This window comes from Rhodoferax sp. RT5P35 (assembly GCF_056521385.1).
Genome location: NZ_JBWMAX010000001.1, coordinates 56,108 through 112,226, shown reverse-complemented (window position 1 = coordinate 112,226; position 56,119 = coordinate 56,108). Strand labels below are relative to the sequence as shown.

The window sequence follows — 56,119 nt, the reverse complement described above, 5'->3', positions numbered from 1 at the left end:
GGCACCAGGCATTCGACCTCGGTGACCCGACGCTCGTTGAGCCAATTTTCCAGGTCGTTAAAGGTCATGTGTTCTTTTTTGACATCGGCCATAGGCAATTTCTCCAGTTGGATTAGGTTGGGTTGCTATGACTTACGGAGCGCCCACACTAGGTACTGAGCGCTGCGTAAGCCGTTTTTTCACGCTGACGTGATCTGCACGCGGCCCCGAAGGCCGCAAATATCGCGGTGTAAAAAGGGTTCTCGGACCAGCGCCACTCGGGGTGCCATTGCACCGCGTAGGCAAAGGCCGGTGCGCCGCTGATCTCGAAGGCTTCGATCAGCCCGTCAGGCGCATGGCCGATGGCACGCAAGCCCGGTGCCAGCCGCGCAATGCCTTGGCCGTGCAATGAATTGACGCGGGTCCGTGAGCCACCCGCCCACTGGGCCATGGCGGAATCGGGGACGACCCACAGGTCGTGGCTCAGGCCATATTGGGTGGCCAGGGGGGCGGTCTCGTCTTCGCGGTGGTCCAGCATGCCGGGCACGGTGTGTACGGCCTGGTGCAAACTGCCGCCCAGGGCCACGTTGATTTCCTGGAAGCCCCGGCACACGCCCAGCAGCGGCACGCCCATGGCAACGCAGTGCCGCACCAGGGCAAAGGTCAGGGTGTCGCGGGCCGGGTCCAGCGGCAGGCTGGAGTCGGCCACGGGTTCATTGAAATGGGAGGGATGCACGTTGGAGGGCGAGCCTGTCAGCATCACCCCGTCCACCAGGGCCAGCAGCGCGGGAATGTCGGCCGCATCGGCCAGCGGAAAGCTGACGGGCTGGGTAGTGGCACCGTCGCGCACGGCGCGGGCGTATTTGTCGCCCAGGTACAGGTAGGGCAGCGAGGAGTCGTCCCCACCCCGCTGGCGGTGGTCCATCGGCAGCCATACCAGAGGGCGCGGTGTTACCAAAGGGCTTTGTGCTACCGAAGATTCAGCGGTGATTGCGTCTGAGGTGGAGGTCATGCCAGCCAAGGTCCAGAAGAAAGTGTGGGCTATCCGTGATCACCTTCACTGTAACCCAGGCTTTACGTTCCAGGCGCAGCGCACACTATATTTTTTGTAGCTGGTTGTGTACCTGGAATATGCGCTAGAAGCCTATTTCATGCCTAAAACTGTAGATTTAGCGGGGCACGGCATACAGGGCATTGACCAGCTGCGCCAGCCGCGCCCCGGCCTTGCTGAGTTGGGCTGTTTGCAGGGCATCTTTCCGGGTGCGGTAATCCGCCAGGTCCACAAACGTGGCCGGCCACACCCGGCTGCCCTTGTCCATGTGGGCCGCGCCCACCAACAGCCCCGCAAACGCCGCACCCGACACCGCCACGGTGTCGCTGGCCCAGGTCTGCGCCAGGCGGCCCACGCCCGCGCGGCTCTTGCGCAGCGCCCGTGCCGCCTGGAGCATGCTGGCGGGTACGGCATCGGCGCGCAGCCCGTCGGGTATGTCGTCCCACAGCGCATGCAGGTTGCTGCTTTGGCCGGTGGCTATGCTGTTGCCGCCGCGGGTCTCCAGCACCTCCGTGCTGCCCGGTGCATCGGGGTCCACCGTGTTGCCCGCCGCGTCCAGGTACAGCGCCCCCACGTGCAGCGGCTGGTGCAGGTCGCCAATAAAGTGCGCCAGCAGCCGCAAGGCCTCGCCCCGGCTGGTGATGCTGAAAGGCGGCGGCACCGGTTGGCCTTGCAACTCGGCGATGGCGGCATTGATGGCATGCACCAGATCGTGGTCGTTGGTGCCCACATAGCCCATTTTGTAACGGCCATGCGCGTAAGCCACGTCAGCGTAGTGGTAGGTTTTATGGCAATCGCGCGGCTGGCCGCAGGTGTTCCAGTTACGCGCCACAAAGCTTTGCATGGCCCGCGCGCCCTCGGCGGTCTCGAAGCGGGTGCAGGCGGGCGACGGCCAGCGCTCGTCCGCCGCGTACTCAAAACCCCGCGTACCCAGGCCCACGCCCTTGGTGCAATCCGCCCAGGGTGCCGCCTGCGCCAGCGTCAAACCCATATCGCGCTGCAGCCCGGCCTGGGCCTGCGGGGTCAGCAGTTGGTCGGCAATGGCCCCCACCAGCATGTGGCCCTGGTGGCCCCAGGCCAGGGCGGGCAATGGCAGCAGGCTGGCCGCTGCACACACAACCGTAAGACATCTTTTGATAAACATACAACCTTTTTCTTATTTCACCCATATTCCTACAGCGTGGATCGCCAGCCCCGTCCCACGCTTAGCTCCAGCCAAGGGTTGCCCCAGCCCCTGGTGGACTGGTAAACGTGGACGGCTCTTGTGTCCCCAGCCATCGGCGTGCGAGGGCAACGCCCCTCCAAACCGCATGCTAAACAAAAAAAGGCCGACACATCGCTGTGTCGGCCCGGTTGTCTATCTCTTACGGTCAGAGCGTTCCCGCAGCTGCGGTGCTTCCCGTTGCCGTGCTCCCAGTGGTATTGGTGGTGGTGCCGGTAATCGCTGTGTCGTCTGATCCACGCGCGTGGCGGACGTGGCCTGGTGCATCGTCGGCGCCTCGCGCTTGACGCACATGCCCTGCCGCATCACCGGTCTCGCGGCCACTGCTGGAGTCATCGCTAGTTGTAGAGCGCGATGGTGAGGAGCCTGTCGCAGATGTGCCGGAGGAGCTGCCTGGGGAAGATGCAGCGGAGCCAGACGACGAGGAACCGGATGCAGACGAACCAGAAGACGATTTGCCAGAGGAGCCCGCAGTGCCCCCCTTGCCTGCCATAGCAGGGGCACAGGCCAGTGCGAGGATCAGGCTGGCAATCGTGGCCACGCTGGAGGTGCGAAAAGTGTTCATGGTGTGATTCCTTAAAAAGACCGTTGATACAGCATTTGCGTGTGATTTTTTCCCACACACAAACCGACTATATGCGGTAAATTTTCCCGCAGCAATGTTTTTGTGTAATTTTTTCCCACGAACGGGCTACATTTAGGCTATGGATAGTTTTAGCACCTCACCCGCGGGCCCCCCGCCTTCCCTCGTCCGCGCCTTGCGCAAGGTTCTGCGCCCGGTGGTACGCGTCATGCTGTCGCAAGGCATTACCTACCCCTATCTCGCGGAGCTCTTGAAAAATTTGTTTGTAGACGTCGCCGAAAGCGAATTTCGCCTGGACCACAAGCCGCCCACCGACAGCCGCATCAGCCTGATGACGGGCGTACACCGAAAAGACGTCAGCCGCCTGCGAACCGAATTACAGCGGGCCACAGAAACGGTGCCAGATGTCGTGTCTCTGGGTGCGGAGCTGGTGGCCGTCTGGCTGGGCACGCCGCGTTATCTGCATGCAGACGGCAGCCCCTTGCCGTTGGCACGTTTTGCCAGCGAAGGCGGCGAACTGTCCTTCGAAAGCCTGGTGGCGGGCGTAAACAGCGATATCCGCTCCCGCGTGGTGCTGGACGAGTGGCTACGCCTGGGTGTGGTGCACATCGACGCAGCCAACCGGGTATGCCTGAATGCCGAAGCCTTCATACCGAGCGAGGGTTTTGACGAGAAAGCCTATTACTTCGGCCACAACCTGCATGACCATGCGGCCGCTGCCGCCAGCAACCTGTTGGGAGGCAAGTCACCATTTCTGGAACGCAGCGTGCAGTACGACGCGCTCAGCGAAGCCTCCATCGCCGTACTGGCCAGGCAAAGCACGGATGCCGCCATGAAAGCCCTGCTGGCCGTCAACAAAAATGCACTGCTCCTGGAACAAGCGGATGCCGCAAACGGCACGCCGCGCCACCGCATGACCTTCGGCGTGTACTTTTACGCCGAGCCGGTGGTTGCGGATGCCGACGCCACACCCACCCAGGCACCGGGAGCCACACCATGAACCACCGCTGGTTGGGTCTACCCGCCGCTGCGTTGCTGGCAGCCCTGCTCGGCGCGCCGCATGCCTTTGCCGCCAACGTTTGCGGCAAAAGCGACTCGCCCGTCAACCCCCAGGCCCTTGCGCCAGGTATCGGCGGCACCGGCGACACTGCGCTGCGCCCCGGTATAGGTGGCACGGGTGATGTAGCCATCAAACCTGGCATCGGTGGCACCGGCATCGACCATGCCGGGCTCCATGACAAGGGCGGCATGGGGGGTACCGGCATCGTGGGTGTGATCACCGGTTTTGCCAGCATCTGCGTCAACGGGCTGGAAGTGCACTACGACACCGCGATCCCGATCAACGACAACGGCCTGCCCACCCAAGCCAGCGCGCTGTCCGTGGGCCAGGTGGTCGTCGTGACGGCAGGTAGTCAGGCGGACGCATTACAAGCGCGGCAGATTACGCTGCTGCACTTGGCTATTGGACCCGTGGCATCGGTCAACGCGGCCCGTGGCGAACTGGAAGTAATGGGACAAACCGTGCACTGGAGCGGTGATGCCGCACAGCTGACAGGCCTGCAAACGGGACAATGGCTGCGCGTCAGTGGCTTGCGGCTCAGCGACGGCAGCATCGAGATGTCGCACCTGCAGGCCGTGCCAGCGCAGTCGCAGGCCATGCTCACGGGCCCTGCAGAACACGGTATCCACGGCGGCATCCGGGTCGGGGGGGCCACGGTATACACCCACCAACTCGGCTTCATCGACGGGCTGCGTGCCTGGCGCGCCGCCAATAGCGGACAAGAAATCCAGGTACGTGGTACCTGGGACGGACATATGCTGGTAGCGACTGCCCTGCAGACGCAGCCCACGCGCACGGCATTGGGGCCGGTGGAGCGCGTCGTGATCGAGGGCTATGTCCGATCCGCCTCGCGGGACAGCATGGACATTGGCCAGGGCCGAATGGCACTGGCGACCACCCTGCCCAGTGCTGAGCGTGCTGCACTAAGCGGCGATCGGGAACAGCGGGTACGGGTTACCGGTCTGCGCGACAGCCAAGACCGCGTCACCGTGCAACACATTGAAGTGCAGCACAGCGAAGCTAAACGCGGTAGTTCCGAAAACGGCAGAAAAGCGGGAAGCACCAGCAGCCAGGGCAGCACTGGCGACTCCAGCGATAGCTCAGGCTCGCAAACCTCCGGAAAAACGGAGGCAGAAGATGACAGCAAAGGCAGTAACAGCGGCAGCTCGGGGAACAGCGGCAAATCCGACGGCAGCAAAGGCACAGGCTCTTCCGGGGCTTTGGGGAACTCCGGTAGCTCTGGTAGCTCTGGCAGTTCCGGCAGTTCCGGCAGTTCCGGCAGTTCCGGCAGTTCCGGCAGTTCCGGCACTTCCGGCAGTTCCGGCAGTTCCGGCAGTTCCGGCACTTCCAGCAGTTCCGGCACTTCCGGTAGCTCCGGCGGGAGAAACAAAGGGAAATAAATACAGCACAGCGTAGACAAATGAACGGTTTTTTACACCAGCCATACCACCAGCGCATGCAGAACCACACCTGCCAGCCCACCGACCAGCGTGCCGCTAATACGGATAAATTGCAGGTCGCGTCCCACACTGAGTTCCAGCTCTTGCACCAGCTGGCGATCGTCCCAGGCCTTGATGGTCTGCGAAATATGCGTGGTCACGCTCGAACGCAGGCTCAGCGCCAGTTGCCCCGCAGCGGCCATCACATGTTCGTTAAGGGCCTCGCGCAGGCTGGTGTCGCTGGCCAGCCGCTCGCCCACCGCGCCCAGCGCCGCCTGCAGGTTGCGGGCGATGGCAGATTGCGGATCGGCCAGATCGTTTTGCAGCAGTTGTTTGATGTCGGTCCACAGCGAGGCCACAAACTGGCGCACCGCCGGGTCGGTCAGCGCCCGCTCTTTCAGGTCGTCGCAGGCCTGGCGCAAGGCCGGGTCGTCGCGCAGGCGGGTGATGTACGTGGCCAGCCAGGCCTGGTAGCGCAGGCGCGCCGGGTGCTCGGGCTGGGCCAGCACCTCGCGCAGCTCATCCAGGGCCGAAGCGCTGAGCTTTTCCGCCATGCTGTCGGCCAGTTTGGAGGTGGAAGCCACCGCGTCCACGATGCCCACCACTTTGGGCCATTCCTTGCGCACATGCTTCTGCAGCAGCTGAGACACCGCGGCCTTGACCTCGTCCTGCGCCAGGTATTCCCCCAGCTTGACCAGCCCGGCATCCAGCAGTTCGTTGTGCCTCCCGTCCTGCGTCAGCAGGCCCAGCACCTCGCCCGCTGTCGCCGCCGCGTCCCAGCGCCGCGCCTGGGCCACCACCAGCTCCAGTGTGGCGCGCTGCATGCGCGCGTCGTCAAACACATTCAACATGCCCAACGCCACGCCCTGGGCTTCCTTCACCCAAAAGCCCACCCGCGCCGGGTCGCGCAGCCACTCGCCCAGGCGCTGCGCCGGGTCCAGCACCGCCAGCTTGGCCAGCAGCGTGTCCGGGTCCAGAAAATGGTCGCGTACAAAATCGGCCAGGCTGTCGGCAATGCGCTCCTTGCTCTGCGGAATGATGGCCGTGTGCGGCAGCGGAATCCCCAGCGGATGCCGAAACAGCGCCACCACCGCAAACCAGTCGGCCAGCGCACCCACAGCCGAGGCTTCGCAAAACGCCCGCAGCCAGCCCCAGGCCCCCTGCCCGCCCATGCCGTGGCTGAGCAACAGGCCGCCCAGCGATGCCAGCAGTAGCGCGATGGCAAACCACTGCATGCGGCGTAAAGACTGGCGGCGGGGGTCGGGTGTGGCGGGCATATCTAAAGCATAGCCGCTCCCGCAGTTGTACATCTCGGTACAAATTTAATAGCAGCCAGCGTAGGTGGAATATGCGCTGACGACCTGTTTTATTTAAATTTCATACCTGCGCCTTGTACGCCCGCCAGCCACCCAACGCCGTGATGTCCCGCGCGCCGTCCAGCCCCTTTGGCTCGCAGATGAAGCCCGCCACCGTGCTGCCGTCGGCCAGCAGCGTGCGGCCAATGCCCAAAGGCGCGGGGATGCCGTTCACGAAGCTGCCGAACTGCGCGCCGGGTAGTTCCCATACCTCCACCTCGATCGCCCCACCACCCTCTTCACCCTCGGCTACGCGAACCAGGCCGGGGCGTTTGCCATCAGCCAAGGCGTAGAGCCGGTATTCCGGTGCCGTCGTGGTGCCCTGCAGCAGACGGGCGCCGCGACTGGTCAGCTGGGGGTTCAGCGGCTGGCCTTGCAGATGCGCGCCGCAGACGGCCACGCGGATCTGGCCGGACGGCACGGCGGTCAAAGCTTCGAACGGCACCGCCGCATGGCCGGTAGCCCCCAGCGTGGCCGCCCTGCCCGGCAGGCTGTGCTGCCACCGCTGCGCCAAGTGCAACAGCGGCTGGTCCTGGTGCGCCGGAGCGACGAAGGTGATGCCGAACGGCAGGCCGTCAGTGCGAAAGCCTGCGGGCACGGCGATGGCGGCGTAGTCCAGCAGATTGACGAAGTTGGTGTACAGGCCAAAGTCGCTGTTGCGGGCAATCGGCTCGGCCAGCATGGTGTCTATGCGGTGGATGGTGGGCGAGGTCGGCAGCAGCATGCAGTCGATACCGGCCCACACGGCGGCGCATCGCTGGGCCAACGCGCGCAGCCGGTACTGGGCGGCAAACGCATCGGCAGCCAGCGGTTGCGCTCCGCCCAGGGTGATCTCGCGGGTCACCGGAAACAGGGCTTCGGGCTGCGTGTCGATGAAGGCGCGGATGGCCTGGTAGCGCTCTGCTACCCACGGGCCTTCGTAGAGCAGGTGGGCGGTCTCGAAAAAGGGGGCAAAGTCGATCTCCACTAGCTCCGCGCCCAGGGCCAGCGCGTGGGCGCGGGCGGCCTCGAAACACTGCGCATAAGCGCTGTCGCCCAGGAACTGCAACTGGTCCGCACGCGGCACGCCCAGGCGCGGATGGGCGGCACGGCCAAAGTCGAAACCATGCGGCTGGGCCGCTCGCGCATAGGCATCCTCCGCATCGAAGCCCAGCGCCACAGCAAATACCTGCTGCGCGTCATCCGCCGTGAGCGCGAAGATCGACACCGCGTCCAGCGAGCGGCAGGCGGGCACCACGCCGGTGGTGGACAGCAGGCCCAGGCTGGGTTTGAGGCCGACCAGGTGGTTGAAACCTGCGGGCACGCGGCCCGAACCGGCGGTGTCGGTGCCCAATGAAAAGCTCACGTGCCCCAGCGCCACCGACACCGCCGAGCCCGCGCTGGAGCCGCCCGACACGTAGTCCGCGTCAAACGCGTTGTGGCAGGCCCCGTATGGCGAGCGCGTGCCGTTCAGGCCGGTGGCGAACTGGTCCAGATTCGTCTTACCGATGGCGATGGCCCCCGCGTCCAGCAGGCGCTGCACCACGAAGGCGCTGGCGGCGGGCGTGTAGGCGTAGGCCGGGCAACCGGCCGTGGTGGGCACACCGGCCAGGTCGATGTTGTCCTTGATGGCAAAGGGCACGCCCCACAGCGGCAGGCCCTCGGGGCCACGGTCTATCAAAGCTTGCGCCTGGGCACGCAGAGTAGCTACGTCGATGCGGTGAATCCACGCGGTGTGCGGGTCATCGCCAATGGTTTGCACCACGTGGTCGATCACCTGCAATGGGGTCAGGCTGCCGTCGCGGTAGGCCTGTTGCAGGGCACCCAGGCTGAGGGAGATAGTTGTCGTGTTCATGCTTGTACTTCCTGGATTACCACTACGCTTTGCCCTGCTGCCACGGCCCCGCCCTCCCGGCAGGCCATGCGCCACACCAACCCGGCGCAGGGCGCGGCGACGGTGAATTCCATCTTCATCGACTCGATGACCAGCAGGGCATCGCCCTCGGCCACGGTGTCGCCTTCGGCCACTAGCAGCTTCCAGACGCTGCCGGGCACGGCGGTCGCCACGCTGCGTGCGCCGGGAGGCAGCTCATCGGCGAATACGGCGGCATCCGCCAACTCGGGCTCGCCCACGTATTCGGCCTGACCGGCCACGCGCCAGCGCTCGCGCTCGGCCTCGAAGGCCTGGCCTTGCAGGGCGCGGAAGGCGGCGATGTCGTTGGCGTTGTCGGCCAGGAAACTGCGGTAGTCGTGCAGGCTGAAAGTCCCCTCCTCCACCCGCAGCGGATAGCGCCCGGCCGGGAAGTCGCGGCGGATCTGCAGCAGCTCTTCTTCGCCCACCGGGTAGAAGCGGATCTGGTCGAAGAAGCGCAGCAGCCAGGGCTTGCCGGGCTCGAAGGCACTGGCGCCACCGGCGCCACCTACACCACCCACGCCGCTGCTGGCATCGCGCCAGCGGTTCCACATCTGCAAGGTGCGGCCGACAAACTGGTAGCCGCCCGGGCCTTCCATGCCGTAGACGCACATGTAGGCACCGCCAATGCCCACCGCGTTCTCGGGCGTCCAGGTGCGGGCCGGGTTGTACTTGGTGGTCACCAGGCGGTGGCGCGGGTCCAGCGGTGTGGCCACCGGTGCACCCAGGTAAACGTCGCCCAGGCCCAGCACCAGGTAGCGCGCATCGAACACGGTGCGCTGCACCTCGGCAATGCTGTCCAGGCCGTTGATGCGGCGGATGAACTCGATGTTGCTCGGGCACCAGGGCGCGTCGGGCCGCACGGACTGCATGTATTTTTCGATCGCCAGCCGGGTGGCGCTGTCGTCCCAGCTCAGCGGCAAGTACACGGTGCGCGAGGGCACCACCAAATCATCCGTATCGCCCAAGGCATCGTCTGCTATAAAAATCGCAGCTATCAGTGCAGATAGCGAAAGGGCTAGCGGCTCAAAATGTATCTGAAGTGAGCGGATGCCCGGCGTCAAGTCGATGATGCCCGGCAGCTGCTTCGCCTGCAGCGCCAGCATCAGCGCATGCACCCGCAGCCGCAGCGCGATGTCGAGCACCGCGTCGCCCAACTCCACCAGCAAGTAGCGGTCACCGGCCTGGCGCAGCACCAGGGCCGGACGTTCGCCCTGCGCGTCGCGGCGGGCCAGGATGGGCGAGCCGACGGCTTCGCTGCGCTGGGGGATCGCAGGCGGATTCCATGCCAGGTCGGTGATGCGTCGCTCCTGCGCGGCGTGCAGGGCCAGGGCCTCGTCTGCCGTCACACAGCGGAAACGCACCGTATCGCCGGGGCACAACTGGCCCAGCTTCCAGCGTTCGCTGGCCAGCACCACGGCCGGGCAGACGAAGCCGCCCAGGCTGGGGCCGTCGGGGCCCAGGATGACCGGCATGTCGCCGGTGAAGTCGATGGCCCCGATGGCGTAGGCGTTGTCGTGGATGTTGGACGGGTGCAGCCCCGCCTCGCCGCCGTCGCGCCGCGCCCATTCGGGCTTGGGGCCGATGAGGCGCACGCCGGTGCGGCTGGAGTTGTAGTGCACCTGCCAGTCGGTGCCGAAGAACATGCGCACGTCGGCGTCGGTGAAGAAATCGGGCGCGCCGTGCGGGCCGTAGAGCACGGCGATGTCCCAGTGGTTTTGGTACACCGGCACCACTTCGGCGGGCAAGGCGGCCAGCGGCGCATCGACCACATCCGCACCGATGTGCAGCATGTCGCCCACCCGCAGCGTGCGGCCCGCATGGCCGCCGAACTGGCCCAGGGTGAATGTGGCGCGGCTGCCCAGGTACAGCGGCACGTCCAGCCCGCCGCGCAGCGCCAGGTAAGTGCGTGTACCCGCCCCCTGCACCGCGCCGAGCTTCAATACGCTGCCCGCTTTGACCGTTTGCGACTGCCACAGGGCCAGCGGCACGCCGTCCACGCTGGCGGCCATGGCCGCGCCGCACACCGCTACCACCGTATCGGAATGGAAACGCAGGCTCGGGCCACTGAGGGTGCATTCCAACGCGGCTGCATCCGGGGCGTTGCCGACCAGCCGGTTGGCCAGGCGCATCGCCAGGTCGTCCATGGGTCCCGATGGCGGCACGCCCACGGCCCAGTAGCCGACGCGGCCCGGGTGGTCTTGCACGGTGGTTTGCACCCCGGCATCCAGCACCTCCAGCGCCTGCGGTTGGTAGTGCAGATCGGCCAGGCTGCGGGTGACCATCAAGCCATCCACAAACACCGGGTCGGCCACGACGGTGCGCAGGTAGCGCAGGTTGGTCTCTATGCCCGCCAGCCGGGTGGCGGCCAAGGCGGCCTGCAGCTTGGCGACGGCATCGGCACGGTCGCTGCCGGTGACGATGAGCTTGGCGATCATCGGGTCGTAGTTCGGCGGCACCTCGCTGCCGGTGGCGACCCAGGTTTCGATCCGAACGTCGGATGGAAAAACGACTTCGGTCAAGCCACCCGCGCAGGGCTGAAAGTTGCGCGCCGGGTCTTCGGCGTAGAGCCGCACCTGGATGGATGCGCCGGTGGGTGCGGGCACGGTCAGCGCGAAGTCGTCGCCCCGCGCCAGGCGCAGCATCCAGGCCACCAGGTCGATGCCGGTCACCTGCTCGGTCACACCGTGCTCCACCTGCAGGCGGGTGTTGACCTCCAGGAAATAGAAAGCCCCGGTGTCGGCATCGAGCACGTATTCCACCGTGCCGGCACTGCGGTAATGCACGGCTTCGGCCAGGCGTACGGCGGTCTGCTGCAGGGCGGTGCGGGTGGCTTCCGACAGGCCGGGCGCCGGGGTTTCTTCGATCACTTTCTGGTTGCGGCGCTGGGCCGAGCAGTCGCGCTCACCCAGGGCCACCACCTGGCCTTTGCCGTCGCCGAAGAGCTGCACCTCGATGTGGCGGGCGCGTTCGACAAACTTTTCCAGGAACAGGCCCGCGTCCTTGAAGTTGGCCTGGGCCAGGCGCTGCACGGCCTCGAAGGCTGGGGCCATTTCGGCATCGCTGCGGATGAGCCGCATGCCGATGCCGCCGCCGCCGGCCGTGCTTTTCAGCATCACCGGGTAGCCAATGCGTGCCGCCTCGGTCTGCGCCTGCGCCAGGTCGGCCAGCAGGCCGCTGCCGGGCAGCAAGGGCACACCCTGGGCCTCGGCCAAGGCCCGGGCCGTGTGCTTGAGGCCAAACGCCCGCATCTGCGCCGGTGTGGGGCCGACGAAGGCGATGCCGGCGTCTTCACAGGCCTGGGCGAAGTCAGGGTTCTCGGACAGAAAGCCGTAGCCGGGGTGGATGGCCCCCGCCCCCGTGGCCCGTGCAGCGTCCAGGATGCGCTGCGGGTCCAGGTAGCTTTGGGCAGCCGGTGCCGGGCCGATGCACACGCTAGTATCGGCCATGGCCACATGCAGCGAATCGGCATCGGCCTCGGAGTACACGGCCACCGAGCGCAGGCCCAAGGCCTTCAGGCTGCGGATCACGCGGCAGGCGATGGCACCTCTATTGGCAATCAAAACGGTATCGAACATAAAGGATGTCCTGAGGGGGCGGGTCGTCCCGCCGGGTCAATAGCGCCACGAGTCGTCCCGCGGGCAAAATTTAAAGAAAATCGGCCTCTAGCGCAGGTATTACATACGCCAGCAGCTTCTTTTTTTATAGCAATCTCTAACCACTCGCTCCACAGTTACAGACAGAACGCACGCCCCCCAGGGATACCGTGGAACCGGCTTTGCCGGGCCACTGGTATCGCCCCCTGCAAGGGGGTTGGCGTAGCGACACGAAGTGCGCGCAGCCTGGGGGTGTGCACATTCAATTCCAGACCAATAGGCGGATGGGTGTGGGGTTGTAGCCATTGCAGGGGTTGTTCAGCTGCGGGCAGTTGGAGATCAGCACCACCACGTCCATCTCGGCCCGCAGCTCCACATACTTGCCCGCGCCGGAGATGCCGTCCTCAAAACTAAGGCGGCCTTCGGGCGTGACGGGCACGTTCATGAAGAAGTTGATGTTGGGCGCAATGTCGCGCTTGCCCATGCCCAGCGCCGTGGCCTCATGGCAGTGGCACAGGGCGTGCATGAAGCTGTCGCGGCAGCTGTGCATGGGGCGTTTATCGAGCGCGTAGCGCACCGTGTTGCTCTCGCTGGAGCAGGCACCGCCCAGGGTGTCATGGCGGCCACAGGTGTCTGCCGTGATGGTCAGCATGACCCGGCCTGCGCTGGAATACAGCTTGGAGCCCAGGCCCAGGTAGAGCTGGCCGTTGCGGGCGATGGTGTCGGCGGCGCTGTAGCGCTCCTCGGCATTGGCGGCGCTGTAAAACAAGGTATCCACCGCCTGGTTGCCTTCCAGATCGAGGATGCGCAGCGTCTGCCCGGCGTACACGGTGGCCATCCACGGATCACCTGCCAGGCAGGTCTGGTCGAGCACGGCGGTGGCGGGGTTGCGTTGGCTTTCCAGTAGCTTGGTCACAGAGTTACCCCGCAATAACGTTCGGTGTTGGTAAAGGCGCGGCCGTTTTGCGGGCACTGGGTGCGGCAGGCATCGTCTGCGGCCACCGGGTCAGCTCGAAAGGCACTAAGCTGCACGTCGGCGGGGGTGTAGACCGGGTTCGCATCCAGCGGGTGTGGCGCACTGCTGAGCACCACCAGGGTGTCCATCTCGAAGCGCAAATCGACATGGCTACCTGCCACGCTGTGGCCGGGAACGTGGCTGAGTGCACCATCCGCATCGGGCACCACCTTGCTGAAGAAGTTGGCGGTGGGCACCACATCCCGCGCGCCCAGGCCCCACTTGGCCAGCTCGATGAGCAGGTTGTCGCGGCCATTGCGGTGCATGGCGTTGCGGTGCTGCTGGTAGCGCTTGTCGCCGTACTTGGCGAGCACCATGGCCGCGTCGCTGACGCCGCACCAGGTGTCGTGCCAGCCCAGGCTGTCGGCAGTGATGGAACAGAGCACCCGGCCCATGTCCGACTGGCAGACAAAGCCTGCGGTGAGGAAGGCGGTGTGTTGCGACTTGAGCGTGTCGGGCATGTTGTAGCGCTCCAGCGGCTGCTCGGCGTTGAAGAACAGCGCGGAGACATTCGCGCCGCCGTTTAAATCGGTGAGGCGCAAGGCCGTACCACGGCGCAGGCGGCCAGACCAGTGGTTGCCGCCGGGGAGGTGTTCCTCCCAGAGCAGACGGTTGGCGGAAATGGGGTTCATACGGGGTTCCTTTCTTCGGCCATTTGCGTGAGTTTTTGCAGTTGGTCCAGGTCGGTTTTCATGCCGGAGGTTTCGCGGATGCGGTCCAGCAACTGGCGTTTGAGACGCAGAAACTCGGGGGCGAGCTTCATGTCCTGCTCGCGCTTGGCGGGCAGCGGCACCTCATAGACCGAGTCGATGCGGCCCGGTCGCGGGGCCATCAGCACCACGCGGTGGCCGAGGTAGATGGCTTCTTCCACGTCGTGGGTCACGAACACGATGGTGGTGCGCTCCAGGCGGTGCACGTGCAGGATCAGGTCGTGCATCACCTCGCGGGTTTGCGCGTCCAGCGCGCCAAAGGGCTCGTCCATCAGCAGAATTTGCGGCTTGCCCATGAGGGCCCGGGCAATCGCCACGCGCTGCTGCATGCCGCCCGATAGCTGGTTCGGGTAGGCGCTGGCCGAGGCCGTCAGCCCCATGAGCTGCAACAGCGCATCGGCGCGGCCCGAGGCGGCCTCCACGTCGGCGCTGCTGCGGTTCTGGATGTGGGCGCTGAGCTGGCGGCAAAAGCGGATGTTTTTCGACACCCGCAGCCAGGGATACAGGCTGTAGTGCTGGAACACCATGGCCCGGTCTTGCCCCGGCCCGGTGATGGCTGCGCCGTTGACCAGCACGTCACCCTTGCTGTGCGTTTCCAGCCCCGCCAGGGTGCGCAGCAGCGTGGACTTGCCGCAGCCGGACGCGCCGACCAGGGTGACAAATTCGTTGTCGGCAATGCCCAGGTTGACATCGTTCAGCGCCGTGGTCTGCCCGAAGTATTTCCAGACGTTTTTGCATTCGATTTTGTTCATGGCATTCCCTTGTTATCGTCCGTGCATCCAGGGGAAGGCCTTACGGTGCAGCAGGCGAAACAGCTGGTCGATGGCCAGGCCGATGCAGCCGATCAGCAAGATCCCGGCAAAGATCTTGTCGGTCTGCAAGAAGCGTTGGGCCTTCAAAATCGCAAAGCCCAGGCCCGAATTCGCCGCCACCAGTTCGGCCACGACCAGGTAGGTCCAGGCCCAGCCCATGGTGATGCGCAGGGTGTCGAGCAGCGCCGGTTTGGCCGACGGCAAGATCACCTTCTCTAGCACCTCGCGCCGGGTGGCGCCCATGGTTTGCGCAGCTTCGATCTGCGCCATGGGCACGCGGCGCACGTCCTCGGCCACCATCAGCACCATCTGGAAAAACGTGCCAATGAAGATGATGGCCACCTTGGCCCCCTCGTCGATGCCCACCCACAGCATCACCAGCGGGATAAAGGCCACGGCAGGCATGTAGCGGATGAAATCGGTCAGCGGCTCCAGCAGCGCCTGCACCGCGCGCCAGCTGCCGATCAACAAACCCAGCGGCAGCGCCAGCAAAGCCGACAGCGCCCAGCCGGTAACCACCCGCAAGGTGCTGATGGCGGCATCGCCCAGCAGATCGTCTTCCACCGCCCAGGTGATGACGCGTGCCACCACCTTTTGCGGGCCGGGCAGAAACACCGGGTTCACCCCGGCAAACGCACTCAGCAGCGCCCAGCCCAGCAGCGGAACCACCAGGCCGATCAGCGCCAGCGCTCCGTAGCTGCGACGCGGGATCGCCAGCCGTATAGCAAAGAGGTCTGACCACAGCTTGCTCCACATGGCCTGCGCCTTACTTCAGTGCGTCTTGCAACAGCGTGCCGTCCAGGCCCTTGGCGGCATCCGGCTTGCCTTCGATCAGCTTGTACTTGGTTAAAAAGGCGGCGATGGTGGGCGCGGTGCTGGCCAGCGACAAGGCGCTTTTGGCGTCAAACGCCTGGGTGTTGGCGGCCGCGTCAAAGAACTTGGTGCCAGGCAGGAACACGGTGTATTCCTCGGGCGACATGCTGACCACCTTGGACATGATCTTGGCGGCCTCGGCGGGTTGCTCGCGGATGAACTTCTCGGTCTCGAACCAGGCCTTGATCATGCCCACCAGCTCCTTGCGCTTGGTCTGGATGGCCTTGTCTTGCGCCACCAGCAGGTCGGGCACCAGGCCAGGCATGTCCTTGGAGGTGAACAGCGATTTACCTTTGCCGCTGGCCTCGATCTGGTGCACCCAGGGGTTCCACAGCACCGCGGCATCCACCTTGCCGCTGATGAAGGCGGCGGCGGCATCGCCTGCGGAGAGGTTGACGATCTTCACGTCGTCGAGCTTCATGCCGTTCTTGGCCAGCGCCGTGGCGAGCACAAAGTGCGAAATGCTGAACTGCTCCAGCGCCACTTTCTTGCCCTTGAGCTGGGCGAACGAAGTGATTTTGGGGCCAACCATCAGCGCGTCGTTCCCGGCCGAGTTGTCGTTGACCAGAATAGCCTTCAGCGGCAAGCCCTTGGCCAGCGGGCCCAGGGTGTCGGACCAGGTTTGCGAGTTGGCATCGAGCTGGCCCGACGACAGCGCGCCGATGGAATCGGTGTAGTTGGCAAACCAGACCAGCTTGACGTCGGCCCCGTTCTTTTTAAAGAAGCCCTTTTGCTCGGCCACATACCAGGCCACCCAGCCCGGCCAGTCGGACACGCCGACCTTGATTTCGGCGGCAGCGGGCGTGGTGATGCCAGCCGCCGCCACGCCGACCAGCAAAGCACCGACGACGCGGTGTTTGAACGCACGGGAAAGCGAAAAGAAACGGAAAGAAGTAGAAGAAGACATGGCGAAACTCCAGGTTAAAAGACAAATGCGGGAGACCACCTCGATTACGAAGTGAACCTCCCGGGCTTTTGTCCCGCCGTGGAGCCTGCAGTGGTATGGGCCGCTGCTGGCCGACTGCTCTCGGACCAGACACCGCTTGAACATCAAGCAGCCGGAACCCTAGCGGTCATTTGTAGAAGCAATCCAGTGTGGCTGCCCCCGCGTTGGAGATGCATGCAAATTCGGTGCCAGGTATTGGAAAAGGAGGTTTTCAGAGGGCAATGGGCTATGGTGGCATGGCCGGTGGGCCAACCATGCACCGCATCTGCGCGGCGGCGGGCACACCCCTGGTGCCCTAGCGCCACTGCGGTGCAACACCGCACCATTTACTATGATTTAAAGAGCATCTCGCGTAGGCAGAATCTGCGCAAAAGCCGTTTTTTATGTAAATTCCATCAATAAGTCCGCCAGCGCCGCCGCAATCGGCAAACCGCTCTCCGCTTCAAAGTAGCTGAAGGCCGGCATCGGGTTCACCTCGAAACACACGTACTGGCCATCGGGGCGCAGACGCAGGTCGATGCCGCTCAGGGGCAGGCCCATGGCCTGGGACATGGCGACGCACTGGGCGGCCACGGCGGGGGGAAGCGTGGTGGCAACCACCTGGGGGGCGGCACCGCTGCGGTGGGCGTAGCGGTAGTCGGTGGCATCGCAGGTGATTTGGGCCGCCAACACCTGCTGGCCGACCACGTGCACGCGCACGTCCACGCCCGGCACATGGGCCTGGAACTGGGTGGGCAGCTGGGCCAGGCGGTGCATGCGCGACAGCCAGGTGTCGTCCAGTTCGGTAACGATGGAGCGGATGCCGCTGATCGACTTGAACACCACGCGGCCATGGGTTTTTTGAAACGCGCGGACTTCGGCCTCGTCGGACGTAACCAGCGTGGGGGGCACCAAAAACCCGGCCTCGCCAATCCACTGGGCCTGCAGCGGCTTGGACGCATTGGCCTGCATGGCCGCCGGGCGGCTGACGACGCGTGCCGGGGCCACGTCCAGCCATTCGACCAGTTGGCGGTGCAGCGCCAGGACGTGCCTTTGGGCGGGCTCAGCCAGGTCGGCCGCAGCGGGCTCCAGCGGGCGGGCGTAGACGGCGCGGATGTCGGCCAGCGCGGTGCATGCACCGGCCACCACCAGCTCGCCCGCCATGCCGTGGGGGCCGACCTGCAGGTGCAGCGCGGCCTGGGCCAGGGCGGCAATGTCGAGGAACTGGTACTGCGCGCCTGCGGTGTGCAGTGCGGCCAAGATGCGCTCGATGGGAGGGTCATCGCCGTGGCCGTAGACGAGGATCATGCGGGTTCTTCAACCAGGATGCGCTCGGCCAGATCGGCAAGGCAGCGGGCCACCGCGTCGATGTCTTCCAGGTCGCTCAATGCGGGATGGGGGCTGACATCGACCAGCAGGGCCCCACCAGCCCCCCGGTTGAATCGAAACTCCAGCAGCATAAAGCCCAGGTTTTGCGCCGTGGCCACGCAGGCCACGCCCAGCCGACCGGCCAGGATGCCGGTGGACAGCGTGCCCGCCACCAGCACGGTGGCATCCCAGGGGCCGGGGGCGGCAGCAGTATCGCGGGTGGCCACCGGCAGGCCGCAGCGGGCAGCGGCACTGGCCCAGTGCAGCAAGGGCAGCTGCGGTATCAGCCAGGGCTGGCCGCGCAGCGGCTGCACCACGCAGTCGCCACAGGCGGCCAGCCAGCTCAGCACCAGGGCCTGCAGCTCCATGGCGGCGTAGTCGCGGTCTTTGGGGTGGGCCTGGCTGAACTGGGGCACCGGCAGGTGCTGGATGCGGTTGAACACGGCACGGATCTGCGCGCTGTGCAACGCCGGGCGGCCCGGCAGCACCAGGCGGGTGTGGGCGCAGCCGCGCGCGTCTACGGTGTGCGACCAGGCGGCCAGGCTCAGGCTTTCGGGCCGTACGGTCCACACCTCAATCGGTGTGCCGTTGAGCAGATTGCGCACCGAAGCCGCCACCGAGGCCGCACCGGCATCGCTGGCGTGGGCCAGTACCAAGACCACACCGGGTGCCATCTCGGTGCCAGGGTGCTCGGGCTGCAGCTTCATCGGAATTTTCATCGGGGTACAGGCGCATCAAACGCCCGCTTGGCATCGCGGTCGCCGCGGACCATACGCTGCTGCAGGTCGGTACTGTGGTCGTAAACCGGGCTGCCATCCAGGTGGGGGCGCAGGCTGGCATCGACAAAGGGCTGCGCCATGCCCATCGCCCCTGCCCCGTACGCAGTGTTGCCGGTACCGGCAACACTGCGGATGCCCGTGGCAGCCTCCAGCAAATGTGCCGCGGTTTGTTGCGCCGTTTGCACCATGGCCTTGTCGTTGTTGAGTTGGGCCTTGAGTTCAGGGCTAGGGGCGACAGCACAAAAGTCGCTGCACACGTCGGCAGATGGGGCGCGCACGCTTCCCGCAACGGGGGCAGCGCAGCCGCTGCGGCTTCGGTATGTGGGCATTGCATCTCCTTGCGTTGGTCTTGGATGACCCACGTACGATAGACGCAGCCCAAGGCATCGTCTGTTGGCTCATCCCCCATTTGGGGGAAAAACTTAAGACTCTTCTCTACCAAACATCCGAGCGCATTTGCAGTTCCCAGGCCCCGCCGCGCGCCCGGTAGACGCCAATCACGCCGTAGCGCAGCTCGCCTTTGGCATCCCATTTCATGGATCCGGTGACCGGGGCGTAGCCGTCGATCTTGCGCAGCTGTTCCACGATGTCCGCCGGTTTGCCCGACTTGGTGCGGCGGATGGCCGCCGCCAGCACATACGTAGCGTCGTAGGTGTAGTGGCCTGCGTAGGCCGGTTCAATCTTGAATTTGGCGCGGTACTTGTCCAGAAAGGCCGGGCCGGCCGAGAACTCGCGCGCCTCCTGGATCGGCGAGGTGGTGAACAGGCCCTGCTCCGCGCCCGCGCCTCCACCCTTGAGCATCAGCGTGGTTTTGCTGGTGTCGCTGCCCAGCAAGGCGATCTGGGTGTAGTTGATTTTCTTCAACGACTCCAGCAGCGCCAGCATCTGGAAGTCGTTGAGCGTGGAGACCACGGTTTCCGCCCCGGCGGCTTTGAGCTGGGCGGCCAGTTCGTCGAAAGCGGTGGTTTTGTCGTCAAACGACTGCGCCAGCACAATCTCTTTCTTGGCGGCCAACAACTGGGCCGCCGCGCCTGCCGCCAGGTCTTTGCCATAGGGCGTGCCGTCGTCCAGCAAGGCGTATTTGCTGCCTTTGAACTGGGACGCGGAATAGCTGCCGATCGCTTTGGCCTGCATGGTGTCATTGGCCACCAGCCGGAAGGTGGTGGGTAAGCCCAGCGCGGTGAACTTGGGGTTGGTGGAAATCGCCATCTGCGCAATGTTTTTGGCGGCGTAGATGGGCGCGGCGGCAATGCTCACGCCCGAATTCAGGTCGCCAATCACCGCCACCACGCCTGCGTCTACCAGTTGGTGAGCCACCTCTTTGCCGGTGTCGGCATTGGCCCGGTCGTCCACCGCCACGATCTCCAGCATGACCGGATGGCCGTTGACCTTGAACCCCTCTTTGTTGATCTCCTCCACCGCCAGCGTGACCCCGTTGAGCAAATCCTGCCCCAGCGGGGCCAGGTTGCCCGTCAACGGCTGGGCCACCCCAATCTTGATCGTCGCAGGGGGGCTGTCACAGCCTTGCAACAGCAGGGCACAGGCCAGGCAGGTCCAGGCACCCAGGCCCGGTGCCACACCGCCAAAAATTCGCTCGCGCATGGGAAAACTCCAGTCATCAGGGGTTAAATTGCATCCAAACGTAACACAAGCACGCTTTGCGCCAGGTAGCCCAAGCTACCAGGCGCTGCAACAATGGGGCCCATGACGACGATCCACCCCGCCCTGACCTCGGCCGCATTGGCCCAGCGCTTCGCCACCGAAACCCAGCGCTTCACCGCCACCCACCCGCGCTCCATGGCCCTGGCCGCCCAGGCGGCGCAGCACTTCTTGTTTGGTGTGCCGCTGCACTGGATGCGCGACTGGCCCAGCCCCACCAGCCTGTGCGTGCAACAGGCCCAGAGCGCGCAGCTCACCTGCGCCGACGGGTTGGTCTACAGCGACTTCTGCCTGGGCGACACCGGTGCCATGTTTGGCCACAGCCCGGCACCGGTAGCGCAGGCCATTGCCCAGCAGGCGGCGCGCGGGCTGACCAGCATGCTGCCTTCGGTACAAACCGCCCAGGTCGGCGCACTGCTGGCCGCCACCTTTGGCCTGCCGCAGTGGCAAATGGCGCTGACCGCCAGCGACGCGAACCGCTTTGTGCTGCGCTGGGCGCGGGCCGTCACCCAAAGGCCCCAGTTGCTGGTGTTTGACGGCTGCTACCACGGCGCGGTAGACGACACCCTAGTCGATCTGCAAGGCAGCACCACCGTGCCCCGCCCCTCGGTGCTGGGCAATGTGCATAACCACGCCGCCTTTACCCGCATCGTGCCCTTCAACGATCTGGCCGCACTGGAAGCCGCCCTGGCCGACCGCCAGGTAGCCTGCCTGCTAGCCGAGCCAGCGCTGACCAACTGCGGCCTGGTACTGCCAGACCCTGGCTTTTGGGCGGCCGCCCAGGCCCTGTGCCAGCGCTACGGCACGCTGCTGGCGCTGGACGAAACCCACACCTTGTCTACCGGCTGCGGCGGCTACGCCAAGGTACACGGTTTAGCCCCCGACCTGCTGGTCATCGGCAAGGCCGTGGCGGGCGGCCTGCCGTGTGCCGTGTATGGATTTACCGACGCACTGGCCCAACGCATGCGAGACGCGAAGCAGGCTGCGCCTGAAGGCCACAGCGGCATCGGCACCACGCTGGCAGGCAATGCGCTAACCATCGCCGCCTTGCACGCCGCCCTGACGCACCTGCACACGCCCACCACCTACGCCCCCATGCTGGCGCTGGCCGACACGCTGGCGGCTAGCTTGCGTGCCGTGATTGCCACCCACTATTTGGGCTGGACCGTCACCCAGCTCGGTGCCCGCATGGAGCTGCAATTCACCGCCGCCCCCCCGCGCAACGCTGCCGAAGTGCATGCCACCAGCCAGCCCGCGCTGGATGCCCTGCTGCACCTGTTTCTGCTGAACCGGGGCGTGCTGCTCACCCCTTTCCACACCATGCTGCTGGTGTCGCCCGCTACCACGCAGACGGATGTGCAGCGCCTGCTGGACGGGTTTAGCGCATTTTTGGCCACCTGACTTTTCAAGCCTTTTAGGCCTCTAGCGCAAGCGCAGTCTGCGCTGGCAGCTATCAAAACGATAAAACAATGTTCCACCCATCCCCCCTCACCGCCCGCCTGTGTCTGGCTGCAGGCATGGCCCTGGTCGGCGTGTACGTTGCGCTCAGCAAACCCTTGGTGGCGGCCTTGCCGGTGTTTTTGCTGGCCTGGCTGCGCTTTGGCATTGCGGCCATCGCCATGCTGCCCTGGCTGAAAAAGCCCGCCTCTGAGGGCCCCATGTCCACCCACACCCGCTGGCTGGTGTTTCTGGAATCGTTTTTGGGCAACTTCTTGTTTTCGATCTGCATGCTGTACGGCATGGGCCTGACCAGCGCGGTGTCAGCCGGGGTGATTCTGGCGGCGATACCGGCTTCTGTGGCTCTGCTGGGCTGGCTGCTGCTGGGCGAACGCATCACCTTGCGCACCTGGGCGGCCATTGCCTGCGGCGTTCTGGGCATTGCGCTGCTGGCACTATCGAAATCAGAGCAGCTTGTGCAGACACTACCTGCGCCAGATGCCGATTTGGCTGCAAAAAACCAGCTATGGGGCAATCTGCTGGTGTTTGGCGCGGTGCTGTGCGAGGCAGCCTACGCGGTGATCGGCAAAAAGCTCACCGGCAGCCTGGGGCCCAAACGCATCAGCGCGCTCATCAACCTCTGGGGTCTGGTGCTGATGACCCCCATGGGCTTGTACCTGGCGCTGTCGTTCCCGTTTGCCAGCGTGCACCCCGGCATCTGGCTGCTGCTGGTGTTCTACGCCATGGCCGCCAGCATCGGCACCGTGTGGCTGTGGATGACCGGCCTGCGCGTGGTGCCCGCCGCGCAGGCGGGGGTGTACAGCGTGCTGCTGCCCATCTTCACCGCGCTGACCGGCGTGCTGGTGCTGGGTGAAACCCTGGGTGCCCTGCAGCTGTTGGCCTTTGGCGTGGCGCTGCTGGGCGTGGCGCTGGCGACATTGCCGTCGCGCACGCCGGCCCCTGTCACCACCACCCCCCCGTAGCTTCCAATGCAGGCGACAACTGCGCATTCCCCCAACGCAGCGCCAGAGCCGCAGGTCGGCGCAGCACCTGCTGTACCTGCAGGCGCAGCAGCCGCTGGGCACCGGGGTAGCGGGCCAGCGCGGGACCGTCCCAAATAATCTCGGCACGTACGGCAACATGCAGCAGGTCGCCGTTGGCAAAGTCGATGAACAGCAGGCCCGCCTGCGGCTGCAGCAGCAGATTGCCCAGGGTGTTGAAGAAGTAGTTGCCCACCAGATCCGGCACGGTCAGCCACTGCTGGCCTGCGGCATCCACGTCCACCCGCACAAAGCCGGGTTTGCCGCCGCGGTGCGATACGTCCACACCGTGGTCTCCATCTTGCCCTGCGCCGGGATGGGCGCTGGCGATGAAGAAAGTGTCGGCCTCCTGCACCAGGCTCAGGGCGGCGGCGTCGAGTTGCGTGCCCACGATGGCCGCCGCTTGGTCGGCAGGCCCCACGACCACCGGCTCGCGGGCCTGGATGTATTTGGGGCAGTTGCCAAAGCTCTGCTCCACCGCCAGGCCAAAACCCTTGCCGTCCAGCGTAGTCACGCGGCCATTCACGCGGTTGCGTCGCCGGGTGTGGGGGGCTATGCCCAGCATGCCGATGGACGCGCCCTCGGCCAAATTACGCGCCAATGGGTCGGACGCGGCAGGCAGGGCCTGCACCCGCAGCCGGGCCGCATCGGGCGAGCGGATGAAGCCTGGTGACGCGGCCAGCACAGAGGCCCAGGGCTGGCCCAGCGCATCCACGCTGCCCAGCACCACAAAGGGCAACTGGGCGAAGAAGTCGCGGTGCTGGTCTGGCATGAAGCTGCGGATGACGCGCGGCCCCACTTCGGCCATGCGCTGGGCCACGCCTGCGCGCTGCTGCAGGGCGACCTCCCCTGCGTGGAAGGCGGCTGTCATGCGCGCAACCCAATGCGGCTGCGCACCATGGGCACAAAACCCGGCAAGGCCTCGATGCAGGCCAGCCAGGCGCGCAGCTGGGGGTATGGCTCCAGCGAAACATTGCCTTCGGGCGCATGGGCGGTGTAGCTGTAGAGGGCGATGTCGGCAATCGTCGGCGTGTGGCCCACCAGGTAGTCGGACTGCTGCAGATGCGCCTCCACCACGCCGAACAGCTGGGTAGACCGCTGGATGGCCTCCGACGGGTCGGTGGGCCGTGCAAATAGCTGGATCACCCGCGCCACGGCCGGACCAAAGGCCAGCGGACCGGCCGCCACCGACAGCCAGCGCTGCACCTGTGCAGCCGCCACCGGCTCGGTGGGCAGCCAGGTGCCGGGCTGGGCGTAGCGGCTGGCCAGGTAGACCAGGATGGCGTTGGAATCGGCCAGGGTGACATCGCCATCCTGCAGCACCGGCACCTGGCCAAAGGCGTTCAGGGCCAGAAACGCCGGGGCTTTGTGGGCCCCGGCCAGCAGGTCGATGTCCACCAGCTCACAGGACAGGTCCAGCAGCGACAGCATGAGTTGCACGCGGTGGGCGTGGCCAGAGACGGCATGGCGGTAGAGCGTGATGGACATGGTGTTCTTTCTAAAAAGCTTGCAGAGGGATGCATTGTGTTTATTCCACCTGCAGAGATAAATGGCCTGGAATGCATTTAACTACTCCACATAACGGATTAATATGCACCGCATGGACAAACTCAAAGCCATGCAGACCTTTGTGCAGATTGCCGACCAGGGCAGCCTGACCGCCGCCGCGCTGGCGATGGGTACGTCGCTGCCTGCCGTGGTGCGTGCGCTGGCGGCGCTGGAGGCAGACCTGGGCGTGCGCCTATTCCAGCGCACTACACGGCGCATCGCCCTCACTGAGGAAGGCCGCCGCCATCTGGACAGTTGCCGCCAGCTACTGGCCAGCTTGCAGGAGGCGGAGGCTTCTTTGAGGGCCGATGCCCGCGAACCTGCGGGCCAGCTCACCATCACCGCGCCGGTTCAGTTCGGCCAGATGCATGTGGCCCCGGCCGTGACGCGCTTTGTGCAGCGCTACCCGCAGATGCGCTGCAGCGTGCTGCTGTACGACCGGGTGGTGAACCTGCTGGAAGAAGGCATCGACGTGGGCATCCGCATTGGCCCGCTGGAGGACTCGTCGTTGGTGGCGCACACCCTGGGCCATATCCGCCGCGTGGTGGTGGCCAGCCCCGGCTACCTGGCGCGCGCCGGGATACCCAGGCACCCCAAAGACCTGCTACAGGCCAACTGCGTGCGCCGCACCGGCAACACCCCCAGTTGGGGGCCGTTCATCGACAGGGGGGACAAAGGCGACAAAGGCCGCCCGTTCAGCATCAACGTCAGCGGCAACCTGGATTTCAACCAGATCGCCCCCGCCGTAGAGGCCTGCGTGGCCGGTGTGGGCGTGGGCATGTTTTTGTCGTACCAGGTGGCGCCCTACCTGGCAGACCAGAGGCTGCAGATACTGCTGGAAGACTTCGAGTCGCCGCCCCGGCCCCTGAGCCTGGTGCTGCCCCACGCCCGGCTGCTGCCTACCCGCACCCGGGTCTTCATCGACTGGATGCGCGAGGCGCTACAAGGGTTCGGGCTGCCTTGAGAGAATTTATAAGGAATAGGCCGAATGTGCTTGTACAGCGAGCATAAGCAGCTATTTTTTATGTAGCAAGCCGTTACACCAGTGCCTTGGCCCCCACCACCATGCCGTCTTCGTCGGCATACAGCCATTCGCCCGGCATCACCCAGGTGCCCTGGATGTGCACCGCTACATTGCTCTGGCCCTGGTTGCGCTTCTCGGTGGGCATGGGCACGGCGGCCAAGGCGCGGATACCAATCTGCAGCGCGGCCAGCTCTGCCACGTCACGCACGCAGCCGTCGATCACCACACCGGCCCAGCCATTGGCCACGGCGGCGGCACCCAGGTTGCCGCCCAGCAAGGCCCGGCGCAGCGAACCGCCACCGCCCACCACCAGCACCCGGCCTTTACCCGGGGTGTCCAGCGCGGCCTTGACCAGGGAGTTGTCTTCAAAACACTGCACGTTGAACACCTGGCCGCTGAATGTTTTGCTGCCGCCAAAGTCGCGGAACGCCGGGGCCAGCACGCGGAACACGCCGGTAAGGTCGCTCTTGTGTGCGTCGCACAGGTCGCAGGTGGAGAAATCCGGGGTCGTAGCGGTCATTTGGGGGTCGCCTTGGTAATGGATAAGGATGAAGGTGGTGGGGATTCCCGCCTTGCTGGCAGCACCAGCGCGTTCTCACGCGGGGCGTTCAGCACGATGGAGGTTGAGGTAGAGCTAAGGATACAAAATTTACTGACCACCACGTCGAGATGCCGCACGTCGATCACGGCAATTTCCAGCACCCAGCTGTCTTCGCCGGTGACGTTGTAGGCATTGAGCACCTCGGGGGTTTGTTCGATCAGCTTGACCACCCGGGCGTACTCGGCCCGGGCCACGCGGATGATGGCGCGGATGCCATAGCCCAGCCGCGCCAGGTCCAGCTCGGCGCGGTAGCCCTTGATGACCCCGCTGCTCTCCAACTTGCGCACCCGCTCGGTCACCGCCGGTTGGCTCAGGTGCACCCGCCGCCCCAGCTCGGCCATGGTGATGCGCGCATCGCGCTGCAGCTCGCCCAGGATACGGTCATCGCAGGCATCCAACTCTGTAACTTCGGTCAACATGCTGAATCAATTTAAAAGTAAAGGCTAAGCAACTATTTTTACAGCAATCTTGCATGGTGGTAACGCGAATGTCTACCTAAGATCATGGCCATGCCACACATTGCATCTCTCCCCGTCCGCCCCAACGCCCTGCTGCTACCCGCCCTGCTGGCCTGCTACCTGATTTGGGGCTCTACCTACCTGGCCATCCACCTGGCGCTGCCGAGTTTTCCGCCGTTTTTCCAGATGGGCACGCGCTTTCTGGCGGCGGGCGGGCTGCTGATGGCCTGGCTGCTGGCGCGCGGCCAGGCGATGCCCAGCGGCCGGGAGTGGCGCAACGCGCTGGTGATCGGTGTGCTGATGCTGGGCGGCGGCATGGGTCTGACGGCGCAGGCCTCGCTGCACATCGGCTCGGGGCTGATCGCCACCTTCATCGCCGTGGTGCCGATGCTGACCTGCGGCTGGGGCCTGCTGTTTGGCCAGCGCCCTACCCGGCTGGAGCTGCTGGGCATGGCCACCGGGCTGGTCGGCGTGGGCCTGCTGGTGCAGGGGGCCAGCTTTGCGGCCGCGCCCGTGGGGCTGCTGTGCATCACCGGGGCCACACTGGCCTGGTCGCTGGGCTCGGTGCTGTCCACCACCCGGCTGCCGTTGGCCAAGGGGCCGGTGGGCTTTGCCAGCGAGATGCTGTGCGGCGGCGCGGCGCTGCTGCTGGTGTCCCTGGCCTTGGGCGAGCAACCTGCTTGGCCCCCTACGGCCGCAGCGACTGCGGCCTGGTTGTACCTGGTGGTGGCCGGTTCGCTGGTGGCCTTCAGCGCCTACCTGTATCTGCTGGCCCACGCCACGCCCGCGCTGGCCACCAGCTACGCGTTTGTGAACCCCTTGATTGCGCTGTTTTTGGGGGTGGTGCTGGCCGGAGAAGTGGTGACAGCACGCGAATGGCGGGCCTGTGCAGTGATCCTGCTGGGGGTGGTTTGCATCCTGGTGGCGGGGCAAAAATCGCGCAGGCACTGAAAACCAGGGTTCCCAAGGCCATTTACCAATGAAAAGACGGCCCACAGGTGCGAAAAAGTTGCTCGGTCTATAGGAAACCGGTTTTTTCTCCATTAGCATCGTGGTCTGCCGGTGAAGACGACGTTTTTCGCTGGTGTGAACCTAACTCCAACAAGGACTGAACATCATGGCAACTGCAAAAAAAGCCCCAGCAAAATCTGCTGCTCCTGCAAAGAAAGCTGCTCCTGCAGCCAAGGCCCCCGCCACCACGGCACCGGCCACCAAAGTAGCGGTCAAGACCGCCCCCGCCAAGAAGGTTGCTGCTGCTCCAGCGCGCGCCGTCAACGCGGCTTTCATGAAGGCCCTGACCCCCAGCAAAGAACTGGCTGCGGTCGTCGGCGCGGCACCCCTGCCCCGTACCGAAGTGGTCAAGCAGCTGTGGGTCTACATCAAAAAGCAAAACCTGCAAAACCCCGCCAACAAGCGCAACATCAAGTCCGATGCCAAGCTCAAGGCCGTGTTCGGCAAAGACGAAGTCACGATGTTCGAAATGGCCGGCCTGATCGGCAAGCATTTGAAATAATCGGCTTCCTAGCCACACAAAAAAAGCCGCAGCGATGCGGCTTTTTTATGCATGAAATAGGCCACTAGCGCATATAAAAACTGCGCTAGCAGCTACTATCTTTATAGCAAATGGTTCTAGGCCAACGCCTTGCGAGCCCCCAGCATCTTCAGCATCCGGGGCAGCAGCAGCACCGACAGCACCACCACCAACAAGATCAGCGACATGGGGCGTTCCAGGAAAACCGTCCACTTGCCTTCGCCGATGGACAGCGCGTTGCGCATTTGCGCCTCGGCCAGCGGGCCCAGGATCATGCCGACCACCACCGGGGCGGTGGGGAAGTCGTAGCGCCGCATCACCACGCCCAGCAGGCCAATGCCGTACAGCAGCACCAGGTCGAACGCGCTCTGGCGCATGCCGTACACACCCACCGTGGCGAAGATCAGGATGCCCGCGTACAGCTGGGGCTTGGGGATCTTCAGCAGCTTGACCCACAGGCCCACCAGCGGCAGATTCAAGATCAGCAGCATCACGTTGCCGATGTACAGCGAGGCAATCAGCGCCCAGACAAGGTTGGCATTGGTGTCGAACAGCTGCGGGCCGGGCTGGATGCCGTAGTTCTGGAACGCGCCCAGCAAAATCGCCGCCGTGTTGGAGGTGGGAATGCCCAGGGTCAGCAGCGGGATGAGCGTAGCGGTGATGGCCGCGTTGTTGGCCGCCTCGGGGCCTGCCACGCCCTCAATTGCGCCGGTGGTGCCAAATTCGGACTTGTGCTTGGAGATTTTTTTCTCCACCGCGTAGCTCAGAAAAGTCGGGATCTCGCTGCCACCGGCCGGAATGGTGCCAAACGGAAAGCCGATGCAGGTGGCGCGCAACCAAGCCGGCCAGGAGCGCTTCCATTCGCTGGCCGTCATGTGCACCCGGCTCATGGGGTTGGCGGTTTCCACCGTGCGGCCCTCGTACATCACGTTGTACAAGGCCTCGCTCACGGCAAACAGACCCACGGCGATCAGCACAACTTCCAGCCCGTCCATCAGTTCCGACACGCCGCCGGTGTAGCGCGCCGCGCCGGTGATCTGGTCCAGCCCCACCAAGCCCATGGCCAGGCCGATGAACAGCGAGGTCAGGCCGCGCAGCGTGCTCTTGCCCAGCACGGCGCTCACGGTGGTAAAGGCCAGCAGCATCAGCATGAAGTATTCCGGTGGGCCCAGGCGCACCGCGTAGGTGGCCACCAGCGGCGCAAACAGCGTGACCAGCACGGTGGCGATGGTGCCCGCCACAAACGAGCCGATGGCCGCCGTAGCCAACGCCGCACCGGCACGGCCGTTTTTGGCCATTTTGTTGCCCTCCATGGCGGTGACCATGGAGCCGGATTCGCCCGGTGTGTTGAGCAGGATGGAGGTGGTCGAGCCGCCGTACATCGCGCCGTAGTAGATGCCCGCAAAGAAGATCATCGAGGCCGTGGCCTCCACCTTGACGGTGATGGGCAGCAGCATCGCCACAGCAGTGGCCGGGCCGATGCCAGGCAACACGCCAATGGCGGTGCCCAGGGTGCAGCCCAGCAGGGCCCAGAGCAGATTGACCGGCGTTCCCGCCGTGGCAAAGCCTTGTAAAAGCAGGTTCCAAACATCCATCACAACCACCCCGTGTGTGTCAGGCCCGGCAAGTTAATGGCCAACAATTTGCTAAACATCCAATACACCGGGGCGGCGATGGCCGCGCCCACCAGCGCGTCTTTGGCCCAGCTGCGCAGCGATGCGTCTCTGCGCCCCTCTGCCGACTTGAAGCCGCGCACCGCCAGTACAAAGCACAGGGTGCAGCTCAAAATAAAGCCGATGGTGGTGATGAGCGCGGCGTTGGCCAAAATGCCCACCGACACCCAGACAAAAGCCGACCAGTCGGCCCGCGCGGCCCCCGAGGCTTCTTCCATGGAGCGAAAGCCGCCGCTGCCCGCCTCCCACACCAGCCACACGCCAAACAGCGCCAAAGCCAGCGACACCACCCAGGGTAGAAAGTTCGGGCCCACACCCGCGTACCCGGCATCGGAGCTGATACCGGTGGCCCCCCAGGCCATGGCCGCGCCCACGGCCAGCGTGCCCAGCCCGATCCAGGTCTGGGGATTTTTGACTGCCAATGCCATGGTGGCTTACACCATGCCCGACTTGACCATGGTGGCGCGCAGGCTGGCGAAGTCGTCATCGACAAACTTCTCGAACTCGGCACCGGAGATGACCGACGGGGTCCAGCCGTTTTTCTCGACAGCCTCGGCCCAGGACTTGGACTTGACCGCCTTGAGCACGATCTCGGTCAAGGCCTTGCGCTGCTCGGGGGTGATGCCGCCCGCGCCGTACACGCCGCGCCAGTTGCCGATTTCGACGTTGATGCCTTGCTCTTTCAGCGTGGGCACGTCCACGCCCTTCATGCGCGTGCCCGAGGTCATGGCAATCGCCCGCATCTTGCCGGTCTTGATGTATTCGGAGAACTCGCTCAGGCCGCTGCCGCCCACCGTGACGTTGCCGCCCAAAATAGCCGCCGTGGCCTCGCCGCCGCCCCGAAAGGCCACGTAGTTGATCTTGGCCGGATCGACACCGACTTCGCGGGCGATCATGGCCGCCGCAATGTGCTCGGTGGAGCCGCGAGAGCCGCCGCCCCACTTCACGCTGCCGGGGTCTTTCTTGAGCTGCTCAACCACGTCCTTCATGGTTTTGAAAGGCGAGTTGGTCGGCAGCACGAACACGTTGTACTCGTTGGTCAGGCGCGCCAGCGGCGTGGCCTGGCTGAGGCTGACCGGCGGCTTGCCGGTGATGATGCCGCCGAGCATGACCGCGCCCATCACCAACAGCGCATTCGGGTCGCCCTTGCTGCCGCTGACAAACTGGGCCAGCCCCAGCGCACCGGCGGCACCGCCCTTATTGTCAAAGCTGACGGTGTCTGCCGCCTGCGAGTCGGTGATGGCCTTGCCCAGCGCCCGGCCGGTGGTGTCCCAGCCGCCGCCAGGGTTGGCGGGGATCATCATCTTGATATTGGCCCCGGCACGGGCGGCCAAGGGCAAGGTTCCGGCAGCGGCCAGCATGGCCAACGACTTTAAGAATTCAGCACGGCGCATCGCAGTTTCCTGGTAATTTGGAATAGTCAGGACTTTCGCAAGACCCTCTGTACGCCCAGCGGGCGACACAGAGGGCGCTGCGTAAGTCCTCATGGCGTGATCATGCAAGGCCTGCCTGTCAGTTCGCTGTCGAAAGCTACTAGGGGAAATGCTAGTAGCTTGTTCACGGTCTAATGTCGGCCTATGCGCCTACTCCTTGTCGAAGACGATCCCGCCATGCAAACCACCCTGGTCCGGGCCCTTGGCCGCCGCCATATGCGCATCCAGGCCTGCGGCGATGGCCGCGAGGCCCTGGCTCTGTGGCTGGAGTCGCCGCCCGACGTGGTGCTGCTGGATCTGAGCCTGCCCGGTATGGACGGCCTGCAGGTGCTGGCCGCCGCCCGCAAAGCGGGCATGCGCACCCCCGTGCTGATCCTCACCGCGCGCGGCACGGTCGGCGACAAGGTGCTGGGCCTGAACGCCGGGGCCGACGACTACCTGCCCAAGCCGTTTGACCTGGAAGAGCTGGAAGCCCGGCTGCGCGCCCTGGCCCGGCGCAGTGCAGACACTGCAGGGGACTTTGAAGAAAAATCGGCCTCCAGCGCAATTAGCGTCGGCACCTTGCGCTATGAAAAAGAGAGCGGCGCCGTCTACCACCGTGACCAGGCCATGGACCTCAGCCCGCGCGAGCTGGCCCTGCTGCGCCCGCTACTGGCCCAGCCCGGCCACGCGGTCACGAAGGAGCGGCTGTTTGAGCTGGTCTTTCCCGGCGCGCAAGAGGTGCAATTTGAAGCCATCGAAGTGATAGCCTACCGGCTGCGCAAAAAGCTGGCCAACACTGGCGTGCGGCTGATGACGCTGCGCGGCCTGGGCTATCTGCTGAAGGCCGAGGGATGATGGTCCAACCCGTCCAACCCGTTCGCTCATTGCGCCGCACCCTGCTGCTGGGAATTCTGCTGCCGGTCATCGCCGTGGTCGGCATCAACACCGTCAGCCTGTACCAGCAGGCGCTGGCCGCCGTCACCACCGCCTACGACCGCACCCTGCTGGCCTCGGCCAAATCGATCGGCGAGCTGCTGGACGTGGACGGCTACGACGAAGCCGCCGTGCTGCACGCCACCGTGCCGTATTCGGCCCTGGAAGCCTTCGAGGCCGACAACAAAAGCAATATCTATTACCGCGTGTCCAGCCTGCGCGGTGAGATGGTGTCGGGCTATGCCGTGCTGCCGTTTTGGCGCGGCACCATCCCCGCCAAACCGGCCTACGCCGCCCTGGTGGACTTTTACGACGACCACGTCAACGGCGAACCGGTGCGCGTGGCCGTGCTGCTGCAGCCCGTGGCCACCAGCGACGGGCGCGGCATGGCCGTCATCCAGGTAGCCGAAACGCTGGAGCTGCGCCACACCCTGGCGCGGCAGATTCTGCTCGACACCCTGTGGCGGCAGGCCGGGCTGGTGGCCTTCATCGCGCTGGTGGTGGTGCTGGTGGTGCAGCGCGCCACCCACCCGGTGCGCCGCTTGAGCCAGACCCTGCAGGCCCGCCAGGAAAACGACCTCACCCCCCTCAGCGCCCTGGATGCACCGCGCGAGCTGCTGCCGCTGGTGGATGCCACCAACCACGTCATGCGCCGCCTGCAGCATCTGCTGGACCACCAAAAACGCTTTGTGCGCGACACCGCCCACCAGCTGCGCACGCCGCTGGCGGTGCTGAAAACCCAGGTCCAGTCGGCCCTGCGCAATGACGTGGAACCGCGCCAGGCACTGCTGGAAATCAACGCCACCGTAGACCGCGCCGCCGTGCTGGCCAACCAGATGCTGGCCCTGGCCAAGGTGGAGCAGCTGCGCCAGCAGGCCAACGCCGAGGTGTTGGACTGGTCGGCCGTGCTGCGCGCCGTGGCCATCGACCTGTCGCCCTTGCTGGCCGATAAAGACATCGACTTCGCCATCCACACCACCCCCACCCCGGTGCGCGCCCACGACTGGATGCTGCGCGAACTGGCCCGCAACCTGCTGCACAACGCCATCAAGCAAACCCCGGCAGGCAGCGCGCTGGATGTGGCACTGGTGGCCGACGGAGCGCAGGCCCACCTGTGCATCGCCGACAGCGGCCCCGGCATCAGCTCCGATCTGGCCCAGCGCCTGTACCAGCCGTTTTCTGCGGGCGACGTGCAGCACGGCTCCGGCATGGGCTTGGCCATCTGCCATGAGATCGTGCTGGCCCTGGGCGGCAGCATCGCGCTGGTGAACCGGGTGCAGCAGGGCCAACACCTAGGCCTGGATGCCACAGTCCGGTTACCGTTAGTTCAAAATACGTGACTATGGATAACCACTCGCCCCCTCACCGTCGGCCAGAACGCACGCCTTCCAGAAACACCGCAGAACTGGCTCTGCCAGGCTGCTGGTGTTGCCCCCTGCAAGGGGGTTGGCGAAAGATGCGCAGCACTGCAGCCTGGGGGTGTGCCACATAACCATGGAAAAATTACGCATTGATAAGTGGCTCTGGGCCGCACGCTTTTATAAAACCCGCAGTCTGGCCACCGAAGAAGTCAACAAGGGCCGGGTGCAAATAGCCGGGCAGGACGTGAAACCCGCCCGCGAGGTCAAACCCGGCGACCTGCTGACCCTGCGCCAGGGCCCGGTGGTCCGCACCATCGAGGTGGTGGGTATCAGCCAGGCCCGTGGTCCGGCCCCCGTGGCCCAGGCCCTGTACGCCGAAACCGCCGACAGCCTGCAGGCCCGTACCGCCGCCGCCGAACAGCGCCGCCTGGCCCCCGAACCCGCCCACAGCCTGGACCATGGCCGCCCCACCAAACGCCAGCGCCGGGACCTGGACCAGGCGGGCAACGGCTGGGGCGACCGCTGGAGTGCGTCAGTAAACGATTAGTGTGGTGTTGCGCTGGGCCAAATCGCCCCCAACTGCAAACTATGCCGGTGGCGCACTACACCACCTCAATGCTTCTTTTTTGATAGCTACTAGCGCATACAAATTATACGCTGGGGCGACTTTTTATATAGATTTACCATGATCCCCTTTTCAGTCCTCGACCTGGCCCCCATCGTCGAAGGCGGCACCGCTGCCGACTCGTTTCGCAACACCCTGGACCTGGCGCAGCACGCCGAACGCTGGGGCTACCAGCGCTACTGGCTGGCCGAGCACCACGGCATGCGCGGCATTGCCAGCGCGGCCACCGCTGTGGTCATGGGACATGTAGCGGCAGGCACGCGCACCATCCGCGTGGGGGCCGGGGGCGTGATGCTGCCCAACCACTCGCCGCTGGTGATTGCCGAGCAGTTCGGCACGCTGGAGTCGCTGTTTCCGGGCCGCATCGACCTGGGCCTGGGCCGCGCCCCGGGCTCCGACCAAGCCACGGCACGCGCCCTGCGCCGTGACCTGCAAAGCGATGCCCAGCAGTTTCCCAACGATGTGGTCGAGCTGCAACGCTACTTTGCCCCTGTAGAACCCGGCCAGACCCTGCGCGCCGTGCCGGGCGCGGGCCTGGAGGTGCCGCTGTGGATCTTGGGATCGAGCACCTTTGGCGCGCAACTGGCCGCCGAGCTAGGCCTGCCCTACGCCTTTGCCTCGCACTTTGCACCGGGCGACCTGATGAACGCGATTGCCATCTACCGCGCCCGCTTCAAGCCGTCCAAGCAGCTCGCCAAACCTTACGTGATGCTGGGCTTCAACGTGTTTGCCGCCGATACCGACGCGGCGGGGCAATTTCTGTTCAGCTCGCTGCAGCAGGCCTTTGTGAACCTGCGCAGCGGCCGCCCGTCGCTGCTGCAGCCGCCGGTGGACGGCTTTGCCGAGCGCCTGCAGCCGCCGGAGCGCAGCATGATTGCACAGGCGCTGTCGTGTGCCGCGGTGGGTTCACCCGACACGGTGCGACGGGCCTTGCAGGGCTTTTTGGAGCAGACCGGGGCCGACGAGCTGATGCTGACCTCGCAAATCTACGACCACGCAGCCCGGCTGCGCTCGTACCAGATTACAGCCGAGCTGCGCGCGGACTTGCAACGCCGTTAACTGCGGTCCAGGCTTGCAGCAGGCCGCCATCGACCTGCGCGGTTTCGATGCGCCGCAGGCAGTGCTTGCCCTCCTGCTTGCCCAGGTACATGCCCGCATCGGCGCGTTTGAGCAGGGTTTGCGCATCGCTGCCATCGCGCGGTGCCAGCGCATACCCAATGGTCAGGCCGACCTGGCAGCGGTGCACGGCCAATTGAAACGGCGCGCGAAACGCATCCAGCAGCTTTTGGCCCAAGTCCTGCGCCTGCTCCGCCTTGTGCAGGCCGCTGGCCATGACGACGAACTCATCGCCGCCCAGGCGGGCCACCACATCGTTGCTGCGCATCAGCTCTTGCAGCCGGGCGGCAACGGCGATCAGCAGCTCATCGCCCACATCGTGGCCGTACTGGTCGTTCACCGGCTTGAAGCCATCCAGGTCCAGCACAAAAATGGCCACGATCTTGTCGATGGTGCAGTGTGGCAGTGCGGCCGTCAGCGAGGCACTCAGCCCGCGCCGGTTTGGCAAACCGGTCAGCGGATCGGTATGCGCCAAGGAATGCATCACATCACGCTCCTGGTTAGCGTGCCGGGCCGCGTGCTGGGCAGCATTGGTACGCTGACTCAGCAGGCGCATGAGCAGCATGGTGTCCAGCAGGGTGGCCAGTTGAACCGAATGCTGCGTCCAGGCATTCAGGGCCACGTGGCCAAAAATCACGCCGGTCATGGTGGCCGCGGCGGCGAAGTACAGCAACGCGCCGAGCAAAATATAGATGCCCATGGAATCGCCTTTGCGTACGTGGCGAAACGCCCCCGGCAAGGCCATCAAGGTGGGAGCAAGGCCCAGCACGCCAATCAAGGCGCTGACAGTGCGGGTGTTGATAAGGTCTAGCGCAAACACCAGCGCCACCAGCAATGTCAGTGCGGCACCGGTCTCCATGGCCCGGCTAAAAAACCGGTGCCTGTCCGGTCCGGCCAGTACATGTTCAAAAAACAAGAAAAATCCACAGGCCGACAGCAAAGCCGACAGCGGTGCCATGTGCAGCTCCATCCAGAGGTTGCCAGGCCAAACATACTGCGCACCCACGCCAAACTGCAGCAGCGAAAACAACAAGCCGCCGGTCACCACCAGTGCATATTTCAGGAACACCCAGTCCCGCAGCCCCAGCCAGTGCGACAGGCTGTAGGCCAGCAGGCACAGCGACAAGCCCACCATCATGCCCTGCAGCATCTGCTCGCGCAGCGCAGCCACCAAAAACGCCTCGGGCGTGCTCAGGGTAATGGGGACCAGCATGGCCCCGGTGGTTTCGATACGCAGCAGCAGCGTGTAGCTCTGGCCCGGCTCCAGTTGCATGGCCATGCTGTGCGAGCGCGAGGCACGCGGGTAGCCAGGACGCACCTGCAGGTTGCCTAACTGCACCTGCTGCTCTATCTGGCCCTGGCGTACCAAATAGGCATCCACACGGTTCAGCACCGGGTAATCGACATCCATCACCCAGCGGTCACCAGCGGATGCAGCCAGGGTAAAAGGTACCCGCAGCCACACCGGCTCCGGGCGCAGCCCCAGCGAGGCATGGACACCGCGCGGCGGCTGAAACCGGGCGGTGGCGGCCAAGGCTTGCGCAATATCCATCTGACGGCCCGGATCGGGCAGCATCTCCACCGCCGACCACAGGTCTACGCGGGGCGTGTTTTCATCGACCACCAGCACTGCGGCCCCGCCCAGCAGCGGCACAGCCGCCAGCATGCACACGGCGGCCCAAGCCGCTATGCGTTTAAGCCCATGCCCAAGTACATGCATAAGCGGGCGCAACCCGCAGCGGGCAAGGAACATGGAGGCCTGAGCTTGCATGGCAGGTACCTCTGGCCTAGATGGGGCGCGGCGGCGTGCGCCAGCTGCCCCGCGTCGTAAAACGGTCTTCCAGCGCGTTCAACCAGCGGGGTGCATGGGGGTCGTCGCTCCAGTGCGCCATCATGCCGCCCATCTGGTCCAGCAGGCGCTGCGGCAGCTTCAGTGGCCGGATCTGGTCCATTAGCACCCGTGCCATGAACTGGTAGCCCAGTATGCGGGTGATGCAGCGTGCGATCGAAAACCCGGGAAGCACCCAGCGGACCACACCGTCGATGCCACGCACCAGCAGCATGCCCAGCGCAAACGCCATCCGCGGCAGCCAGCCCACCCGCCCGGTCAAACCCAACGCCTGCAGGGTGGCGGCACCGCACAGATAGCCCGTCATCAGCACCGGGAACGGCCGCACCAGCCGCCAGGGAATGGCCTGCTCCATGGCGTTCATCAAGGCCAGGGCCAGGTGGGGCCGCGGATCGGGCGTGACCGGGTGGGTCTGGCCATCCACCTGGAAACGGGTAAACAGAGCTTCAGCCTGCACCATGGTGTCGGCCATCAGGCAGCGGTCGATGCCCAGCACATGGCCCACCACGTTCCAGGCATGCAGATAGGCCTCCTCGTCCGCCGCGGGCAGTGCCAGCCCGAGTCGGCGCAAGCTGCGTAAAAAAACATAGCCAAAGGTGAGCAAGGTATAAGCCAACTCTTGCTGGTTGCAGGGCAAGCCGTCGGCCGCGGTATTCCAGCCACGGGCGAACAAGGTCTGGTACATGTCCTGAGAGTTCCCTTCCAAGGCGGGCAACGGCCCGGCGGTGCTGGACTGCAGCGCGGCGGCAGGGCTGCCCCGCAAGATGAGGTTGCGCACCATCGCATGGATCAGTCGCACTTTGAGCACCTGGGCCACGCCGCTGCCGCTGGCATCGGTCAGCCCGCCGTGCAGCATCACTGGGAACACCATGGCGGCGGTGGCGCGAATGCGGTAGTCGGTGCGCTGCACCAGTTGGCCAGTGTCTTGCAGCACGGCGGCCAGGTCCGGCACCACATAGCATTCCGGCAGGCTAGAGCAAAACAGCAGCACGCACGACAAAGCCCCGTAGTCCATGAACAGCACTTCGGCGCGCTGGATCTTGGCCAGGTCGGCCCAGCTGGGCAGCACCTGGGCGGACTGCAGATAGGCTTGCAGCGCGCTGGCAATGTCGGGTGGGGTGCCAGCTGGTGCCTGCCAGCCAACCAGATCGGCATTACTCTGCCACTGGCCGATGAGGCGGTTGACTTGCGCAATCCGCAACCATTGCTCGGCGTGCGCCAGCGTCCACGCTGCTGAACCGGCGGTATCGGAAATACCGGAGGTGTCGGGCACTGGGGCCCACTCGCCCAGTATGTCGGCGATGGTAGCATCGGCCAGCGGATCGGCTTGGTAAGTAGGCGAGGCAAACTGCAAGTGCGGGGTCCTGGAGAGTGTCGATACAGGCAGCCATTGTAGGGTGCGCTACATACATCTCCCTACACTGTTCGACCACAGATTTGGCAGCTTTTTCAGCGCAGTGGGCGCAGCAGTTCCGACAACCCGTTGTGGTCGATCTCGTGCATTAACGCTAGTAATCGGCCGATATCGGTTTTGGGAAAGCCTTCGCGGGCGAACCAGTTGAGGTAGTTGCCGGGTAAATCGGCAATTACCGTGCCCTGGTATTTGCCGAAGGGCATGGTCACGGTGACGAGGCGTTGGAGTTGATCGGAGTCCATGGCGGGCACTTTACACTGGCCCCATGCACCCAACCCACACCCCATTAGCCTGGGGCATCATCGGCTGCGGCAAGGTCACCGAGCTCAAAAGCGGCCCGGCCTTCAACAAGGTGGCCGGTTCCCGACTGGTCGCCGTGATGCGCCGCAACGCCGCGCTGGCCCAATCCTACGCCGAGCGTCACGGCGTGCCGCGCTGGTATTCGGACGCCGACGCATTGATCCACGACCCCGAGGTCAACGCCGTCTACATCGCCACCCCGCCCGACAGCCACCATTTCTACGCCTTGAAAGTGGCCGCCGCAGGCAAGGTCTGCTGCGTGGAAAAACCCATGGCCCCCAGCCACCGCGCATGCCTGGAGATGACCACCGCCTTCGAAGCCGCCGGGCTGCCGCTGTTCGTCTCCTACTACCGCCGCTCGCTGCCGCGCTTTGCGCAGGTGAAAGACTGGTTGGCAGCGGGCGAGATTGGCGACGTGCGCCACGTCCACTGGTCTTTTGCCCGCATGCCCAACGCCGCAGACAAGGCCCACACGCCCAACTGGCGCACCGACCCCGCCTTCGCCCCCGGCGGCTACTTTGAAGATCTGGCCAGCCACGGCCTGGATTTGATGCTGCACCTGTTAGGCGACATCTCTGCCGCCCACGGCATTCGTACCAACCAGCAAGCCCTCTACGCAGCCGCCGATGCCGCCACCGGGGTGTGGCAGTTTGCCAGCGGCGCGACCGGCTCAGGTTACTGGAACTTCGGCGCGGCGCAGGCGCTGGACGAAGTGGTGATCCACGGCAGCACGGGCGAAATCCGCTTCTCGGTCTTCGGTGAGCAGCCGGTGCAGCTACGCAACGCCGCAGGCACCCAAAGCCGCGAGATCGCCCACCCCGAGAACATCCAGTTCTTTCACATCGAAAACATGCAAAAGCACATGGACGGGCTGTATACCCACCCGTCCATGGGGCACACGGCGCAGCGGGCGACGTGGGTGATGGAGCGTTTGCTAGCGGGGTGTTTGGGTACGATTGCTTGACCGTCCTGGATCGCTGATGTACACATTTCAAACCAAAACACTACTGACCCTACTCTGGCTTCTTTCCAGCCTCGCCACAGCCCAACCGATAAGAGAGATAACCGTGTCTGAAACCGCCAAGCCGCAGAAACAAGCACTCTTGGCATTCATTGCGAAAGATAAATTCTTTGCCGATGGTGCCTACCCTGGAGCGCCCAACGAACAGGACAAAACCCGCTACGAATCGTTGATGAACGCGCTTGCTACGCGACTTATCACCATTGCGGACAAGCCCGAACCTAAAGCTCCATTACTTGAGGAATTCAAGGCAGCATTTGCCGCATTTGAAGACGCAGATACGGAAGAGCGTGAGCGAGCATTGGGCTACTACGAAGAACTCATGGATATTTTCGATGTTAAGAGCTCAGATGGCCTACTCAATAAGCTGTTGTATGGGTTCAATCCCATGGCATCTGCCGCTGCCAGAAACCAGGAGGCCGTGGCCGCCATGTCAAAACAAGAGCAAGAATTTGCCCAAAAACTGTCTGTACTCAACTACCAATCTGCGCTGGAATTTTTAACTCGGAATTTGGGCAGTCCCTCCATGCACCAGGGCAAGACCTACATTTGGTTTCAGGACAATGATCCCAACAACATGACATCGCTTGCAGATGACCCGAAGAAGCCGATCCTCATCTGGATGGCAAAGGGGCGCTTTATGTATTCAAAAATGCTCCCGCTAGCACCAACCCTCAACTGATTCCAGCCCAGCCTTGGGCAGTGGCGGTGTTGATTTCGTCGATGCTGGCAAGCTTGGAGCTTCGCCCCACCAGTTGACCAACAAAGGCATCCGGTGCGCACTCAAGCTGGGCCGCTCTGAGAGCGACCCGACCATCCGGCAGAAAATCCACCTGGATCTTGTCACCAGACCGGATGCCGAGTTGTTGCAGCACATCTTTTTTCAAAGTCATTTGCCCGCGCGCGGTAACGGTCAGGATGGCCATTGCGCCTTACCCACCCGCCCGCTTGACCACATACCCCTGCTTCTGCAACAGTCCGATGACGGTGTCAACGTGGTCGCCCTGCACTTCAATCACGCCTTCTTTCACCGTGCCACCGCTGCCGCAGGCGGCTTTGAGTTGCTTGCCCAAGGCGGTCAAACCGGCCATATCCAACGGCAGGCCTTTCACCAAAGTCACGCCCTTGCCCGCCCGACCCTTGGTTTCGCGCGATACACGGACGATGCCATCGGTTTTGGGTGCAGGCTTTTGGCCGCAGGTGCACTGGGCGATGGGCTGGCGGCAGACCGGGCACATGCGGCCGGTGTCGGTGGAATAGACCAGGCCGCCGCTGCTGGATTTACTTTTCATGCAGGTACTATCAAAAAAATAGCACCTAGTGCAGGCAGTACCTACGCTAGGTGCCAATTTGGCTTAAATATCAAGCCTTGGACTTGATGTAGTTGGCCATGCCGTCGGTGATTTCTTTCTTGGCGGCGTCAATGCCTTCCCAGCCAATCACCTTGACCCACTTGCCTTTTTCCAGGTCTTTGTAGTGTTCGAAAAAATGGCTAATGGCCTTGAGGCGCATCTGGTTCACGTCTTCGATTTTTTGCCAGTGGGTGTAGATGGGCAAAATTTTGTCGGTAGGCACGGCCAGCACTTTGCCGTCCACGCCGGCTTCGTCTTCCATCATCAGGATGCCGATGGGGCGGCAGGTCACCACCACGCCGGGGAACAGCGGGTAGGGGGTGATCACCAGCACGTCGACCGGGTCGCCGTCGCCGCTCAGGGTCTGGGGCACGTAACCGTAGTTGGTCGGGTAGTGCATGGCCGTGGTCATGAAGCGGTCGACAAAAATCGCGCCGGACTCTTTGTCCACTTCGTACTTGATCGGGTCGGCATTCATCGGAATTTCGATGACGACGTTAAAAGCATCAGGGGCGTTTTTACCGGGAGGAACGAGGTTCAGGGACATGGTTGTCTTCTTCGCTGGGAGTGGATGAATCGGCTTTTATACAGGCGCATATTTTGCCCTAGCCCGCTGGCACGACCCTGACAGAGCACCGACGCGCCAAACCAGCCTAGGACATACCCCTAGCCGTGTGACTTTATGCCGCATTGCACCGTATATTGCTTAGGTTGGCCAATCGTCTCCCTGCTCTGCCGGGGTTGCGAGGAAGCAACGCAGCGGGGGCCTCGCTAGCGTTGCGCCCCCACCTCGCGACAACGACTCAGGAGATTCATCCTATGGCAGGTAACACGGCGCTCATACTGGCGCTTATTTGTGGCTTCATCGCGGTGGCCTACGGCTTTTGGGCCCGCAGCTGGATCCTTTCCCAAGACGCAGGCAACGCGCGGATGCAAGAAATTGCTGCCGCTATTCAAACCGGCGCAGCGGCCTACCTGGCCCGACAGTACCGCACCATCACCGTCGTCGGGGTAGTGCTGGCGGTGCTGATCGGGCTGTTTCTCGACGGACTCTCGGCCATCGGCTTTGTGGTGGGCGCGGTGCTTTCAGGCGCTTGCGGATTCATCGGCATGAACGTGTCGGTACGGGCCAATGTGCGCACCGCCCAGGCCGCCACCAAGGGCATTGGCCCGGCGCTCACGGTGGCGTTTCGCGGCGGGGCCATCACTGGCATGCTGGTGGTGGGACTGGGCCTGCTGGGCGTGACCGGCTTTTACTGGTTTCTGGTACCCGATGGCGCACCCACGGCAGCACGGCTGAACCCGCTGATCGGCTTTGCCTTTGGCTCGTCGCTGATCTCCATCTTCGCGCGGCTGGGCGGCGGCATCTTCACCAAGGGCGCGGACGTGGGTGCCGACCTGGTGGGCAAGGTGGAGGCCGGCATCCCCGAAGACGACCCGCGCAACCCGGCGGTGATTGCCGACAACGTGGGCGACAACGTGGGCGATTGCGCCGGGATGGCCGCCGACCTGTTTGAAACCTATGCCGTCACGCTGATTGCCACCATGGTGCTGGGCGCGCTGCTAGCCTCGGGCGGAGGCGCGGCTACGGTGGTGTACCCGCTGGCTCTGGGTGCCGTGTCCATCGTGGCCAGCATCATTGGCTGCTTCTTTGTGGTGGCCTCGCCCGGCATGAAGAACGTGATGCCCGCGCTGTACAAGGGCTTGGCGGTGGCGGGTGTGCTGTCGCTCATCGCCTTCTACTTCATTACCAACGCACTAGTGCCTGACAACGCGCTGGGCGGCACCGGTGCGGCCATGAAGCTGTACGGGGCCTGCGCCGTCGGCCTGGTGCTCACCGCCGCCCTGGTGTGGATCACCGAGTACTACACCGGCACGCAGTACGCTCCGGTGCAGCACATCGCCCAGGCATCGACCACCGGGCACGGCACCAACATCATTGCCGGGCTGGGCGTATCGATGCGCTCCACCGCCTGGCCGGTGATTTTTGTGTGCATCGCCATCTGGGTGTCGTTCCACCTGGCGGGCCTGTACGGCATAGCGATTGCAGCCACGTCCATGCTCAGCATGGCGGGCATCGTGGTGGCGCTGGATGCCTACGGCCCCATCACCGATAACGCAGGCGGCATCGCCGAGATGGCCGAAATGCCGAAAAGCGTACGTGACGTGACCGACCCGCTGGATGCCGTGGGCAACACCACCAAGGCCGTCACCAAGGGCTACGCCATCGGCTCGGCCGGACTGGCCGCGCTGGTGCTGTTTGCCGACTACACCCACAAGCTGGAAGCCTACGGCCACACCATCAGCTTTGATTTGAGCAATCCGATGGTGATCATCGGCCTGTTCATCGGCGGGCTGATCCCCTACCTGTTTGGCGCGATGGCCATGGAGGCCGTGGGCCGCGCGGCGGGCAGCGTGGTGGTGGAAGTGCGCCGCCAGTTCCGCGAGATCCCCGGCATCATGGAAGGCACGGCCAAGCCCGAGTACGGCAAGGCGGTAGACATGCTGACGACAGCGGCCATCAAGGAAATGATGGTGCCCAGCCTGTTGCCGGTCGTGGTGCCGATCCTGGTAGGCCTGCTGCTCGGCCCGGCGGCGCTGGGTGGTCTGCTGATGGGCACCATCGTCACCGGCCTGTTTGTGGCCATCAGCATGTGCACCGGCGGCGGCGCCTGGGACAACGCCAAGAAGTACATCGAAGACGGCCACCATGGCGGCAAGGGCAGCGAGACCCACAAGGCCGCCGTGACCGGCGACACCGTGGGTGACCCGTACAAGGACACCGCCGGCCCAGCCGTCAATCCGCTGATCAAGATCATCAACATCGTGGCCCTGCTGATCGTGCCGCTCGTGATGCAGATCCACGGCGGAAATAAAGGGGCAGCAGCATCGGCCCCCGCCGTACACGCCTCGGCCCCGGTGGCGGCGATGAGCGACAGCGCGTCCATCACGGTAGCCAACGGCGTGGTCAAGTTCTACTTTGCCACCGGCAAGGCCGAACTGGCGGGCGGTGCCGCTGCCGCGCTGGCCGATGTCGCCACTGCCGTGACCGAAGGCAAAAAAGCCGTGGTCAGCGGCTACCACGATGCCTCGGGCGATGCGACCAAAAACGAAGAACTGGCCAAGCAGCGCGCCCTGGCCGTGCGCGATGCCCTGGTCGCCCTGGGCGTGGCCGAGGACAAGATCGAACTGAAAAAGCCCGAACAAACCCAGGCCGATGGCCCACCGGCCGAAGCGCGTCGGGTGGAAGTGGACGTGGTGTAAGCGCACTCCTCGTTCAGCCCATCAAAAAAAGCCGCACCGCCCTCTGCCAGGGCGGTGCGGCTTTTTGGATGGGCAGGCTGGGTTTACTGGATAACCACCACTTCCACGCGGCGGGCTTCGGCGTTGCTGCCGGTGCCGGTCATGGCTTCGGGCTTGACCAGCTCGATCTTGTCGGCGGCCACGCCCAGGGCGACCAGGGTGTCGCGCACGGCAATCGCGCGCTGCTTGGCCAGTTCCTGGTTCTTGGCCAGGTCACCGGTAGCATCATGGAAACCGCTGACGCGCACCGACTTGCCAGCCGCACCCAGCTTGACCACTTCGACCAGGGCATCGTTGGCACCGGCGGCAATGTCGGCCTTGGCGGTGGCGAAGTAGAACTTGACGATGCCGTCCACTATCTTGACGCTGGCACCGTCGATCTCCACCACTTCCACCTCCGCCATGGCGGCGGGTTTGGGTACATGGGTTTTGTAGATGCCCAGGCCGATCACCAGGCCGATGATGGCCGCCACCACGCCAAACAAGATAGCCAGCACTACGCCGTGGTCGGTGTCGTCGTCAGAAGAAAACATTTTGGGGGTACTCCAGAAAAGATAAAAAATGAGAGGAACAGGTGCAGGACTTCGGCACAGGGCACTAAAAACAAAGCGCTGCTGACAAGGTGCCAGAGGCTGATTGTAGAGGGCTGGCCTACCGGTTTAACCAAGGGTTCAGCACAGTAGACGGGGCTGTTAAATAGCCATGAAAAGTGCCTCTAGCGCATATTGGTCCTACGCTAGCTGCTATTCTTTTTAAAATTGGCTTTCAGGCGCATGGCAGGGCTGCAATGGTCTGCGCCAGTGCATCCACCCCGGCCTGCGTCAAGTCGTCGGTCTCCAGCGCCTGGCGGCTAGACCAGGCGCTGAAGTTGTTGCTTTGCGAGCGGCTGTAGTGCGGGTCGTAGTGCAGGGCCATCAGCTCGGCAAAAAGCGCCTGCAGATCGCCTGCCAGCGCCCAGCCTTGCCAGCGCGCTATCACTTGTTTGCCGTGCAGGTCTTTGAGCAGGCCCAGCTTGTCGGCCAGGGCCTGGGGTGCGTCACCCAGGTAAGCGTAGTCGCGCAGCAGGTAGTCCAGCCGGGCGGCAGGCGTGGCGCTGATTTCAATGCAGGGGCTGGCACGCAGGCGCATAACCATCGGCGTGGGCAGGGTCAAGCGGCCGATCTTGCGGCTTTCGCCTTCCACGTACAGCGGGCGGTTGGGGTCCAGCCTTTCCAGAATATGCGCCAGGCCGGTTTCAAAAGCGGTTTGCGAAGGCTGGGCCTGGCCGGGCACCGCGCCCAGGATCGAGCCCTTGTGAACCGCCAACCCTTCCAGGTCCAGCACCTGGTGGCCCTGGGCGGCCAGGGCGTGCAGCACGCTGGTTTTGGCGCTGCCGGTGGCACCCACCAGCACCCGCAAGGGTAAGGTGGGGCACTGCGCCTCCAGCGCGTCGATCACAAAGCGCCGCCAGGACTTGTAGCCGCCCTGCAGTTGCTGCGCGTCCCATCCCACCATGCGCATCCAGGTCACCATGGAGCCGCTGCGCATACCGCCGCGCCAGCAGTACACCAGCGGAGTCCATTTGGCAGGCTGGTCGGCAAATTTCTCGCGCAGGTGCTTGGCCAGGTTTTCGGCCACCATGGCCCCGCCCACGCGACGGGCCTCGAAAGCGCCTTGCTGTTTGTACAGCGTGCCGACGATGACGCGCTGCGCATCGTCCAGCACCGGGCAGTTGATAGCACCCGGGATGTGGTCGATGGCGTACTCGGCGGGCGAGCGCGCGTCGATCAGGGTGTGGAAGGCGTGCCGGTCCTTGACCGTAGTAGGGGCTCTCATGCGGAATAGCCCGCTGTCACAATCGACACTCTTATGACCCAGACTTCAGAACCCATTGCATTGACCCAGTTTTCGCACGGTGGCGGCTGCGGGTGCAAGATTGCCCCCGGCTTGTTGGCCGAGATTTTGGCACGCGCACCCCAAGGCCTGGTGCCGCCCGAGCTACTGGTGGGCACCGAGACCAGCGACGATGCCGCCGTGTACCGCCTAAACGCCACCCAAGCGCTGGTGGCCACCACCGACTTTTTCACCCCCATCGTGGACGATGCCTACGACTTTGGCCGCATCGCCGCCACCAATGCACTCAGCGACATCTACGCCATGGGCGGCACGCCCATCCTGGCGCTGGCCCTGGTAGGCATGCCGATTGCCAAGCTGCCGCCCGAAGTGATTGGCCAGGTGCTGGCCGGAGGGGCCGCCGTGTGCCGCGAGGCGGGCATCCCCATAGCCGGTGGCCATTCCATCGACGTGCTGGAGCCCATTTATGGCCTGGTCGGCCTGGGCCTGGTGCACCCCGACAAGGTGCGCCGCAACGCCGATGCGCGGCCGGGCGACGTGCTGGTGCTGGGCAAACCGCTCGGCGTGGGCATATTGTCGGCCGCGCTGAAAAAAGGCCTGCTGGACGCAGACGGCTACGCCGAGATGCTGTACCACACCACCCAGCTCAACAAGGTCGGCATTGCGCTGGCACAGATCGATGGCCTGCACGCCATGACCGACGTGACCGGCTTTGGACTGGCGGGTCACCTGCTGGAGATGTGCCGGGGCTCCGGCCTGTCGGCCCAGGTGGATGCCAACGCCCTGCCGCTGATCGCCCGCGCCGTGGCCTTTGCCCAGCAAGGCATGGCCACCGGTGCCTCGGCCCGTAACTGGGACGGCTACGGCGGCCAGGTGCAGTGGAGCGGTGCCGACTGGCTCAAGGCCCTTATCACCGACCCGCAAACCAGCGGCGGCCTGCTGGTCAGTTGCAGCGTGGACGCCGCGCCTGCTGTGTTGGCCGCCTTTGCCGATGCCGGGTTTGCGCAGGCCGCACAAATCGGTACTATGCACACCCCCGCACCCGGCCAGCCCGTGGCACTGTCGTTCTAAAACCATGGCCCACCGCGTCATCCCCCTGCTGGACCAGCGCAATCAAGCCACGCAGGCGCTGCGATTGGCCACGTTGGTGGATGGCCCACTGCTAGACCAGCTCCACCGCCCGCTGCACGACCTGCGCATCAGCGTCACCGACCGCTGCAATTTCCGCTGCAGCTATTGCATGCCCAAAGCGGTATTCGACAAAGACTACCCCTACCTGCCGCACAGCGCGCTGCTTAGCTTTGAGGAAATCACCCGCGTGGCGCGCGTCGCCGTAGCCCAGGGCGTACGCAAGATCCGCCTCACCGGCGGCGAGCCGCTGCTGCGCAAAAACATCGAAGTCCTGATCGCCCAACTCGCCGCCCTGCGCACTCCGGACGGCCAACTGCTGGACCTAACCTTGACCACCAACGGCGCGCTGCTGGCCCGCAAGGCCCAGGCCTTGAAAGACGCAGGCCTGCAGCGCCTGACCGTCAGCCTGGACGGGCTGGATGACCGCATTTTCCGCAAGATGAACGATGTGGACTTCCCGGTACGCGATGTGCTGGAAGGGCTGGAAGCCGCGCACAAGGCCGGGCTCGCCGACATCAAGGTCAACATGGTGGTGCAGCGCGGCACCAACGACCATGAAATCCTGCCCATGGCCCGGCACTTCAAAGGCACGGGCAGCACCCTGCGCTTCATCGAATACATGGACGTGGGGGCCACCAACGGCTGGCGCATGGACCAGGTGGTGCCTTCTACTGAGGTGCTGCAAACCCTGCAAACCCAGTGGGCGCTGCGCCCGCTGGCCCCCTATGCACTCGGCGAAACCGCCCAGCGCTGGGCCTATGCCGACGGCAGCGGCGAGGTGGGCGTAATCAGCAGCGTGACCCAAGCCTTTTGCGGCGACTGCAGCCGCGCCCGCCTGTCCACCGACGGCAAGCTCTACCTGTGCCTGTTTGCCAGCCAGGGCCACAACCTGCGCAACCTGCTGCGCGGTGAAGCGACCGACGACCACCTGGCCGCTGCCATCCAAGGTATCTGGCAAGGCCGCAGCGACCAGTATTCCGCCCTGCGTGCCGCCCTGCCCTTTGATACCGGCACGGCTGCCAAGCGGGTGGAGATGAGCTACATCGGTGGTTGAACGCGCAGCCATCACCGGCCTGGTTTTGGCCGGGGGCCGGGGTACGCGCATGGGCGGGGTGGACAAGGGTTTGCAAGACTTCCACGGTCAGCAGCTGGCGCTGCATGCGCTGGAACGGCTGCGCCCCCAAGTAGGCATGCTCATGCTCAGCGCCAACCGCCACCTGGCCGATTACGCGGCCTTCGGCGTGCCCGTCTGGCCGGATGCCGATGCCGAGTTCGCCGGGCCGCTGGCAGGTATGCTGGCCGGGCTAACCCACTGCAGCACGCCGTACCTTGCCACCGTGCCATGCGACGCGCCGCTGTTTCCTTTGGACCTGGTGGCGCGCCTCGCCGCCGTAGACGCCGACATCGTGGTAGCCACCGCGCCAGACCACGCCGGCCAGCAGCGCACCCAACCCGTCTTCTGCCTGCTACGCACCGATCTGCAGGGCAGCCTGGCCCGCTTTTTGGCAATTGAAGGCCGCAAGGTCGGCGACTGGATGGCGCAGCATCACTGCGTGCGCGTCGCGTTCGCCGAGCCCCAGGCGTTTGCCAATGCGAACACGCTGGAAGAACTCAGCCGTTTGGACAGGCCTGCTGAAAATTAAGTATCAAATCAGCCTCCAGTGCATATCACACCTTCGCTAATAGCTACAAAAACGATAGTAAATCTCTAACCATTCGCCGTATACGCTTCTAGCCAGACCAACACAGCGGGCAGCGGCATGGGCCGGGCAAGCCAGTAGCCTTGCATGAAATGGCAGCCCAAGGCCCGCAGGCGGTCGTACTCCAGTTCGGTTTCTATGCCCTCGGCGATCACATGCATCTGCAGCTCAGCCCCCAGCGCCAGAATCACCTTGGCAATGCGGGCATCGCCCTGGCCGAGCTGGATGACAAACGAGCGGTCCAGCTTGAGGGCGGAAAACGGCAGCGTCTGCAGCCGGTGTAGCGACGAATAGCCGGTGCCAAAGTCGTCCAGGTGCAGGTGAAACCCGGCGTGGGCCAGGGCGGCCATGTGTTCGCTGGCCAGGGCTACGTCCTTGGCCACGGCCGATTCGGTCAGTTCGAAATGCACGCAAGACCGGGGCACGCTGTGGTTGTCCACCAAGGCGCACATTTCGTCCACCAGGGTGGCGCTCATCAGCTGCTTGGCCGACAGGTTGATGTTGACGATCTGCTGCGGGTTCAACGCCAGCAAAACCGGCATGGCAGCCACCACCTTGCGGGCAATGGCCATGCCCAGAGCGATGATCAGACCCGACTCTTCGGCCACCGGGATGAACTTGGTGGGTGGGCAAAAGCCGCCACCCTCCAGTGGCCAACGGGCCAGGGCTTCGAGCATCGGGGTCGCACCGGTACGGGTATCAACGATGGGCTGAAACCACACTTCCAACTGGTCCTGCCGCAGGCATTCGCGCAGCTGTTGCTCCAGCAGCATGCGCTCCTGCACATTGCCCAGCATGCTCTCCACGTAAAAGCTACAGCGGCCTTTGCCCAGCTGTTTGGCATCGTACATAGCCAGGTCGGCATTGCGCATCAGGTTGTCTTTGTCGGCCTGGGCGCTGGCGTAGCTGACCCCGATGGAACAGCTCACGGTGAGGTTGGAGCCCTGGTAGACGCGGGTTTGGGCAACGGTTTCCTGCACCCGTTCGGCAAAATGCCTTACACCCAGTACGTCCGCATGCGCCACGTAGAGCAGTACAAATTCGTCGCCACCCAGGCGCACCACCACGTCGCTGGCGCGCACCAGTTGCTGCAGCGAGCGGGCCACCTCCACCAGCAAAAAGTCGCCTGCGGCGTGCCCCAGGGAGTCATTGATGAGCTTGAAGTCGTCCAGGTCGATCAGCAGCACCGCCAGCGTCAGCTCGGGTTGGCGGCTTTGCTGGGCCAGCAGGTGGTCGAGCTGCTCGTACAGCAGGCGGCGGTTGCCCAGGTAGGTCAGCGCGTCGGTGCGCACGTCGTGCTCCAGCCCCTTGCGGGCCGCGTCCAGCGCCGAGACCATGGTGTTGAGCGACAAGGCCAGATCGTCGAGTTCGTCGTTGCCACGCACCGGCCAGGTCTGCAGCACAACGACATCGGTACGGCGCTGGCTGCGCGCGAGCTGCGCGAAGTGGCCCAGCCGCTTGAGCACCAGCCGGTCCAGCAGCACCACCACGGCCAGCACACCCAACACCACCAGCACCAGCGCATTGGCCAGCAACAGATGTTTACCGGTGGTTTTTTGGGCTTCCAGGGTCTGCGGCGCATCGACTACCAGGCCCAGCGCGCTGGCACCGCCAGAATCGGCCAAGATACCGGGGGTACCCATGGGCACACCGCGGTCCGCCGCTTGCAGACTGAAGCGACCGCCCGTCAGCTGCATGCGCTGCGACAAACGGGCGGAATTCCATTCGCGCCCCATCACCATCCAACCCACCGTGGGTGCACCCACTTCGCGCAGCCGTACCGGGCTGAATACCAGCAACACCGGCCCGCCACCCAGCCACAGCTTGAGGTGGCCACCCTGCTCCCGCAGCACCGGCGGCACGGCCAGCACTTTGCCCATGGCTTCGACCACCACCGGATCGGTATCCCGCAGTGATTCGACCAAGCCCCGGCGCACATCCACGCTGGAATGCAAGCGGCCGTCCAGCGTCAAAAAGGCCACGTAATCCACGTCCAGGTTGTGCAGCGCATCGGTAGTGAAGACTTGCCACAGAAACTGGGGGTTGAGGCGCTGCAGGTGGTGCGCACTGTCGTCCCACACGCCGTAGTCCAACACGGTACGCACCAGCGCATCGACCTCCTGGCGCAAACCCAGAGTGACCCGCAAAAACTGGTCAGATCCCGCCCGCTCCTCGTAGGCCGCCAAGCTGCGGTCCATCAAAGCCGAACTGGCCAAATAACTGGCCGCGCCCACCACGCACAACAACAGGCTGAGTACCCCCAGGATGCGCAGGCGCAAGCTGGTCATAAAGGCATGGAACGGCTAGGCTGTGGCGGCCTGGCCACGCTGGACTGCCGCACCGTCAGGCCCAGCAGCAGCAGCACATAAAACACAAAGGCCAGGCGCGGCACATCGACCAGGCTGTCAAACAGGCCCACCAGCGCAAAGCCAACCAGGCCACCGCCAATCCCCGGGGCCAGGGGGTGGTCTTTGGCCGTACCCAGGGATACCCGCCACAGGGCGGCCAGCAGCATCGCCAGGAACAACAATAAACCCACAGCGCCCTGGTCAAACAGCACGTTCATAAACACGTTTTTGATGTGCCAGGGCAGGTGATTCCGGTCGCTGGAGAAGAACCAGCGACGCATGTCCTCGGAGAAGTCACCGTTGTCCAGCAGCTCGCGGCCATCCGGGCCAGTCAGTTGGATGTTGTCTACTTCGACCAGACCCAGAGGGGTTTCTGTGGCAATCGAAAAAGCTACCAGCCGGGGCGCGTACCAGTCACCGCCCCCCAGCGGGCTGCCCACCAGCGGGATGCGCAAATCCTGCCACGCACCGGGCATCGGCTGGACGCTGGTGCTCGCCACAAAACACGTGCCGTTGTACAGCAAATGCTTTTCGCAGACCTCCAGGTGCAGGCCAATCGCCTGGGCCGTACGCACCCGCAAAGCCACGTTGAGCGGGCCGTCTGGCGGGCGGATACGCTGCGACACGCGCAGAATTTCGCCCCAGCCCATGTACTGCTGCTTGCCGCCACCCAGCACCAGATACGGGTTGCCGTCCTGGCTCTTCAGGCGGTAGTCGCCAGGATGCTCGCCAGCGGCACCGGTCAGGTAGAAGCTGGCGGGGTAACGCCCCAAACCTTTGCCCAGTAGCGGATCCAGGGGAGCCGTGAGCATGTTCCAGCCCTGCTCCCAGTGGGCCACACGGGTATCCATGTCGCTGCTGGTGGTGGAAAAGCGTTCGCTCATGTACGTGCCACCGCCAAAAATACCCACGATGCCCCCGACCATGGCCATGCCAGCCCAGGTGGTGGCCTGCCAGCGGGTCCCGGCGGGCCACAGGGCTTTGGGCGACGCGCCTGATACCAGCGACAGCAGCAGAAAACCGGCCAGCACCGGCAGCATGGCCTCACCCCCGCGCGCATTGCTCCAGTGTTCGGCCACCAGACCTGCGCCGACAAGCACCGCCACATAGCCGGCCAATGCCAGTTGCGCCGCCAGGCCCACCCGGACCTGCTTGCCTGGCCACGCCACCACGGCAGTACGGCTGACAAACAGCAAAGCCAGGGTCAACAGCAGGCAGAAGCCATAACCCAGGTAGGAACCCTTGGAACCCAGCATGGCCCCCGCCCACACAGCCAGACTGAGCAGCACGCCGGCAAACAACCCTAGCACCCAATCCACCGCCTTGAACCGGCGCAGCACGCTGGCCAGCGGCATCGCCACCGCCACCGCCCCCAGCAAGGCCAGCAACCCCCGGTAACCACTGGAAGGAAAAGTCCACAGGATCGCCCCGCCAAATAAAACGACCAGCGCGGCCCCCGATCCCAAGCGGATACCGGGTGCGCCCGCCACCGCTGCGGGACCGGCCCAGCGCAATTGGCGGTGCCTGCTGAGCAGGCACAGTGTCGCCGTGACGGCCATCCCGACCGGCACGGCCAGATACACCCCACGCGAAAATGTCGTCAAAGACGCGTAGCCCGCCAACGCCAGGCAGGCCACCACAGCAGCCCAACGCCAGGTAGACCGGGCCACGAACAGCTCGCGCAGCACAAACGGCATCAACAAGGCCAAAAACCCGTCCAGAGCCGCGCCACCCACATGCATTTCCCAAAACAGCCCTGTGGTTCGGTAGTCGGTAGAAAAATTGAACAGGCCGACAAAGGCCATGCGCTCCCACACCGTGGCCAAAGATGCGCCCGCCAGCCCCAGCATCAGGCCCATGGCCAGCCAAGTGGAGGCCTGCGCACCGCGGCGCAACACCGCAGCCCGCCACAAAGGCAGCACCAGCAGGGCCAAAAAGAAGCTTTTGGCCAGACGCAGGCTGTTCATGGGCTCGTGGTAGCCCTGGTACCAACCGAAGCTGAATCCGCCCGCATCCTCAAACCCCCGCAGCATGGCGACCAGCGTAGAGGCCGCAAACAGCAGCAGCATTAGCCACGCACCCGCCGAACTGCGGGGCTGGCGTGCCACCGGCGTGGTGCTGGCCGAGGGCCAGGCCAGCCGGGCATAGCCACCCACCGCCGCTGCCAGCACCAGCAGGTCCAATTCTTCAAAAGTAATCCAGCCGGTCCACGGTGCAAAGCCAATCAACGGCAGCAGCAGCGGCACGGCCACCAACCAGCTATCAGGCCAGACAAAAAAGACCACGCAGCAGGCCACAAATACCAAACTGACGGCCCAGGGCGTTACCGGATAGTGCAGTACCAGAAACACCCCCAGCGCGGCAAACACCAATGCCAACAACGCCATCGACCCACGGAGCCGGGCTGCACGGGGCTTTGAACGCGACCTGGAACCCGATCGGCTAGATGGCGAAGCGCTTTCGGCGGATCTCACTCTGTTGTTGCTGTCCATCCTGGTGTGCCGCCTTGTTAGCTGAGTTAAGAGATGGTAGCGCAGCAGCTTGTACTGCCAGCACGCCCCCTGCACCGCAAAGCCCCCGTAAAGCCCCTCGACACCAAAATGGTCCTCGCTAGAATCGCGCCGATGAATTCCCTGCCCCGTTTTTTTCTGTTCCGCCACATCCACACCCGGCCCCGGCTGTTTGCCTCGGGGCTGGTGGGCCTGCTCGCCGCGCTGTTGCTGGCGGGTGTGCCCGGGCTGCAAACCGTGACCCGGCTGGTGATCAGCTGGAACGTGTTTTCTTGCCTCTACCTGGTGCTGGCAGCACGCATGATGGTGCTGGCCGACCATGACAAGATGCGCATGCGCGCCCAACAGCAAGACGAAGGGCGGCGCACCGTGCTGGCCCTGGTGGTGCTGGCCGCACTGGCCACACTAGGCGCCATCATTGCCGAGCTGGCGGTGGTGAAAGACATGCATGGTGCCATGCGCTACGCCCACGTGGGGCTGGCCGTGCTGACCATCGCCACCTCCTGGGCCTTTACCCATGTGATGTTTGCGCTGCACTATGCCCACGACTTCTACTTCAACCAAGCAAAAAAACAGCCCGAGGGCCTAGAGTTTCCCGGTACCCCACAGCCCGACTACGGTGACTTCGTCTATTTCGCTTTCATCATTGGCACCTCGGGCCAGACAGCCGATATCAGCCTGACCACCTCGGCCATGCGCCGCATCGGAGTGGTGCACTGTGTGCTGGCCTTCTTCTTCAACACCACCCTGGTGGCGCTGACCATCAATATTGCTTCGGGGCTGTTTTGACACTCTCCCATTTTCTTGCATCGCCGCGCCGGGTGCTAACACTGCTGGCCGTCTGGCTGCTGGCCACCCTGGGTGCGCGCCCGCTGCTGCTGCCTGACGAAGGCCGCTACGGTAACGTTGCCCGTGAAATGCTGCAGGGCAATGGCTTTGGCTATGGCCTGGTGCCCACGCTCAACGGCCTGCCCTTCTTCCACAAGCCACCACTGATGTACTGGCTGGACATGGCCGCTATGCAGGCGCTGGGCGTAAACGCTTTTGCCGCCCGTTTTGGCGCGTTCGTGGGGGCCTGGTTGATGGGCGCGGCGCTGTTTCTGGCACTGCGCCGCTGGGTCGGGCTGCGGCCCGCCACCATCACGCTGGGGGTGCTGGCCACCTGCCCGTTCTTCTTTGTGGGCAGCCAGTACGCCAACCTGGACATGCTGGTGGCCGGGGTGCTGACAGTCACGGTGCTGTGCTTTGTGCGCGCCGTCGAGTCGCCCCGCACAGTAGACTTGCGCTGGCTGCTGGCCGCCTGGCTGGCCTGCGCGCTGGCGGTGCTGGCCAAGGGGCTGATCGGCATCGTGCTGCCGATGCTGGTCCTGGGACCCTGGCTGCTGGGGCAAGGGCGCTGGCGGCAAATTCTGCGCATGCTGCACCCGCTGGGCCTGGTCGTGTTTGTGGCGGTGGCCGGGCCGTGGTTTGTGCTGATGCAGCGCGAATTTGCCGAGTTCAACGACTACTTTTTCATCGAACAGCACTTTCGCCGCTTTGCCCAGGCAGGTTTCAACAACGTGCACCCGTTCTGGTTTTACGTTGCCGTGCTGCCCGCGCTCACCCTGCCCTGGCCACTGTGGCTGCGCCGCCCGGTGGCGGCCCAACCTGAGGCAGATGCCACGGCCCTGCCCGGCCTGACCAGTCTGTGGATCTGGTGGTGCATTGCCGTGGTGGGCTTCTTCAGCCTGCCCAGCAGCAAGCTGGTGGGCTACATCCTGCCCGCCCTGGCACCGTGGTGCGCGTTGCTGGGTTTGGTAGTGGCGCGGGGCCGGGCCTGGCGCTGGGTGCTACCCGCCAGTGCGCTGGCCTGTCTAGCCATCGTGGCAGGCCTGGCCTGGAAAGCCCCCGGCTCGCACCGCGATGTAGCCGAGCGGCTGGCCGCGCTGCAGCAGCCCGGCGACCGCGTGGTCTTCATCGACAGCGCGTTCTACGACGTGCCGTTTTACGCCCAGCTGAAAACGCCCGCCACCGTGCTCAGCACCTGGGACGACCCGAGCATCCCCCAGCACGACAACTGGCGCAAGGAATTCACCGATGCCGCCCGCTTCGACCCCACCGCCGCCGCAAAAATACTGTGGACGCCAGACCGCGCCAAAGACCTGCGCTGCGGCACTGGCAGCACCTGGCTGGTAGCAGACAAGGGCTACCAGCCCCCCGCCGATATGGGCGCGGTCAGCCCGGTGTTTATGGGTGCCAACGCCCAACTGCTGCGGATCGCACCCGGGCCAGACTGCCGC

General features: G+C 64.6%; 51 protein-coding genes and 1 riboswitch (2 of these 52 cut by a window edge). Of the genes, 19 read left to right on the top strand and 32 right to left on the bottom strand.

Annotated elements, in window-relative coordinates; all coding sequences use genetic code 11:
- The 3 genes from AC097L_RS00515 to AC097L_RS00505 all read right to left on the bottom strand — a co-directional run.
- Positions 1 to 92, bottom strand: the beginning of a protein-coding gene (locus AC097L_RS00515) for a glutamine synthetase family protein (protein WP_479584154.1). It extends 1,282 nt beyond the left edge of the window; 92 of the gene's 1,374 nt are visible here — the first part of the coding sequence; the start codon lies at positions 90 to 92; its stop codon lies off the left edge, out of view.
- Positions 93 to 148: 56 nt separating this feature from the next.
- Positions 149 to 991 (bottom strand): gamma-glutamyl-gamma-aminobutyrate hydrolase family protein, encoded by an 843-nt coding sequence (locus tag AC097L_RS00510; RefSeq protein ID WP_479584153.1) that lies wholly within the window; start codon positions 989 to 991, stop codon positions 149 to 151.
- A 157-nt stretch (positions 992 to 1,148) separates the two neighbouring features.
- Entirely contained in the window at positions 1,149 to 2,174 is a 1,026-nt protein-coding gene (locus AC097L_RS00505; RefSeq protein WP_479584152.1) for a S1/P1 nuclease, read from the bottom strand.
- An 836-nt stretch (positions 2,175 to 3,010) separates the two neighbouring features.
- Here AC097L_RS00505 and AC097L_RS00500 point away from each other — a divergent pair.
- Both AC097L_RS00500 and AC097L_RS00495 read left to right on the top strand, forming a co-directional pair.
- The gene (locus AC097L_RS00500) at positions 3,011 to 3,835 is read left to right on the top strand and encodes a DUF6502 family protein (protein WP_479584151.1); all 825 of its coding nucleotides are present in this window, start codon (positions 3,011 to 3,013) and stop codon (positions 3,833 to 3,835) included.
- On the top strand, positions 3,832 to 5,295 hold the full coding sequence (locus AC097L_RS00495; RefSeq protein ID WP_479584150.1) for a DUF5666 domain-containing protein: 1,464 nt from the start codon (positions 3,832 to 3,834) through the stop codon (positions 5,293 to 5,295). The genes AC097L_RS00500 and AC097L_RS00495 overlap by 4 nt, the downstream gene beginning before the upstream one ends.
- Positions 5,296 to 5,327: 32 nt before the next feature.
- Here AC097L_RS00495 and AC097L_RS00490 read toward each other — a convergent pair whose 3' ends face one another.
- The 12 genes from AC097L_RS00490 to AC097L_RS00435 form a co-directional block, all read right to left on the bottom strand.
- Positions 5,328 to 6,611 carry a DUF445 domain-containing protein gene (locus tag AC097L_RS00490; protein WP_479584149.1) on the bottom strand — a complete coding sequence of 428 codons (1,284 nt, stop codon included), beginning with the start codon at positions 6,609 to 6,611 and terminating at the stop codon, positions 5,328 to 5,330.
- Between the two features lie 100 nt (positions 6,612 to 6,711).
- On the bottom strand, positions 6,712 to 8,523 hold the full coding sequence (gene atzF, locus AC097L_RS00485; protein ID WP_479584148.1) for an allophanate hydrolase: 1,812 nt from the start codon (positions 8,521 to 8,523) through the stop codon (positions 6,712 to 6,714).
- Complete coding sequence (gene uca / locus AC097L_RS00480; protein ID WP_479584147.1) at positions 8,520 to 12,158, bottom strand: urea carboxylase; 3,639 nt, start codon at positions 12,156 to 12,158, stop codon at positions 8,520 to 8,522. The genes atzF and uca overlap by 4 nt, the downstream gene beginning before the upstream one ends.
- 280 nt (positions 12,159 to 12,438) lie before the next feature.
- Positions 12,439 to 13,092, bottom strand: coding sequence for an urea amidolyase associated protein UAAP2 (locus AC097L_RS00475; RefSeq protein ID WP_479584146.1), 654 nt, complete (start codon positions 13,090 to 13,092; stop codon positions 12,439 to 12,441).
- Positions 13,089 to 13,823: an urea amidolyase associated protein UAAP1 gene (locus AC097L_RS00470; protein WP_479584145.1), complete on the bottom strand. Its 735-nt coding sequence runs from the start codon at positions 13,821 to 13,823 to the stop codon at positions 13,089 to 13,091. The genes AC097L_RS00475 and AC097L_RS00470 overlap by 4 nt, the downstream gene beginning before the upstream one ends.
- Complete coding sequence (locus tag AC097L_RS00465) at positions 13,820 to 14,653, bottom strand: ABC transporter ATP-binding protein (protein WP_479584144.1); 834 nt, start codon at positions 14,651 to 14,653, stop codon at positions 13,820 to 13,822. Before AC097L_RS00465 ends, AC097L_RS00470 begins: the two co-directional genes overlap by 4 nt.
- Positions 14,654 to 14,665: 12 nt before the next feature.
- Positions 14,666 to 15,469: an ABC transporter permease gene (locus AC097L_RS00460; protein ID WP_479584143.1), complete on the bottom strand. Its 804-nt coding sequence runs from the start codon at positions 15,467 to 15,469 to the stop codon at positions 14,666 to 14,668.
- A gap of 10 nt (positions 15,470 to 15,479) precedes the next feature.
- Positions 15,480 to 16,493 carry an ABC transporter substrate-binding protein gene (locus tag AC097L_RS00455; protein ID WP_479584142.1) on the bottom strand — a complete coding sequence of 338 codons (1,014 nt, stop codon included), beginning with the start codon at positions 16,491 to 16,493 and terminating at the stop codon, positions 15,480 to 15,482.
- A gap of 55 nt (positions 16,494 to 16,548) precedes the next feature.
- A riboswitch (guanidine-I (ykkC/yxkD leader) is annotated at positions 16,549 to 16,667 on the bottom strand.
- 246 nt (positions 16,668 to 16,913) lie between these two features.
- Positions 16,914 to 17,819 (bottom strand): ATP-grasp domain-containing protein, encoded by a 906-nt coding sequence (locus AC097L_RS00450; RefSeq protein WP_479584141.1) that lies wholly within the window; start codon positions 17,817 to 17,819, stop codon positions 16,914 to 16,916.
- Entirely contained in the window at positions 17,816 to 18,598 is a 783-nt protein-coding gene (locus AC097L_RS00445; RefSeq protein ID WP_479584140.1) for a hypothetical protein, read from the bottom strand. Before AC097L_RS00445 ends, AC097L_RS00450 begins: the two co-directional genes overlap by 4 nt.
- Positions 18,595 to 18,987: a hypothetical protein gene (locus AC097L_RS00440; protein ID WP_479584139.1), complete on the bottom strand. Its 393-nt coding sequence runs from the start codon at positions 18,985 to 18,987 to the stop codon at positions 18,595 to 18,597. The genes AC097L_RS00445 and AC097L_RS00440 overlap by 4 nt, the downstream gene beginning before the upstream one ends.
- 106 nt (positions 18,988 to 19,093) lie before the next feature.
- Positions 19,094 to 20,260, bottom strand: a complete 1,167-nt coding sequence (locus AC097L_RS00435) for a branched-chain amino acid ABC transporter substrate-binding protein (RefSeq protein ID WP_479584138.1) — start codon at positions 20,258 to 20,260, stop codon at positions 19,094 to 19,096.
- A gap of 102 nt (positions 20,261 to 20,362) precedes the next feature.
- Here AC097L_RS00435 and AC097L_RS00430 point away from each other — a divergent pair, with 102 nt between their 5' ends.
- A complete protein-coding gene (locus AC097L_RS00430; RefSeq protein ID WP_479584137.1) occupies positions 20,363 to 21,718 on the top strand; it encodes a transaminase in 1,356 nt (451 codons plus the stop codon).
- A gap of 68 nt (positions 21,719 to 21,786) precedes the next feature.
- Positions 21,787 to 22,737, top strand: coding sequence for a DMT family transporter (locus tag AC097L_RS00425; protein WP_479584136.1), 951 nt, complete (start codon positions 21,787 to 21,789; stop codon positions 22,735 to 22,737).
- Here the strand turns inward: AC097L_RS00425 and AC097L_RS00420 are convergent.
- Complete coding sequence (locus tag AC097L_RS00420; RefSeq protein WP_479584135.1) at positions 22,718 to 23,665, bottom strand: pyridoxamine 5'-phosphate oxidase family protein; 948 nt, start codon at positions 23,663 to 23,665, stop codon at positions 22,718 to 22,720. The genes AC097L_RS00425 and AC097L_RS00420 overlap by 20 nt on opposite strands.
- The gene (locus AC097L_RS00415; RefSeq protein ID WP_479584134.1) at positions 23,662 to 24,282 is read right to left on the bottom strand and encodes a glutathione S-transferase family protein; all 621 of its coding nucleotides are present in this window, start codon (positions 24,280 to 24,282) and stop codon (positions 23,662 to 23,664) included. The genes AC097L_RS00420 and AC097L_RS00415 overlap by 4 nt, the downstream gene beginning before the upstream one ends.
- A 112-nt stretch (positions 24,283 to 24,394) precedes the next feature.
- Between AC097L_RS00415 and AC097L_RS00410 the strand changes: the two genes are divergently transcribed.
- Positions 24,395 to 25,306, top strand: a complete 912-nt coding sequence (locus AC097L_RS00410) for a LysR family transcriptional regulator (protein WP_479584133.1) — start codon at positions 24,395 to 24,397, stop codon at positions 25,304 to 25,306.
- 73 nt (positions 25,307 to 25,379) lie between these two features.
- On the opposite strand, the gene rraA is transcribed toward AC097L_RS00410, so the two are convergent.
- The gene (gene rraA / locus AC097L_RS00405) at positions 25,380 to 25,886 is read right to left on the bottom strand and encodes a ribonuclease E activity regulator RraA (protein WP_479584132.1); all 507 of its coding nucleotides are present in this window, start codon (positions 25,884 to 25,886) and stop codon (positions 25,380 to 25,382) included.
- Entirely contained in the window at positions 25,883 to 26,386 is a 504-nt protein-coding gene (locus AC097L_RS00400; protein WP_479584131.1) for an Lrp/AsnC family transcriptional regulator, read from the bottom strand. The genes rraA and AC097L_RS00400 overlap by 4 nt, the downstream gene beginning before the upstream one ends.
- Positions 26,387 to 26,476: 90 nt before the next feature.
- Here AC097L_RS00400 and yedA point away from each other — a divergent pair, with 90 nt between their 5' ends.
- Both yedA and AC097L_RS00390 read left to right on the top strand, forming a co-directional pair.
- Positions 26,477 to 27,376, top strand: coding sequence for a drug/metabolite exporter YedA (gene yedA, locus AC097L_RS00395; protein ID WP_479584130.1), 900 nt, complete (start codon positions 26,477 to 26,479; stop codon positions 27,374 to 27,376).
- A gap of 166 nt (positions 27,377 to 27,542) precedes the next feature.
- Positions 27,543 to 27,938 (top strand): SWIB/MDM2 domain-containing protein, encoded by a 396-nt coding sequence (locus AC097L_RS00390; RefSeq protein ID WP_479584129.1) that lies wholly within the window; start codon positions 27,543 to 27,545, stop codon positions 27,936 to 27,938.
- 116 nt (positions 27,939 to 28,054) lie between these two features.
- Here the strand turns inward: AC097L_RS00390 and AC097L_RS00385 are convergent, their stop codons facing one another.
- From AC097L_RS00385 to AC097L_RS00375, 3 genes are read right to left on the bottom strand one after another with little or no spacing between them, the layout of a single operon-like run.
- Positions 28,055 to 29,551 carry a tripartite tricarboxylate transporter permease gene (locus AC097L_RS00385; protein WP_479584128.1) on the bottom strand — a complete coding sequence of 499 codons (1,497 nt, stop codon included), beginning with the start codon at positions 29,549 to 29,551 and terminating at the stop codon, positions 28,055 to 28,057.
- A complete protein-coding gene (locus AC097L_RS00380) occupies positions 29,551 to 30,057 on the bottom strand; it encodes a tripartite tricarboxylate transporter TctB family protein (protein ID WP_479584127.1) in 507 nt (168 codons plus the stop codon). The genes AC097L_RS00385 and AC097L_RS00380 overlap by 1 nt, the downstream gene beginning before the upstream one ends.
- 6 nt (positions 30,058 to 30,063) lie before the next feature.
- A complete protein-coding gene (locus tag AC097L_RS00375) occupies positions 30,064 to 31,023 on the bottom strand; it encodes a Bug family tripartite tricarboxylate transporter substrate binding protein (protein WP_479584126.1) in 960 nt (319 codons plus the stop codon).
- A gap of 183 nt (positions 31,024 to 31,206) precedes the next feature.
- On the opposite strand from AC097L_RS00375, the gene AC097L_RS00370 reads away from it, so the two are divergent.
- The 4 genes from AC097L_RS00370 to AC097L_RS00355 all read left to right on the top strand — a co-directional run bounded on the left by AC097L_RS00370 (position 31,207) and on the right by AC097L_RS00355 (position 35,022).
- Entirely contained in the window at positions 31,207 to 31,899 is a 693-nt protein-coding gene (locus AC097L_RS00370) for a response regulator (protein ID WP_479584125.1), read from the top strand.
- Positions 31,896 to 33,317: a sensor histidine kinase gene (locus AC097L_RS00365; protein WP_479584124.1), complete on the top strand. Its 1,422-nt coding sequence runs from the start codon at positions 31,896 to 31,898 to the stop codon at positions 33,315 to 33,317. The genes AC097L_RS00370 and AC097L_RS00365 overlap by 4 nt, the downstream gene beginning before the upstream one ends.
- A 154-nt stretch (positions 33,318 to 33,471) precedes the next feature.
- The gene (locus AC097L_RS00360; RefSeq protein WP_479584123.1) at positions 33,472 to 33,885 is read left to right on the top strand and encodes an RNA-binding S4 domain-containing protein; all 414 of its coding nucleotides are present in this window, start codon (positions 33,472 to 33,474) and stop codon (positions 33,883 to 33,885) included.
- A gap of 138 nt (positions 33,886 to 34,023) precedes the next feature.
- The gene (locus AC097L_RS00355; RefSeq protein ID WP_479584122.1) at positions 34,024 to 35,022 is read left to right on the top strand and encodes an LLM class flavin-dependent oxidoreductase; all 999 of its coding nucleotides are present in this window, start codon (positions 34,024 to 34,026) and stop codon (positions 35,020 to 35,022) included.
- On the opposite strand, the gene AC097L_RS00350 is transcribed toward AC097L_RS00355, so the two are convergent.
- From AC097L_RS00350 to AC097L_RS00340, 3 genes are all read right to left on the bottom strand, one after another.
- On the bottom strand, positions 34,985 to 36,799 hold the full coding sequence (locus AC097L_RS00350) for a diguanylate cyclase domain-containing protein (RefSeq protein ID WP_479584121.1): 1,815 nt from the start codon (positions 36,797 to 36,799) through the stop codon (positions 34,985 to 34,987). The two genes, AC097L_RS00355 and AC097L_RS00350, sit on opposite strands and share 38 nt — an antisense overlap.
- A 67-nt stretch (positions 36,800 to 36,866) precedes the next feature.
- Complete coding sequence (locus AC097L_RS00345; protein ID WP_479584120.1) at positions 36,867 to 38,282, bottom strand: oxygenase MpaB family protein; 1,416 nt, start codon at positions 38,280 to 38,282, stop codon at positions 36,867 to 36,869.
- A 95-nt stretch (positions 38,283 to 38,377) separates the two neighbouring features.
- Complete coding sequence (locus AC097L_RS00340; RefSeq protein ID WP_479584119.1) at positions 38,378 to 38,584, bottom strand: DUF3820 family protein; 207 nt, start codon at positions 38,582 to 38,584, stop codon at positions 38,378 to 38,380.
- Between the two features lie 23 nt (positions 38,585 to 38,607).
- Here AC097L_RS00340 and AC097L_RS00335 point away from each other — a divergent pair, with 23 nt between their 5' ends.
- Together AC097L_RS00335 and AC097L_RS00330 are read left to right on the top strand one after the other, a co-directional pair.
- Positions 38,608 to 39,606, top strand: coding sequence for a Gfo/Idh/MocA family protein (locus AC097L_RS00335; protein ID WP_479584118.1), 999 nt, complete (start codon positions 38,608 to 38,610; stop codon positions 39,604 to 39,606).
- Between the two features lie 103 nt (positions 39,607 to 39,709).
- Complete coding sequence (locus tag AC097L_RS00330; protein WP_479584117.1) at positions 39,710 to 40,345, top strand: DUF4844 domain-containing protein; 636 nt, start codon at positions 39,710 to 39,712, stop codon at positions 40,343 to 40,345.
- On the opposite strand, the gene AC097L_RS00325 is transcribed toward AC097L_RS00330, so the two are convergent.
- The 3 genes from AC097L_RS00325 to ppa all read right to left on the bottom strand — a co-directional run bounded on the left by AC097L_RS00325 (position 40,338) and on the right by ppa (position 41,562).
- On the bottom strand, positions 40,338 to 40,589 hold the full coding sequence (locus AC097L_RS00325; RefSeq protein WP_479584116.1) for an AbrB/MazE/SpoVT family DNA-binding domain-containing protein: 252 nt from the start codon (positions 40,587 to 40,589) through the stop codon (positions 40,338 to 40,340). The two genes, AC097L_RS00330 and AC097L_RS00325, sit on opposite strands and share 8 nt — an antisense overlap.
- 6 nt (positions 40,590 to 40,595) lie before the next feature.
- Complete coding sequence (locus AC097L_RS00320; RefSeq protein WP_479584115.1) at positions 40,596 to 40,955, bottom strand: translation initiation factor Sui1; 360 nt, start codon at positions 40,953 to 40,955, stop codon at positions 40,596 to 40,598.
- Between the two features lie 70 nt (positions 40,956 to 41,025).
- Positions 41,026 to 41,562 (bottom strand): inorganic diphosphatase, encoded by a 537-nt coding sequence (ppa, locus tag AC097L_RS00315; RefSeq protein WP_295951400.1) that lies wholly within the window; start codon positions 41,560 to 41,562, stop codon positions 41,026 to 41,028.
- 272 nt (positions 41,563 to 41,834) lie between these two features.
- Here ppa and AC097L_RS00310 point away from each other — a divergent pair, with 272 nt between their 5' ends.
- Complete coding sequence (locus AC097L_RS00310) at positions 41,835 to 44,279, top strand: sodium-translocating pyrophosphatase (RefSeq protein WP_479584114.1); 2,445 nt, start codon at positions 41,835 to 41,837, stop codon at positions 44,277 to 44,279.
- Positions 44,280 to 44,362: 83 nt separating this feature from the next.
- Here AC097L_RS00310 and AC097L_RS00305 read toward each other — a convergent pair whose 3' ends face one another.
- Positions 44,363 to 44,851: an OmpA family protein gene (locus AC097L_RS00305; RefSeq protein ID WP_479584113.1), complete on the bottom strand. Its 489-nt coding sequence runs from the start codon at positions 44,849 to 44,851 to the stop codon at positions 44,363 to 44,365.
- Between the two features lie 232 nt (positions 44,852 to 45,083).
- Complete coding sequence (gene mnmH, locus AC097L_RS00300; protein ID WP_479584112.1) at positions 45,084 to 46,133, bottom strand: tRNA 2-selenouridine(34) synthase MnmH; 1,050 nt, start codon at positions 46,131 to 46,133, stop codon at positions 45,084 to 45,086.
- A gap of 33 nt (positions 46,134 to 46,166) precedes the next feature.
- Here mnmH and selD point away from each other — a divergent pair, with 33 nt between their 5' ends.
- Genes selD through mobA form a run of 3 tightly spaced genes read left to right on the top strand, consistent with a single transcriptional unit; the run spans position 46,167 to position 48,925 of the window.
- On the top strand, positions 46,167 to 47,222 hold the full coding sequence (gene selD, locus AC097L_RS00295) for a selenide, water dikinase SelD (RefSeq protein ID WP_479584111.1): 1,056 nt from the start codon (positions 46,167 to 46,169) through the stop codon (positions 47,220 to 47,222).
- 4 nt (positions 47,223 to 47,226) lie between these two features.
- The gene (gene moaA, locus AC097L_RS00290; RefSeq protein WP_479584110.1) at positions 47,227 to 48,336 is read left to right on the top strand and encodes a GTP 3',8-cyclase MoaA; all 1,110 of its coding nucleotides are present in this window, start codon (positions 47,227 to 47,229) and stop codon (positions 48,334 to 48,336) included.
- On the top strand, positions 48,329 to 48,925 hold the full coding sequence (gene mobA, locus AC097L_RS00285; protein WP_479584109.1) for a molybdenum cofactor guanylyltransferase MobA: 597 nt from the start codon (positions 48,329 to 48,331) through the stop codon (positions 48,923 to 48,925). Before moaA ends, mobA begins: the two co-directional genes overlap by 8 nt.
- 65 nt (positions 48,926 to 48,990) lie before the next feature.
- On the opposite strand, the gene AC097L_RS00280 is transcribed toward mobA, so the two are convergent.
- Positions 48,991 to 51,270: a putative bifunctional diguanylate cyclase/phosphodiesterase gene (locus AC097L_RS00280; RefSeq protein WP_479584108.1), complete on the bottom strand. Its 2,280-nt coding sequence runs from the start codon at positions 51,268 to 51,270 to the stop codon at positions 48,991 to 48,993.
- Positions 51,267 to 53,717, bottom strand: a complete 2,451-nt coding sequence (locus AC097L_RS00275; RefSeq protein WP_479584107.1) for a hypothetical protein — start codon at positions 53,715 to 53,717, stop codon at positions 51,267 to 51,269. The genes AC097L_RS00280 and AC097L_RS00275 overlap by 4 nt, the downstream gene beginning before the upstream one ends.
- Before the next feature lie 237 nt (positions 53,718 to 53,954).
- Here AC097L_RS00275 and AC097L_RS00270 point away from each other — a divergent pair, with 237 nt between their 5' ends.
- Complete coding sequence (locus AC097L_RS00270) at positions 53,955 to 54,629, top strand: DUF1345 domain-containing protein (RefSeq protein ID WP_479584106.1); 675 nt, start codon at positions 53,955 to 53,957, stop codon at positions 54,627 to 54,629.
- Positions 54,626 to 56,119 carry the 5' portion of an ArnT family glycosyltransferase gene (locus tag AC097L_RS00265; protein ID WP_479584105.1) on the top strand. The gene runs 3 nt beyond the window's last position, so the window shows 1,494 of its 1,497 coding nt (coding positions 1–1,494); it begins with the start codon at positions 54,626 to 54,628; its stop codon lies beyond the right edge, outside the window. The genes AC097L_RS00270 and AC097L_RS00265 overlap by 4 nt, the downstream gene beginning before the upstream one ends.

Coding starts and splice junctions, on each gene's coding strand:
- atzF (WP_479584148.1), bottom strand. CDS start 8,523: ATGAACACGACAACTATCTCCCTCAGCCTGGGTGCCCTGCAACAGGCC.
- AC097L_RS00410 (WP_479584133.1), top strand. CDS start 24,395: ATGGACAAACTCAAAGCCATGCAGACCTTTGTGCAGATTGCCGACCAG.
- AC097L_RS00360 (WP_479584123.1), top strand. CDS start 33,472: ATGGAAAAATTACGCATTGATAAGTGGCTCTGGGCCGCACGCTTTTAT.
- AC097L_RS00435 (WP_479584138.1), bottom strand. CDS start 20,260: ATGCGCGAGCGAATTTTTGGCGGTGTGGCACCGGGCCTGGGTGCCTGG.
- AC097L_RS00445 (WP_479584140.1), bottom strand. CDS start 18,598: ATGAAAATTCCGATGAAGCTGCAGCCCGAGCACCCTGGCACCGAGATG.
- AC097L_RS00420 (WP_479584135.1), bottom strand. CDS start 23,665: ATGACAGCCGCCTTCCACGCAGGGGAGGTCGCCCTGCAGCAGCGCGCA.
- AC097L_RS00325 (WP_479584116.1), bottom strand. CDS start 40,589: ATGGCCATCCTGACCGTTACCGCGCGCGGGCAAATGACTTTGAAAAAA.
- AC097L_RS00460 (WP_479584143.1), bottom strand. CDS start 15,469: ATGTGGAGCAAGCTGTGGTCAGACCTCTTTGCTATACGGCTGGCGATC.
- yedA (WP_479584130.1), top strand. CDS start 26,477: ATGCCACACATTGCATCTCTCCCCGTCCGCCCCAACGCCCTGCTGCTA.
- AC097L_RS00390 (WP_479584129.1), top strand. CDS start 27,543: ATGGCAACTGCAAAAAAAGCCCCAGCAAAATCTGCTGCTCCTGCAAAG.
- AC097L_RS00490 (WP_479584149.1), bottom strand. CDS start 6,611: ATGCCCGCCACACCCGACCCCCGCCGCCAGTCTTTACGCCGCATGCAG.
- mnmH (WP_479584112.1), bottom strand. CDS start 46,133: ATGAGAGCCCCTACTACGGTCAAGGACCGGCACGCCTTCCACACCCTG.
- AC097L_RS00510 (WP_479584153.1), bottom strand. CDS start 991: ATGACCTCCACCTCAGACGCAATCACCGCTGAATCTTCGGTAGCACAA.
- AC097L_RS00305 (WP_479584113.1), bottom strand. CDS start 44,851: ATGTTTTCTTCTGACGACGACACCGACCACGGCGTAGTGCTGGCTATC.
- AC097L_RS00440 (WP_479584139.1), bottom strand. CDS start 18,987: ATGCCCACATACCGAAGCCGCAGCGGCTGCGCTGCCCCCGTTGCGGGA.
- AC097L_RS00415 (WP_479584134.1), bottom strand. CDS start 24,282: ATGTCCATCACGCTCTACCGCCATGCCGTCTCTGGCCACGCCCACCGC.
- AC097L_RS00375 (WP_479584126.1), bottom strand. CDS start 31,023: ATGCGCCGTGCTGAATTCTTAAAGTCGTTGGCCATGCTGGCCGCTGCC.
- AC097L_RS00450 (WP_479584141.1), bottom strand. CDS start 17,819: ATGATCCTCGTCTACGGCCACGGCGATGACCCTCCCATCGAGCGCATC.
- AC097L_RS00430 (WP_479584137.1), top strand. CDS start 20,363: ATGACGACGATCCACCCCGCCCTGACCTCGGCCGCATTGGCCCAGCGC.
- AC097L_RS00505 (WP_479584152.1), bottom strand. CDS start 2,174: ATGTTTATCAAAAGATGTCTTACGGTTGTGTGTGCAGCGGCCAGCCTG.
- AC097L_RS00385 (WP_479584128.1), bottom strand. CDS start 29,551: ATGGATGTTTGGAACCTGCTTTTACAAGGCTTTGCCACGGCGGGAACG.
- AC097L_RS00470 (WP_479584145.1), bottom strand. CDS start 13,823: ATGAACCCCATTTCCGCCAACCGTCTGCTCTGGGAGGAACACCTCCCC.
- AC097L_RS00270 (WP_479584106.1), top strand. CDS start 53,955: ATGAATTCCCTGCCCCGTTTTTTTCTGTTCCGCCACATCCACACCCGG.
- AC097L_RS00320 (WP_479584115.1), bottom strand. CDS start 40,955: ATGAAAAGTAAATCCAGCAGCGGCGGCCTGGTCTATTCCACCGACACC.
- moaA (WP_479584110.1), top strand. CDS start 47,227: ATGGCCCACCGCGTCATCCCCCTGCTGGACCAGCGCAATCAAGCCACG.
- AC097L_RS00340 (WP_479584119.1), bottom strand. CDS start 38,584: ATGGACTCCGATCAACTCCAACGCCTCGTCACCGTGACCATGCCCTTC.
- AC097L_RS00355 (WP_479584122.1), top strand. CDS start 34,024: ATGATCCCCTTTTCAGTCCTCGACCTGGCCCCCATCGTCGAAGGCGGC.
- AC097L_RS00365 (WP_479584124.1), top strand. CDS start 31,896: ATGATGGTCCAACCCGTCCAACCCGTTCGCTCATTGCGCCGCACCCTG.
- AC097L_RS00400 (WP_479584131.1), bottom strand. CDS start 26,386: ATGTTGACCGAAGTTACAGAGTTGGATGCCTGCGATGACCGTATCCTG.
- ppa (WP_295951400.1), bottom strand. CDS start 41,562: ATGTCCCTGAACCTCGTTCCTCCCGGTAAAAACGCCCCTGATGCTTTT.
- uca (WP_479584147.1), bottom strand. CDS start 12,158: ATGTTCGATACCGTTTTGATTGCCAATAGAGGTGCCATCGCCTGCCGC.
- AC097L_RS00495 (WP_479584150.1), top strand. CDS start 3,832: ATGAACCACCGCTGGTTGGGTCTACCCGCCGCTGCGTTGCTGGCAGCC.
- AC097L_RS00465 (WP_479584144.1), bottom strand. CDS start 14,653: ATGAACAAAATCGAATGCAAAAACGTCTGGAAATACTTCGGGCAGACC.
- AC097L_RS00425 (WP_479584136.1), top strand. CDS start 21,787: ATGTTCCACCCATCCCCCCTCACCGCCCGCCTGTGTCTGGCTGCAGGC.
- selD (WP_479584111.1), top strand. CDS start 46,167: ATGACCCAGACTTCAGAACCCATTGCATTGACCCAGTTTTCGCACGGT.
- AC097L_RS00335 (WP_479584118.1), top strand. CDS start 38,608: ATGCACCCAACCCACACCCCATTAGCCTGGGGCATCATCGGCTGCGGC.
- AC097L_RS00275 (WP_479584107.1), bottom strand. CDS start 53,717: ATGGCGTTGTTGGCATTGGTGTTTGCCGCGCTGGGGGTGTTTCTGGTA.
- AC097L_RS00370 (WP_479584125.1), top strand. CDS start 31,207: ATGCGCCTACTCCTTGTCGAAGACGATCCCGCCATGCAAACCACCCTG.
- AC097L_RS00280 (WP_479584108.1), bottom strand. CDS start 51,270: ATGACCAGCTTGCGCCTGCGCATCCTGGGGGTACTCAGCCTGTTGTTG.
- AC097L_RS00310 (WP_479584114.1), top strand. CDS start 41,835: ATGGCAGGTAACACGGCGCTCATACTGGCGCTTATTTGTGGCTTCATC.
- rraA (WP_479584132.1), bottom strand. CDS start 25,886: ATGACCGCTACGACCCCGGATTTCTCCACCTGCGACCTGTGCGACGCA.
- AC097L_RS00350 (WP_479584121.1), bottom strand. CDS start 36,799: ATGCATGTACTTGGGCATGGGCTTAAACGCATAGCGGCTTGGGCCGCC.
- AC097L_RS00380 (WP_479584127.1), bottom strand. CDS start 30,057: ATGGCATTGGCAGTCAAAAATCCCCAGACCTGGATCGGGCTGGGCACG.
- AC097L_RS00455 (WP_479584142.1), bottom strand. CDS start 16,493: ATGTCTTCTTCTACTTCTTTCCGTTTCTTTTCGCTTTCCCGTGCGTTC.